This window comes from Tellurirhabdus bombi (genome assembly GCF_021484805.1).
Lineage (GTDB): Bacteria > Bacteroidota > Bacteroidia > Cytophagales > Spirosomataceae > Tellurirhabdus > Tellurirhabdus bombi.
This window is the reverse complement of sequence record NZ_CP090557.1, coordinates 2,134,386-2,192,056: the sequence shown is the minus strand read 5'-3', so window position 1 is coordinate 2,192,056 and position 57,671 is coordinate 2,134,386. Positions and strand designations below refer to the sequence as shown.

Sequence of the window (57,671 nt, the reverse complement as noted above, 5' to 3'; positions counted from 1 at the left end):
AAATCGTAGCCGATCCACATGTGCCAGATCGATTCGATGGTGGTAGGGTCTTTGCCCGGCCACTGAAGTTGTCCGCTGGCGCTGCTGCCGATATTAATGGGCAACTCGCCCGTTGCCGTTACGGCGCTGATGGCGTTGGTACGCAGCAGTTCCTGCCGAAACGCTTCCATTTTGGAGCGCAACTCCCCTTCTACCGGCAAATACAGCACATTTTCCCGTGATAGCCCCAGATGTTTGGTACGGACATACGCCATTTGCCGTCCTACCACAAGCATACTGATGATGAGTAAGATAGACAGCGAAAACTGAATAACTACCAACGATTGCCGGAATGTACCCGCGCCGTTTCGATTCGATTTAAATACGCCTTTGAGAACCTGCACCGGCTTCATGGACGACAGGAAAAAAGCGGGATAGCTCCCCGCCACCAATCCCGTCAGAATCACCAGCGCAAGGCCGCTGCCCCACAATTTCAGATCGGTACCATCCAGCACCAGGTTTTTTTGAAACACCGCATTGATGGTTGGCAACATCAGCCAGGCAATTAGAACAGCCAGTATTCCCGCCACAAAGCTCACTAGTAACGACTCGCCCATAAACTGGTTGACCAGTGAAGAGCGCATCGCCCCCACCACTTTCCGAACGCCTACTTCTTTGGCCCGCATGGACGCCCGGGCCGTCGCCAGATTCATAAAATTGACGCAGGCAATCAGCAGGATAAAAATCGCCACCAATCCGTATACGTTCAGGTAGTCGATTCGCCCACCGACGGGCTTCCCGTTCGCATAATCACTGTAGAGGTACACGTCCTTCAGCGGTTGCAGGATGGCCCGGGAGGTTTTGTCACTGCTGTTTTGCGCCAACAGGGTTTTCATGGCCCGCTCGGCCCCCTCCTGGGTGGCGGCGGGATTTAACCGAACATACGTTTTGAACATTATATTGTCCCAATTTCGCATGTAGTCTTCTTCCTGCACCTTGAAGTTAACAAACCAATCCAGGTGTACCGACGTATTTTGGGGAATGTCTTCGATCACCGCTCCGACTACGTACGTCTTGTCGCCGTTCAATTGCAGCCGTTGTCCCACCGCCTGAACGGTGTTGAAGTACGTCATGGCCAGCTTACGGCTGATGACAATCTGGTTGGGCGATTGAAGCGCACGGCTGGGGCTTCCTTGTAGAGCGTTCAGTTGGAAGACCTCAAAAAAGTCATCGGACACGTAATTTCCGGTTTCTTTACCCGATTTTTGGCCCACTTTAATGAGAAACTGATTATCCCAAACCGTCATCTTGGTGGCTTTCTCGATACCGGGCACTTTCTCCTTGAGCGCCTCCGCCAGCGGCCCGGATGTATTGTCGCCCGCCTGGCCATCCGCATAAACCAGTTTGACGGCATACAGGCTATCCAGATTTTTGTAGGATCGATTAAAGCTCAATTCGTCGTTCACCCACAGGCCAATCAGCAAGGCACACGCCAGACCGAGCGCCAGACCGGTTACGTTGATCGTTGTCAGCAGACGGTTACGCCATAGATTCCGCCAGGCAATTTTGAAATAGTTCTGTAGCATGAGTTATTCACTTTTTAGGCTTTTCACCGGATTCACCAAAGCCGCCTTCAGCGACTGGAAACTAACTGTCGCCAACGCAATCAGCATCGCAATGCCGCCAGCCAGTACGAACATCCACCAACTTAATTCCACCCGATAGGCAAAATCCTGCAACCACCGATTCATGGCGTACCAGGCAAGCGGCGTCGCAATGATAATGGCAATGACCACCAGTTTGAGGAAATCCCGCGAGAGCAACGCCACAATGCTCCCCGCCGAAGCGCCCAGCACTTTTCGGACGCCAATCTCTTTGGTGCGTTGTTCCGCCGTAAAGGTGGCTAGTCCAAACAGCCCAAGACAGGCAATAAAAATCGCCAGTCCGGCCGCCGTGGTGAAGATTCGCCCGTATTTTTGTTCGGTCTGGTACTGTTTGTTGTAGTTTTCACTGACGAAATAATACTCGAATGGATTTCCCGGAAAAAGTCGTTTGTAGCGCTGCTCCAGCCCGGCAATTTTGGTTTGAATTTCGTTTGTATTCAGCCGCAGCGTGTAATTACTGCCTGGATAAGCCGGAAAGATCAGGAGTGGCTCAATGCTTTGCTGCAACGATTGGTGGTGATAATCTGTAATAACGCCTACGATTTCAAACTCCGTATTGAACTTTATCTTTTGTCCAACCGCTGCCTGCGCAGAACTGAAACCAAGCGATTTAACGGCTCGCTCATTCAGTAAAACGCGGCCTGCTTCGGTGGCTTTGTCGCACATTTCAGCCGTAAAATTCTCCCCTGCCGCCAGCTTTATGCCATAAGTAGGAATAAACCGATTGTCGGCATACGTCACGGCGTAGTTTTTCTTTTCGTCGCCGGGGTTCGGATTCATTCGAGTGACCCCATCGGAATTGAAGTTGTACCAGCCGCCCGGTACACTGCCCGAGTTACAGAAGCTGCTCACATACGGCAGTTGGGCAATCTCGTTCCGAAAGGCCACCTTTCCCGCCTGCCGCGTCGCATCATCGCCTACTTCCGCGCCCTTGATGACCAGCAACTGCTCGAGATTCATGCCCAGATTTCGGTTTTGCATGAACGAAAGCTGCCGGTACAGCACCACCGTCGCGATGATCAGCACGATGGAAATGGCAAATTGAACCACCACTAAAGTCTGGCGCACCGATGAAGTCGCCGTCAGACCCGGCTTTCTTCCTTTGGAAACAATGCCTTTGATGATGCTCAATACCGGAAAGCCCGACAACACAAAAGCCGCGTAGCCCCCCGATGCCAAGGCTCCGATCACTACCGCCACCAACGCCAGTACCCAAACCTGACCCTGCGCGATCACATCGAACGATAAATCCTTGCCAATCAATTCGTTGAAAGGCGCTTGTAACACGCCGATCAGAACCGCAGCCAATGCAAAGCCCAGCAGATTTAACAAGAGAGACTCGCTCAGAAACTGCATCGCGATTTGCGCCCGATTAGCCCCAACTACCTTCCGCACGCCTACCTCTTTGGCCCGTTTCAAAGCGCCCGCCGTAGACAGATTTACGTAATTCAGCCAGGCGATGGTCAGAATTAAGAGCGCAATACCACCCAACAGGTAAATAAAACCCAGCTTCTCGACCGTTGGCCGCTCATCAGAGAGGCTGGCTCCCAGATGCAAATAAGCAAGCGGTTGCAACCGAATCCGATCATTTGTTTTAGGGCGGTAGGTCTGCACCAGCTTACTGGCCTGCTTTTCGAATACGGCGGGATTTGCCTGCGGATCAAGCTGCACAATGGCCTGCGAAAAGGCCCCTTCCCAGCGATCCAGCCGCGCCCAGTCATTATGGCTCTCTTTTGCGGCAGTAATTAGCGTCGCCATTGAATACACCATGTCAAACTGAAGGTCGGAATTAGCCGGTATGTCGGCAAAAACGGCCACAACGGTATAGGCAATTTTACCAAACTGGTTATTGAGCGTCAGGACTTTACCCACGGCATTTTCGGCCCCGAAATAAGCCTTCGCTTTAGACGCCGAAATCGCAACCGTGTTGGGTGCGTACAGGGAAGGCGAACCGGCTACGATTGGAAATGAAAACATCTCGAAAAAGTCGCCATCCACACAAATCGAATTTGCTTCCCGGATAGCTTGCAGACCTTTTTTGGTGTTCTTGCTTTCAAGCGTAACAATGCCGTTCTGGACAAAAGCCAGGCGACAAAAAGCGTTTACTTCACTAAAATTCAGCTTCAGCGCCGGGGCCATTGCCGCCGGAACAAAGTCATTATCGGGTCCATCGCCACCGTATTTCAACAAGACGCGGTGCAGCGTCGGCAAATTGGCGTGGAACTGGTTGTAGCTTTTTTCAAAACTGATGTATTCCAGAATCAGCACGAAGGCCGTGATTCCCAAGGCCAGCCCCGCGATATTGACTCCAGAAAACACTTTGGATTTCCACAGATTCCGAAAGGCGATTTTGATATAATTACGAAGCATATTTTATCAAAGGTGTGGATTAAGCCAGAATATTCTTTTACTGACCAAATGATATACCAAATATATAAACAACTGATTACCAACAAACTCCTAATTGAAACATCAGCAATATGTCCGCAAACGGACGGCTCTTGCCCATTTGCGGACAAGGCCTTTTCTGCTTCCTTGGTTACTTTCCAGTATTTTAGCCGATGGAAAAGCAGGTTCGTTAAAGCTTGATTATTTACATTTCACAACTATTATGAATTATCGATTTACATTGGCGCTTGGCTTGCTTCTGATGGCTGGGGCAACGCCCTCGCTTCGTGCCCAGGAGACGGCGCCCAAGCCCACCATCGACAAACGCTACGAAGCTGAGATCAAGACACTGGCCACCCGACCGGCGGTTAAGGCGGCGTTCCAGACCTTTATGGAACTGGAACCCCAGACCAAACAAGACCTGATTATGCTCACCGAAATTCCCGCGCCGCCCTTCAAAGAGCAGGTTCGGGCGAAAAAATACGCGGAGATGCTGAAAGAGGCGGGTGCCGATTCGGTCTGGATTGATGAGGTCAGCAACGTGATTGCCAAGCGCAAGGGGCGCACCGGCAAGAAAACCGTGATGGTTGAAGCCCACCTCGACACCGTTTTCCCAGAAGGTACCGACGTGAAAGTCAAGCAAAAAGGCGACACCTTGTACGCTCCCGGTGTGGGCGATGACACGCGCGGCCTGGTTTCGCTCGTTGCCGTGCTCAAGGGCATGGAGAAAGCCAAAATCGAGACGGATGCCGATGTGCTTTTTGTGGGCACGGTAGGCGAAGAAGGTCTCGGCGACCTGCGCGGCATGAAGCACCTTTTCCGCAAAGGCGGGCCTAAAGTTGATTCGTACATTGGCGTAGACGGCTCGGGAATTGATGAAATTGTTCACCGTGGACTGGGGTCTCATCGGTATCGGATCACCTTTAAAGGACCGGGCGGGCACTCTTACGGAGCCTTCGGCATCGTAAATCCGCACAGTGCGCTGGGAAAAGCCATTTATTATTTCACCGCCGAAGCTGACAAATTCACCCGCCAGGGAATCCGCACCACCTACAGCGTGAGCGTCATTGGCGGCGGCACCTCGGTCAACGCCATTCCGTATGAATCGTGGATGGAAATCGACATGCGCTCCGAAAGCCCGGAACGGCTCAACGGCATCGACGCGCTGCTGCAAGCCGCCGTTCAAAAAGCGTTGAAAGAAGAAAACGGCCTCAAACGCTCCGGTCCGGACCTGACGGTAGACGTGAAAAAGATTGGTGACCGGCCATCGGGTACCATTGCCGCAACGCTGCCTTTGGTGCAACGCGCCGCCGCCGCTTCGACTTATCTCGGCGGTTCGCCAGCCCTGGATGTTAGTTCGACAAACGCCAATATTCCTATTTCGCTGGGCGTTCCCGCCGTTACCATCGGCAGCGGTGGCAAAGCGGGTGGAGCCCACTCGCTGCAAGAATGGTGGTTAAATGACAAGGGTCATTTGGGTCTACAACAGATTTTGCTGCTTTTACTGGCCGAAGCTGGTTTGGCTAAATAGCCTCTTAATCAGCCCGTAAACTCTGCACTGGATTCATGCGGGCTGCTTTGATGCTTTTGACACTGACGGTTGCCAGCGCAATACACACTGCCAACAAACCAGACAGCGCGAACATCCACCAAGCCAGGTCAATTTTATAGGCAAATTCCTGTAGCCATTGCCTCATCGTCCACCACGCGATGGGTGAGGCAATGGCTATAGCAATTACCACCAGTTTGAGGAAATCTCGGGAAAGCAAGGCCACAATGCCCGCCGCCGAAGCACCCAGCACTTTCCGAATGCCAATTTCTTTGGTCCGCTGCACGACAATGAAGGAAATAAGCCCGTATAACCCGAGGCAACAGATCAGGATGGCAATACCGGCAAACGTGTTTACCAGGCGAAACAGCAAGTTTTCTGCTTCATAAAATTGCGCTAACTGCTTGTCTAAGTACTCATATTCAAAGACTTCATCGGGATACAGCTGCTCCCAGGTCGTTCGAATGCGCTGGATGGTCTGCGACGGATTTTGCCCCGTCACCCGAATCCCTACCCGCTGGAACATGGCCGCGTGGCTGGCAATGATACAAGGTGCAATTTCTTCGTGCAACGAGCGCTGGTGGAAGTCTTTTACGACCCCCACAATAGGCGCAGCAACGGGCGAAAGGTGGTATTGCATTTTCGTCCCCAGCACTTTGTTTGGATCCTGAATACCTATTTTCTTTAGAAAAGCTTCGTTAACCAGATACTCCCGAATCGTGTCGCTCGGCGTGATGTTGCGGCCTGCCACCAGTTTTAATCCGTAGGTAGTCAGGTAGTCGGCATCGGCCAAACGCTCCCGCACCGGAAAAGCTTCCCACTCGGCCTTGTTGCCCAGTTTAAAAGACCCTCCGTTCATGACCTGGGCCGAAGGAGGCCGGTAGCTGGCACTAATCGATTTGATCTCTGGATAAGCCAACAGGCTATTTTTGAACGTTTCCCGAGCCGCCTTTTGGGTATTGGGCAAAGTTACCATCACTACATTGTCCTTGTTGAAACCAATTTCGGCAGTTCGCAGATAACGTACCTGCGTGGCTACCACTAGCGCCCCAACAATCAGGGCCTGACAGATAACAAATTGCACCACAATCAGGGATTGGCGCAGGGAGTAACCACCGCTTGCCTTGGCGGGCAGCTTCCCTTTCAAAGCGGCCCAGGGGCTAAAACCCGACAACACGGCGGCGGGATAAGCGCCCGCCAGCACGATTACCAATCCAACCAGCAAACAAAAAAAGCCAATTACTTGACTTTCAAGGCCTAGACCCAAATTTATCGTTAACCACTGGTTGAATAAAGGCAAGCTTACTTTCACCATTAAAAGTGCCAGAACGGTGGCCACTAAGACAATGAGCGTTGTTTCTATAAAAAATTGCCGAATCAATTGTCCCCGCGTGCTGCCGAGCGTCTTGCGAATGCCTACCTCCTTACTCCGACGCAATGCCTGAACGGTGGTCAGATTGATGAAATTGATGCAGGCCGTCAGCACCAGAAATAAGCCAATCAAACCCAGCGACCAGAGCAACGATGGCCGGATGGCCGTGGCCCCACCCACCACGCGCTGAACGTCGAAGTGGACGTCGGCAAGTGGCTGAAACTGAAACTGGTAATAGCGCGCCATGTCGCCAAACTGTCTTTTCAGCAGGGCGGGAATGGCCGCCTGCATCGCTCCAACCGAAGCCGGATTTTTGAGTGTTACGTATACCCGGTCGGTGGAGCTAAGTCCCCACCAGCTGTCTAACTCATAGTCGGGAATCAGGATGGGCAGGGTTTTTATGGAGATAAACAACTGAATGTCAAGGTCGGTCGTTTTGGGCGGATCGGCCAGAATGCCAGTCACTTTGGCGTCGGTCAGGTGGTTTAAATTCAGCGTTTGCCCCATTGGATCAGTATTACCAAAATACCGTCGTGCCCACGATTCAGTCAAAACAACGCTGTTTGGCTCGCGGAGCGCCGTGGCCGGATTGCCCCGTAGCCAGCGATAATCCAGAATATCAAATAGTTTTGGCTCTACCAGGGCGGTGCTTTTATGTTCCAGAAATCGGGTGGGTGCCGTTTGGCCGGGTCGTTTGAGACTAACAGTCAGCTCGCGGTTCATCTTCAAGTAAGCCGCCTGCTCCACCTGCGGGTAGTCGGTGCGGAGGGTCTTCGCCATCGGCAAAGGCGCTTCTGGATAGTGTTCTACAGAACCATCATCCAGGCGCAGGTCCGTTACTACCCGGAAAATCCGGTCAAATTTGGCATGATGCCGGTCCGTACTGAGATGATGACGCAGAAACAAAAAGATGAGCAATCCGCCTGCCATACCAGCAGCCAAGCCAATGATATTCAGCGACGTATAGCTCCAGTGCGTCGTTAAATTCCGCCAGGCAATTTTGAAGTAATTCTGTAACATAAAGCGAGCGTCTACCTTTATGAATGTTCGTCTTGAACGCTCCTAAAGATAGACGCTCTTTGGCCAAGCAGGCCGTTAAAAAACGTTAATTAAGTTACTGCGCCACGGACAGCCCCAAGCTACGCTCAGTTTCTTCGATGAGCCGTTTCTTTTCCCGCTCGGTTTTGCCTTCCAGGTTGATAGTCCGCTCAAAAACCTTATCCTCACCGTCTAATTTATACTCAAAATGCATCCAGAGACGCTTATTTTCTTTGTCTTCTTTGATCATCTTCGAATACGGAATCCGGCCCATAACCTGCTCCATTTCGGGCTTTGCTGAAGCGTAAGTGGGTCTGGCTTCGCCCCAGCCCTGACTCGTAGCTCCGTTCGTTCGGATCGCCGATTGATTACTCCCCCAGCCATCACTTTGCCGCGCTACTTTTTCGTAGTTTCTGGCCGCCTGGCCCCAACCCTCGGCTCTGCCCTGCACGTAAACTTGTGCCTTGCTCTGGTTCGAAAGACCCAGCGAATCCATCACAAAAGCTTCAATGCGGGCCTTTTGCTCCGGCGTCATTCCCCGAACGTCGTAGTCCTGCTTGAAATGCAGCGACTTGTCGCCCTGTTCCATGTCAACGCGAATCCGAAGCCGCTTGCCATTGTCGTCCACCTCCTTGTGCATGACCGAGCGTTGCGCCAGTACGCCGAAACTAAGTCCGGCCAGTAAAAAAGTAAGTAGTGTTTTCATGATCTTGTTAGGAGTATTTTGGACAGACTCTTATTCATTCTTTAAAGACCGAACCGGATTCATAAACGCTGCTTTTAGCGACTGAAAACTTACCGTTAAAAGTGCCGTGAAGAGAGCCAGGCTACCAGCCAGCGCAAAAATCCACCCCGAAATAGTAATCCGATAACTGAAGCTCTGCAACCATTGATCCATGGCATACCAGGCCAGCGGCGAGGCAATAAAGATGGCGATAAGAATTAGAATTAGAAAATCTTTCGACAGCAACGCCACGATGCTCACAACCGAAGCACCCAGCACTTTCCGAATGCCAATTTCTTTGGTCCGCCGCTCCGTGGTGAAGGTCGTCAGCGCAAACAGTCCCAGGCAGGAAACCACGATGGTCAGGGCCGCAAAGCCGTTGAAAACAGCGGTCATGATGTGCTCTTTGCGGTACTGCGCGGCAAGTGATTCTTCCAGAAACTTATAATCAAACGGATAATTGGGGTAATGCGCTTTCCAGAGATTCTGGACAATCGGCAGGTCTTCCGGCTTCAGTTTCAAAATCAGGTTATTGGCCGGGAACGTATTGTAAATCAGGACTAACGGCTCAACCGGATTATGCAACGAGCGATAATGAAAGTTTTTGACCACGCCAACCACCTTTCCTTTGTGACCAAACCCATCCATGGATTGCCCCACGCCTTCTTTCCAGCCAGCCATCCTGATAAAAGCTTCGTTCACCAGAAAACTGCCATTCAGATCGGTTTTTGAAGCCGCCGATAAGTTGCGGCCCTCTTTCAGTCTAATGCCTAAAAGCGGTAGAAATTGGTCATCAATAGACAGGTAATTGCTCATCAGCTCGCGCTTCTTTCCGTTCGAAAGAATGGTGGTGGAGGCCATGGGCAATAAACTTCCTACCTGCAAACCTGTCCCAAGGCTCACTTCACCGATTTCGTTGCGACTTTTCAGCTTATCAGCCAGCGCCGGAGCACCCGCCCGTGCCGTCGAATCGTCGGGCAAATAAAGGCTCAGTACCTGTTCTTTACGAAGCCCTAAGTCGTAGGTCTGCAAATAGTCCATCTGCCGCCGGATGACCAGTACGCCGACGATCATCCCCACCGACAAAACAAACTGGAACACAATAATTGACTTTCGCAGCCAGGCTCCCTTGCCGTACCCACCAAACCGGCCTTTCAACACGTCAACCGGACGATAACTTGATAGCACAAAAGCCGGATATAGCCCCCCCAGCAGCGTAATCAACACCCACGAAAGAGCAAGCAGTGGCAGCCCCCCGGCCCACGAAATATAGAGCCTGATAGTCAGTAATTCGTTGAAGAAGGGAATGACCGTTTCCATCAAAACCACAGCCCCGATGATGGCAATCCCACTTAACAAGGCCGATTCGAGCAAAAATTGGCGGATTAGCTGGCCCCGCTGCGCACCGTTGGCCTTCCGCACGCCAACCTCTTTTGCCCGTTCGGCGGCCTTGGCAGTCAGGAGATTGATGTAGTTTAGTAAGGCAATGGCCAGCACAAAAACGGCCAGAAACGCAAACAGATACCCATACTGCCGGTTGCCTTTGGGCGTATCGGCCATTTTGCCCTGGCTGTAATGCACATCCTTCAGCAATTCCACCGGAAATGTAAGGGAATAGCCTTCTGCGCCCATCTTCTTTAGTTCTGGATTGGCGTATTTGTCGGCGATTTGCCGTAGCTTTTTGCTAAATTCTGGCAGGTTAGGCTGTTCCCGGAAAAGCACGTAGGTATAACATGGAAAGTCATCTTCCACCCACGAACGCACTCCCTTGAACTCTCGCCACAACAGGGCGTTCACGGGGAGATCGGTATTGCTGGGTGCGTCGGCCATCACGCCCGTAACCTGATAGGGCTGTTTAGCGAACTCGATGGTCTGGCCCAACACATCCGTCTTTCCAAAATACTTTTTGGCAAACCGCTCCGTCAGCACCACGCTGTTGGGGTTGGCCAAAGCTGTCGCTGGATTTCCTACCAGAAACGGATATGAAAAAACCGCAAATACGTCTTTATCAGCGTAATAAATATCAGGCTCTTTGATCAACTTCTCTTCGTGCCGCACCACCGCTTCAAAAGGCGTTAGCCGCACGGCGGTTTCTACCTCTGGATAATCCTGTTTGAGCATCGTTGCCAGAGGAACCGGGCTGGAAGCCAGCGTCAGGGGTGCTTCGGGCGTTTTCATTTCGGAGGTTATCCGCACAATCCGGTCGGCATTCGCATGGAAACCGTCGTACGAAAACTCATGATCGACATACAACGCCATCAGCAAACAGGCGGCCAGCCCAATAGCCAGCCCACCGATGTTTAGGCTCGTATATAGCCTATTACGCCATAAATTCCGCCAGGCAATTTTAAAATAGTTTTGCAGCATGATTATTCCGTTTTCAGGCTTTTCACCGGATTCATGAACGCTGCCTTGATACTCTGGAAACTTACCGTTAAAAAGGCAATGCCAAGGGCCACAACACCCACCAGCGCAAACACCCACCATTCGATGGAAATGCGGTAACTAAAGCTTGCTAACCAGCTATCCATCAGGTACCAGGCAACGGGCGAAGCAACGATAAAGGCAACCAGAACGAGTTTAAGAAAATCCCGCGAAATCAGCACCACAATGCCCGTCGTGGAGGCACCCAGCACCTTCCGCACGCCAATTTCTTTCGTCCGCCGTTCGATGGTAAACGTCGCCAATCCCCACAAACCCAGACAGCAGATCACCAGGGCCAGCCCGGCTGAAATCCGCAACAACGTAAATTGACGCTGTTCATTGTCGTATAATTCCTGAAGCGTGTTGTCCAAGAATTTAGCCTCAAACAGCGAATTAGGAAAAACGCGCTGCCAGCTCCGCTCAACCGCCGCTAACGTCGTCGCGTAGTCGTTGGTTTTTAATTTAAGACCAACGGTATAGTAAAAATTCGGGAAATTCATCATCACCATCGGCCCAATCGGGTCGCGCAGCGAGCTGGTGTGAAAATCTTTAACGACCCCAATAATTTCTGCATCAATGTCATTGACTTCCACCCGGATTTTACGCCCTAAAACCTGTTCAGGCTTCGAAAAACCAAGGGCTTTAACCGTCCGTTCGTTCACGACAAAGGCATATTTCTGCTTCTCTTCCGGAACAGTGCTGGCAATGGACAGTGTATCCCGATGCTCAAAAAAGCGCCCCGCCAGCAGTTTTAATCCGTAGGTTTTGAGGTAATCAGCATCAGCCAGTTTGAGCGCAATCGGAATTTTCTTGTTCGGATTGGACGGATCGGGCCGCATGGTCGTGCCGAAATTATTTTGCGAAGTGGGGGCACCCAGCGCGAAAGATACCTTCTCAACACCCGGAATTTCCCGCAACGACTGGTTTAGCACGGACAAATTTTTAGGCTCAGGGAGCGAAACGACCACCAGGGCTTCCCGCTTGAAACCCAAATCTTTCTGCCGGAAATAATTCATTTGCTGGTAAAGAACGACGACCCCCACCGCCAGAATCAGCGAGATGGAAAACTGAAAGACAACCAGCCCCTGCCGTAACCAGGTTTGGCTGCCTCGCCCCTGTTCCCCGCCGGTTTTCAGCGCCCGAATGGGTTTAAAACGAGCCATGAAAGCGGCCGGATACAGCCCCGCCGCAACCGACGTCAGCAATGCCAGCGTCAGCATGAGTATTCCTACCTGTACCCACTGAAAGTGGATCTGTTTCTGCATAAACTCGTTTACCAGCGGAAGCAGCTGATGCGTCAGGACCAGCGCAAGCAGGGCCGAAATTCCAGCCAGCCAAAACGCTTCACTCAGAAACTGCCCAACCAGCTGGCTCCGCGTAGCACCAATAACCTTGCGGACACCCACTTCTTTAGCGCGGGTCATGGCGCGGGCCGTTGACATGTTGATGAAATTCACGCAGGCAATTAGCAGCACAAATAGGCCGACAGCACCAAACACATAAAGGTACGTTGGGGCAATGGCTGGCTCGAATCGGGTTCCCTTGAAATCGGAATTGAAGTGAATATCGTGCAGGGGTTGCAGGACAAATTCGCGGGTTTCGGCATCCTCTTTCGAGAAATACTTTTGGATAGCCTGCCGCAACCGACCCGCATATTGATCGGGGGAATTACCTTCGGGCAGTAGCGCAAAAACGCTTCCTCCCGATTCCAGGCCCCACTGATCAATGTCCATCTGAAAATATTTTTTCAGCGAAGCGTACGAAACCAACATTCCCGCCCCCAGACTGGATTGCGTTGGCATATCCCGCATGATGCCCGTCACCTGCATGGTTGAGGTAGTTCCCAACCGGATGGTCTTGCCGATGGCTGATGCGTTACCAAAAAACTTGCGGGCCGTGCTTTCGCTCAAAATAACCTGATTGGGCTGCGTTAACGTAGCGCGTCCGTTCCCGGCGACCATCTCGATCCCAAACACATCCAGATAAGACGGCTCGGCAAACAACACCTTTTTTTCCCGCAGAATTTTGTCCGATGAAATAAAGACGGGCGCGTCTTCTTCGGTATGCACACTGACAATCTTTGACCAATCGGGAAAATCCTGTCTTAAAGCTGCCCCCAGCGGATACGGCGTAACCCCGGTCTTTTCCACATCGTCGCCAGTGGTATTGATCGTGTTCACGCGGTAGATGCGTTCGCCCTGTTGATGATGCCGGTCAAAGCTCCACTCATTCTGGATGAAAAGTACAATCAGCAGGCAGGTCGTCAAACCCAGCGTTAAGCCCAGCAGGTGAATGCCGGTGGTTGTGGGGTGCTTGATCAGATTTCTCCAGGCAATCTTAAGATAGTTTTGGATCATAACGAGTTATTCCGTTTTAAGGCTTTTGACCGGATTCATCATGGCTGCCTTGATACTTTGGAAACTTACCGTAACGAACGCAATCAGCACAGCCAGACTGGCCGTCAGCACAAAAATCCACCACGGAATTTCAGTTCGGTAGGCAAACGCCTGCAACCAGTTGTTCATGGCATACCAGGCCAGCGGCGAAGCGATAACGATGGCGATCAGAACCAGCTTTAGAAAATCTTTCGACAACAGAAGCACGATATTCGCGATCGATGCGCCCAGCACTTTGCGGACGCCGATTTCCTTGGTGCGTTGCTGCGCCGCAAAGGCCGCCAGGCCAAACAGACCAAGGCAGGAAATCAGGATAGAGATGATGGTAAAAGTCTGAACAATCCGCGACGTACGGGTTTCAGCCTGGTAGTTTTTCTGAAAATCTTCGTTCAGGAACGTGTATTCAAACGGCTCATCGGACCGCAAGGTTTTCCACTTCTGCTCCATAAAACTTAGCACATTGGCCATGTCTTTCGTATTCACATGAACAATGATGTAATTAAAATTGGGCCGGCTGTTGAGCATGAAAGCATACGGCTGAATGGCCTGGTGTAAACTTTCGAAGTGAAAATCTTTCAGCACACCCGCTATTTCGTATTGGTGGGTTTTGCCTTCCCAATCAAAATTTAATTGTTGTCCGATGGCCTTCTGAAGGGGAATCTGAAACTTACGCAGCAAGGCTTCGTTAACAATCATTCGGTTGTTGGTGTCGCCCGGAAACTGGCGGGAAAACAACCGCCCCGCCGCTAGCTGAAAGCCCATCGTTTGCAGGTAATCAAAATCCACCCAATTGGTTTTGACACTTTTTATGTCGTTGACGGTCTGGTCCGGGCGGTACAAACTGAAGTCGCTGGGATTGATGATACCGGGGTAATACTGCGTACCGGATGCCGCAATAATTTGGTTGTTTTGCAGGATCTCGTTTCGAAAAGCCGTATAGCCATTGCGCCCCTCGTTGCTTCGGAAGGGAACCACAATCTGTTGGTCTTTGGTGAAACCCAGCGATTTATCTCGCAAAAAACGCATCTGCTCCTGAATCACGAAGGTAGCCAGCACCAACCCAACCGAAATCACAAACTGGAAAACCACCAGTCCCCGGCGTAGGGCAACCGCCGAAATGCTGTTGGAGAATTTACCTTTCAGCACATGAGCCGGATTGAACATGGACAGGAAAAACGCCGGGTAGCTCCCTGCCAGTAACCCCGTTAGCAAGGCAAGACCTAGAAAAGCCAGTATAATTTGCGGATCGAGTAGTTCAGAAGCGGCTAGCTCCTTGCTGGTCAGCTGGTTAAATACCGGAAGCAACAAAATCATCAAGACCAGAGCAACGCCCAGCGCTAGCAAGGATAGCACCATTGATTCGCCGAGAAACTGCCCGATTAAGGAACTGCGTTCGGCCCCCATCACTTTCCGAATCCCGACTTCCGCCGCCCGCTTGGCCGACCGGGCGGTTGACAGATTCATGAAGTTAATGCAGGCAATCAACAAGGTAAAAATGGCAATAGAGCCCAGAATGTACAGATAAGTAATGCTATTGGTGGGCGTTACCACCGACCGGAGCGAGCTGTGCAGGTGCAAATCAGCCACCGGAACAAAATTCAATTCTTTGTTAAAACCGGCTTGCTTCAGGTCCTTACCCGCGTACTTGTCCATAAAGGCGGGCAACTTCTTGGCGAGCTGGTTAATATCCGTGCCGGGGCGCAGGCGCAGATACGTGCAGAACATGTTATTGCTGCTGAAATTCTGTTTTTGCTCCCGCAGAAAACTACCTATCCAACCTGCTTTCAAGGTTAGAAAATAACGCGCATCAATGTGCGAACGGGCGCTTTCATCCCGGTAGACACCGCTTACTTTGAAGTTTTCGCCGGAGCCCGTCACCCCGCCAATGGTGATGATTCGGTTCAGGGCGGGTGCACCTGCAAAGAGCTTGTGCGCTACCTCTTCCGACAAAACAAGGGCATTCGGTTCGCGCAGGGCGGTTTGCGGATTTCCTTCCAGAAACTCGTAGGTAAACAGATCAAAAAACGTTGAATCAACCTGATAGCCTCGGGTTTCGTAGAAAGACTGCACCGGTTTTCCCGCCTCCCGCACCTGAAACAAGGCTTTATCTTCAATCAGATTGCTCCATAAACGGGTTGTCTTTTCAATTTCCGGAAATTCGGTCTGGAGCGCCGCCGCGTACGGAGCCGACAGCATGGGAAACTCTTCCTGCTTGGCGTCTTTCGAAACAGCCCGACTGTCTACTAGGTACAAACTTTCGGCCTGCCGATGGTGCTTGTCGAAGGAAAGTTCGCTGCGAATATAAAGCAGGAGCAACAGGCAACACGTCATGCCAACGGACAAACCCAGCATGTTGATCGCGGAGAACGATTTACTTCGCAGCAGGTTGCGTACGGCGATTTTAAGATAGTTCGTTAGCATGTTTACAGTTCAAAAGCTTGTTGTCTAGTTGTTTGGAAACAGTCGGGGCAGCCTAGCCGCAGCTTATTCGGTTTTTAAGCTCTTCACCGGATTCATCAGCGCCGCTTTGATACTCTGGAAGCTGATGGTAAAAAAGGCAATCAGAATAGCAAGCACACCCGCTAAAACGAATACCCACCACTCCACATCAATTTTGTAGGCAAAGTCAGCCAGCCATTGGTTCATCATCCACCACGCGATGGGCGAAGCAATGACAATTCCGATGAGCACCAGCTTCAGGAAGTCTTTCGAAAGCAGAGCCACAATGCCCGTCACCGAAGCACCCAATACTTTCCGAATGCCAATTTCCTTGGTCCGCTGCTGGGCCGTGAAAGTAGCCAGTCCGAACAAGCCCAAGCAGGACACCAGGATGGTGATGCCCGCAAAGAAGTTGAACAGTTTACCTGTCCGCTGCTCCGATTTATACATTTCGTTGTACTGCATGTCCATAAACTGGTATTCGAACGGGTAATCCGGGCTGTATTGCTTCCAGAGTTTTTCGGCGGCGGCCACGGCCTGGGATGCCTCGCGGCCCGTCGTTTTGATGTAAATTCGACTAAAATCGGTGCTGTTCCGGTAGAAGAAAACGGCAGGCTCTACTTTCTGGCGCAAGGAAGCAAAATGAAAGTCCTTGATTACGCCAATGATCGTGCCTTTCGTCTGTCCCAGCGTAAAGCTCTTGCCAATCGGATTTTTGATCCCCGCATTTTTGACGGCCGTTTCGTTCAGGATGTAGTGCATGGAGTCGGCGGGCGTGCCAGTGAATGTCTCACCATACGCCATCTTCAGGCCAAAGGTGGAGATGAAATCTTTTTCGACCCGCATCCGGCTCACGAGGAACATGCTGTTTTTCGGCTTTCCGTCCCAGTCTGTATCGCCGGTAGAATTGCCGATGCTCAGCAGATTATTATTGGAAGCCGTTACACTACGAATCCCCGGCTTCCGCAACAGTTCGTTTTTCACGGCATCATAGTGCTTCGACATCTCATCGGTCATCCAGAAAGCAAAGGTATTTTCGCGGTCATAGCCCAGATCTCGTTCCCGCAAAAACCGCAACTGGTTGCCAATAATGAGCGTACCCACAATTAAAGCCGTCGAAAAGGCAAACTGGACAATAACCAGCGTTTGCCGGAATGTTACGCCTTTGCCACCCGTTGCCATTTTCCCGCGCAGCACTTTCAGCGGCTCAAACGACGACAAGACTAAAGCCGGATAAATACCTGCAACGGCCAGCGTGAAAAGCAATGATCCAACCAGTACCAGCCACACCTGCGGGTCAGCGAGCGAAAATGGCTGTGTTTTGCCGGTCAGTTCCTGATAGGTTGACTCCAGCCCTTTGATTAATCCAATGGCTAGCACCAGCGCAACGACGAAAATCAGGAGCGACTCGGCCAGAAACTGCCCAATGAGGTGCTGGCGACCCGCGCCCACCACTTTCCGAACGCTTACTTCCCGGGCCCGTTGCGTGGCCCGCGCCGTGGCCAGATTGACGTAGTTGATACAGCCAATGGCGAGAAGAACCAACGCGACAATGCCCATCATCTTGACTTCCTGCATGGCTCCCGGCGTACCGTCGGCTCGGTATAAGTGAATGTCTTTCAGCGGTTGCAGCCGGTATACCGTCACTTGATCATACTTATTGCTAGCGTGATGAACATCATTGAGGGTTTTCGCAATTCGATCCAGATCGGCACTTGGATTGATCCGAAAGAAGGTTTGGGCGTACCAGTTACCCCAATCGGAGTCCATCGATTTCCAATAGTCATTCGGCTGATAGGCTTTAGCGACAATTTCCAGCGGAAACAGCATCTTGCTCTTGATGCTGGAATTATCCGGAAAGTCATGAATGATGCCGCTGACGACGTAGTTCTGTTTTTTAGGTACGGAATACAGCACCTTTCCAACGGCTTCGGTTTGCCCAAAATACCGTAAAGCGGCTGATTCTGTTAAGACAACTGATTGCAGGTCGGGAAACGGTCGCTTGGGATTTCCCTTTACCCATTTAAAATCGAAAAAGGTAAAAAAAGCCGGATCGACATACACCGCCTGCTCTTCAACCAGGGTTTTATCTTTTACTTTAAAGGGCGACATGTCATAGCTACCAACAATCCGCACGGCCTCCTCTACACTCGGAATATTCTGCCGGGCATAGGACGCTATGGGTGCCACAATTTGGCCCCCAAACTGCTGCGACTCCCCCGACCCAAAGCCGCCGTTGACGCGGTAAATCCGGTCGCTATGGGTGTGAAAACGATCAAAGCTGAGTTCATCTTTTACCCACCAAAGCAGCAAAATGCCAATTCCCAGCGCAATAGCCAATCCACCAATATTGATCGATGAGTATCCTTTACTGTTGAGCAATCCGCGCCAGGCTGTTTTGAAGTAATTACGAAGCATGAGGTTTCCGAGAAAGATTATTCCAAATCCCGAACGAATAATGTGCCAATCCTCACTACATGCTGTTTATCAACCCTTTGCAGATTAAAAATAAAGCGTTTTGTCCGATTACGGACAGACTCTGTACGGTTTCAGACAGCGCCTCCAGGCAATAAAAAGGCTGCATCGCTTAAGACGCAGCCTGCACACAGGTCAGTTTGTGCCATCAACTGGCTGAATTTCCAGATTCAGTAGGAAGTAGCTCCACCCAGCATCAAACTTCGCTGTTTCCGTAAATCATCTTTTTTAACGAAGGTAATCGGCACAAATTCTTCCGTGGGCGCACCAATGTAATAGAGCGTCCAGTCCTGGTCGTAATGCGCCAAGACCTGCCGGATGCATTCAACCCGGTCGATGTTGGGCATCTGGCAATCCTCCCAGTAGAAAAGCTCAATGCGGTAGTGTAGCTCCTGTTTTTTCCCGTTGATTGTCACTTCAATTTCGATTTCCTGCTTGCCTGGCAAGGTTGGAATTGGAACGGCGATGTGTGCCATAGACGCAAAGGTTAAGAATTATTCTGTTTTTAAGCTCTTCACCGGATTTTTCAGGGCGGCTTTAATGCTCTGGAAACTAACCGTTAACAACGCAATACCGATGGCCAGTAGCCCCGCTACCGCAAAGATCCACCACTCTACCTCAATGCGATACGCAAAATCCTGCAACCAGTGGCTCATGGCCCACCAGGCGATTGGCGAGGCGATGATTACTCCCAAGACCACCAGTTTCAGAAAATCTTTTGACAGTAAACGAACGATACTGACCACCGATGCGCCCAATACCTTGCGAATACCAATTTCTTTGGTGCGCTGCTCGGCCGTGAAAATGGTCAGCGCAAATAAGCCCAGACAGGCAATCAAAATGGCGATTCCCGCGAATACACCGGACAAGGTAGACAAGCGGCGCTCGGTCTGGTATTGCCGGTTAAAGTCCTCATCCAGAAAATAATAGTTAAACTCATACCCCGGAAAACGGTTTTGCCAGAACTTACCCAGCCGCTCAATCGACGCCTGCAAGTCGCCCATTCCCAGCCGAACTGCCAGATAACGGTAGGTATAAGCGGGAGTTATGAAGGTTAGAATAGGCTTGATTTTATTTTGTAAACCGTGCTGGTGAAAATCGGCGACAACACCAACAACTTCCCCGTTTTCCAGACCCGCCGTCTCGATGCGTTTGCCAACGGCCTCGGCCGGTTGCCAGCCCATCGCTTTGCAGGCGGCTTCGTTGAGCAACACGGCATGTCCGGCATCGGTCGGGTGCGCTTTTGAAAAATTACGCCCCTGCCGAATGGTCAAGCCCAGCGTCTTCACATAATCGTGATCCACCGGGATGACTTCCAGCGAAAATGCCTGTTCGCGGGGACGACCTTCGGGGTAAACGATCTGGCCATTCCAGCCATCCCGTCCCGGCAACGCCGAAACACCCGTCGTTAGCTGTACATTTGGCAACGCAGCAAGCTGTTGCTTGATGGTTTCGTAATGCTCGATAAAATCCACGCGGGGCAGCTTGCGTAGCTCGATGGTTAATACCCGCTCTTTGTCAAAACCGAGACTTTGGCTTTGCATAAACCGCAACTGCCGCACCACAACCAGCGTACTGATAATCAAGACCAAGGAAATACAAAACTGAAACACCACCAAACCACGCCGTAGCCACGCGCCTTTTGCCGTTACCGTCAGCCCCTTCATGGTATCAACCGGTCGGAATCGCGCCAGCAGCAAAGCCGGATACCAGCCCGCCAGCAAACCCGTTAGCAACAAAAAACCCAATCCAAGCAGGATTGTCAGCGGCTGCGCTAAAATGCCTGCTGAAATATTTCTTTCGGTTAATTCGTTTAGGAGTGGCAATAGCCCAATTATAAACAAAATAGCCAATAAGCCAGCCAGAAAAGCCAGCAGCAGCGATTCACCAATAAACTGCCCTACCAAACCTGAATAGGCCGCCCCAATGGCTTTGCGAACCCCTACTTCTTTCGCCCGTTCACCCTGGCGGGCGGTTGTCAGGTTCACGAAGTTGATGCAGGCTAACAGCAGTAAAAAAAGGCCAATAGCGCCCAGCAAATAAAGCTGCTTCGCGCTGCTAGCCACCCGGTTGCCCGCCCCAGCGTCGCCTGCTCCCTGCGAGTTCAGGTAGATAGTCGGCAACAGCTCCAGCGATTGGCCCACCTGCATGCCGTTGCCCCGGTATTCCGGCCCGTTGTATTTCATCGGTAAAGCCGCAATCTTTTTCTCCGCCAGCACTCGATTCGCCGCTTCGGGTAGCAGCACATAGCAATATTCATCCCAAGTAAACCACGCATCATTCGATGTGCCGTTAATGGCGTAATTGGTTGCCATCGAGAGCAATACCTGGAAATTCAGGTGCGAAGGTTGCGGGTCGGCCATCACGCCGGTGACCTTAAACGGTAGCGTATCATTCAGCATCAGCATCTTACCGAGGGCCGAACGGGTGCCGAAATACTTCCGGGCGGTGCTTTCTGTTAGAACCAGCGTATAAGGATCGCGCAGGGCCGTTTTAGGATCGCCTTCCAGCAGCGGAAAGGTAAACGTGGTCAGGAAATCGGCCCCTACGAATAATTCCTTGTCGAAGAAATACTGGTTATCGTGCTTAATGGGGTAGTTTGCCTGGCGCACCGGCACGACGGCCTCTACTTCAGGAACTTCTTCTTTAATGGCTTTGGCCAAGGGACGCCCCACCGAATTGGCCGCCACCGTGGACTGGCCTTCTTCAACATTGGTCGTTACGACGCGGTAAATCCGGTTGCCTTTTTCGTGAAACCGGTCAACCCGCCATTCTTCAAAAATATAAAGCGCAATCAAGCCGCAGGCCGCCAGCCCTAAACTAAGGCCAAATACGTTGATGAACGTGTATAACTTTTGTTTCATCAACCGCCGCAGCGCGATTTTACAATAGGTAAACAACATTTCTATCTCGTTACTGATGTTCGTATTGCATTCATTTATTCCGCTCTCAGGCTCTTCACCGGATTCATCAAGGCGGCTTTAATACTCTGGAAACTAATGGTTAACAAAGCAATCAGCAGCGCGGCCATACCAGCCACGGCAAAAACGCTCCAATGAATGCTGGTTCGGTAGGCAAAACTTGTCAGCCAATGGTTCATGATGTACCAGGCCAGCGGCGAAGCAAGCAGCAGGGCAATCACGACCAGTTTTAGAAAGTCTCTGGAAAACAAAATAACCAGACTCGATACCGACGCCCCCAGCACCTTCCGAACGCCAATTTCCTTCGTGCGTTGCTCGGCCATGAACATGGACAGACCGAACAAACCGAGGCAGGAAATCAGGATAGCGATGCCCGCAAAAATGCCGAATAGCGTCTGTTGGGTTTGCTCCCGCACGTAAAGCCGTCCGAAGCGCTGGTCCAGAAATTCATAGGAATAAGGACGCTCGGGGTAATATTTTTTCCAGGTATTTTCGATATGCGTCAGGCCATTTTGCAGGCTACCCGGTGCCACATGAATGGATAACCAGCGACTTTGCCCCGCATTCAGAAGCATTACGACCGGTACCAACGCCTGGTGCAGCGACTCGAAATGAAAATCTTTTGTTACGCCCACCACCTGGCCCCGACGCGATCCGTAACCAAACGCCTTGCCAATGGCTTCCTGCGGACTTTTCCAGCCTAATTCGCGCACCGCCGTTTCGTTGAGGATAAAGGCCGCCGTATCGTCTGTCGTGTAAGCCCGGGAGAAATTCCGGCCCGCCGCCAGCTCCATTCCGTAGGTCGGGATAAACTCGTGGTCTACCGAAAGCGATTTCAGGCCCATCCGGGTAGGAACCAGGCTGTCGCCTTTCATCACGTACGAATCCCACGAATCCAGCAGCCGCCCCGACGGAATCCGCGACGAACGCCCCACTTCAACCACCGCTGAATTGCGCTTTAGCTCCTGCTTAAAGGCTTCGGCATTCACGGTTGTGTCATCAATGGTGCGCAGCAGCACAATCTGGTCTTTCTGATAGCCTAATTTATAATCCTGAACGTACTTCATCTGGTTGTAAACCACCGCCGTACTAATCATCAATACGACCGCAATGGCAAACTGCGCAACCACCAGCGTCTGCCGCAAACGCCCGCCTTTCAGGGAGGTCAGCAGCTTACCTTTCAACGTACGAACGGGCTGAAACGAAGTGAGGAAAAAGGCCGGGTAACTGCCCGCTAGCAGGCCCGTCAGCAACGTTGCGCCCAGAATCAGCAGCAGAAAAGTTGGCTCCCATAAGGTTGACATACTGAGTTCTTTGCCCACAAAAGCATTCAGATGCGGTAATCCAATTCTTACCAAAGCGACTGCCAACAGCAAGGCCAGCGTAACCAGCACCATCGATTCGCTCAGAAACTGCCCGATTAACTGCGACCGAACTGCCCCGACTACCTTCCGCAAGCCTACTTCTTTCGCGCGGGAAGCAGAACGAGCGGTAGCCAGATTCATGTAATTGATGCAGGCAATCAGCAGGATAAACAAGCCAATGGCCGAAAATAAATAGACGTATTGAATATCGCCAGCAGGCTCAATTTCGGCGTCGGTATGCGATTTCAGGTGAATATCGGTTAACTTCTGAAGCGCCAAAAGCGAAAACTTCGACGGTTTAGTTTCCTGATAAATAGGTAAGTGCCGGTCCTGAAAAGCCGAAAAGGCGGCCGCAATTTTGTCTGGATTAGCGTTTGGCGCTAACAGCAGGTAAGTCGGAAAACTGTTATTTCCCCAGTTAGAGCGCAGTCCTTCTGCCCCGTAAAGCCGGTTGTCGTTTAGGCTTGAAAAAGAAAGTAGAAACTGGGGGTGAAAATGCGACTGGGTGGGCAGCGGCTCAAAAACACCCGTTACGGTAAAGTCCAGCGTATTGTCCAGTCGCACGATTTTGCCGATCGGGTCTTGTTTTCCGAAATACTTTTCGGCCATTGGCCGGGAAAACAGGATCGAAAACGGAGCGACCAGCGCCCTGGCCGGATTTCCACGCAACAGCTTAAAATCAAAGACTTTGAAGAGGTTTGCCTCTGCCACAAACATGCCGTCCTCGTTGTACGAATGTTCGCCGTATTTCAGCAGACCACTATTTTCCTGTATCCGAACAACCTCCTGAACTTCCGGAAAATCTTCTTTAATCAACGGGCCAAACGGTGGGGCCACAGCGGCGAGTTTGAGCGAAGTTGACCCATCCGCCGGGTTAATAAACGTCCGGGTCAGGCGATAAATGCGGTCGGCTTTGGCATGCGAACGGTCGTAGCTAACCTCGTCGCGGACGTACAGCGCAATGAGCAGAAAACAAGCTAGTCCAATGGCTACTCCAACGATATTAATGAAACTGAACGCCCGATAGCGCAGCAGATTCCGAAAGGCGATTTTGATGTAGTTCGTTAGCATTCCTTTCCTTGTTAAGCCTGCTTAGAACGTCAATTCTTTTTTGCCGGAACGCCAATTTCTTTTTCAACTTCGCTAATCAGCTGCTGCCGCTCCTGCTCCGATTTGTTGCGGGCATCGATGGTGCGTTCAAAAAGCACGTCTTTTCCGTCTCTTTTGAATTTATAGCGCAGCAACAACTCCCCTGAGCTGGAGGAGTAGCTCACTTCTTTGGAGAACGGATTTTGGCCGTCGGCACTGTTACGCTTTTGCGTACTTGCGCTTTGGACGGAAACCTTAGGGGCAGATGGGGCGCTGGGAGCGCTGGGTGGACTAGGAACGCTGAGTTTTTCAAGGCCTAAGGAGTCAAGAATGCGGTTACTTAGGTCGTTCCTCGCCGCTTTATCCAGATTAGACACGTCAAAGCTTCGGTCATAATCATAATTTTTTCCGTTCTGGGTCCCTTTCACGCGAATAGACAGCGTTTTTCCGTTATCGCTGATGCTTCGGCTGATCGAATTATCCTGCGCTAAGGCTACCAAACTGGTGCCCATAATCAGTGAAGTAAAAAGGAGTTTCATCGTTTTGTTGTTTATTCGGTTCGTAATGATTTAACCGGATCTGTCAGCGCGGCTTTAATACTCTGAAAACTAACCGTCAGCAGGGCAATACCCACGGCGAGCAGGCTTACCAAAGCGAAAATCCATCCGTTAATCTCAATTTTATAGGCAAAATCCGACAGCCATTGATTCATTAGATACCAGGCAATCGGCGAAGCAATAACCAGCGCAACGATCACCAATCCGACAAATTCTTTCGATAGCATGCGAACAATACTGCTCACGGAGGCACCCAGCACTTTCCGAATGCCAATTTCTTTCGTCCGCCGTTCAGCCGAGAAAGCGGCCAATCCAAATAAGCCCAGGCAGGCAATAAAGATGGCGGTTCCGGTAAAGAGGTTCAACACGTGAGACAATTGCTGCTCGGTTTTGAACAACTGGTTGAAGGCATCATCCAGAAAATAATAGTCAAACGGCGAGTCAGGGGCATATTTCTGAAAAATCTGCTCCACTTGTTTCATCTGCCGTTGTATATCGGTGCCTTTGGCAAAGCGCACGTACAACGTTCCGTTATAATCGGCAAAGCTGCGGCTGGTGTCCGCGCCTACCATCAGCAGCATGGGAGCAATCTGATCTTTCACGGACGTCAGGTGAAAATCGTCCACCACGCCGCGCACTTCTTTGTGCATATCGCCCACATTGAGTACTTGTCCAATGGGATTTTTGGCGATGCCCAGTTCTTTGGCCGCCGTTGCGTTGATAAATACTTCACCCACGGACATCCGGCTGGGCGCTACTTTCCAACGCAGTTGAAGCGCTTGTACAAACTGACTATCCACGTTCAGACCCATCAGTGTCGTGGGGTCTTTCATTTTTGGCGTTTTGACTGACCAGATATTAAACCCACTGTTATAAACCGCCATGGCGCTGGTTCCAATCTCCTCGACCCCGCTTTGTCGCCGGACTTCCTGCCGGAAGCTGTCGTAGTGAGTACTAAGCGAACTGTTCAGCGAAATCCCCATTACCTGCTCAACCGTCAGTCCCAGGTCTTTCTTTTGCATGTGCTGAATCTGGCGCTGGGCCACGATGGCACAGAAGATCAACGTCGTAGAAACAACAAACTGAAACACCACCAGCACCCGCCGGACGTTGAAACCACCACTCTGCGAAAAACGCCCTTTCAGTACTTCCATCGGCGCGAACTGCGATAGCAGCAGGGCCGGGTAGCTCCCCGACACCAGAATACTGGCCAGCAGAATACCCAAAAGCGTCAGCAAAAAATATGGACTTTGTAAAAAAGCAGTGTCCAATCGAGCATCAATCAGCCGTAAGAATGTGTCCTTCAAAAGCACTGTTAGCACGATTCCCAACCCGAATGCCAGTCCACTCACCAGCGCCGATTCGAGAAAAAACTGACGGGCCAGTTCCACCCGGTTGCCACCTAACACTTTTCGCATACCGACCTCCTTGGCTCGTAGCGTGGAGCGGGCGGTTGTCAGGTTCATGTAGTTGATTAAGGCCAGCAGCAGAACGCCTAACCCAATCCAGAAAAAGGTTTTAACGTAGGTGGTACTGTTTGAATCCGCATTCGAATTACCCAGGTGCAGCTCCGTCAGCGGACTCAAATAACAGGTTGCCTTGACGTTCTTTTCTTCCGTTAAGGCGATGTGCTTATTGATAAAAGTTTCCGTCCGTTTATAATCCGTCTGGTCTCTCAGCCGAAAAAACGTTTCGCCCGTAGGCCCTGATTCCAGCTTCCAGGCGGGGGCAAAGCGGCTAAAACTGTTGGCTGAAATCAAGGCCGGAAAGCGAAAAATGGTGTTGGAAGGCAAATCAGCCATTACCCCGGCGACCGTCAGCTTATGCTCTTTGTTGAAGACGAGCGTCTTCCCCATCGGGTCAGTCTGGCCAAAGAATTTCCGGGCCAGGGATTCGGTTAAAATAACAGTTCCCGGCTGAGCGAGGGCTTTCCGGCCGTCGCCCTGCTTCATGGAAAAGGCAAAAAAATCAAAAAAAGACGGCTCTGCGTAATGCAGGTCTTTGACGTAGAATTGTTTATCGTCTGCCCGAAGCACGTCCTTACCCTGCCAGTCGCTGGAAATCAGCCGGGTCATTGCCTCCACCTGCGGCACTTGCTGGCGGATGCGGTCAGCTGTAGAGAACGATAATTGCAGAGAACTCATCTTCATGCCGCCATATTCTTTCTGCATTGTCAGCTGTACCGTCTGGTTAGCCTGCGGGTGGAACCGGTCGTAGCTGTGCTCATGGACGACGTAGAGCAGCATAAGCATACTGACGGCCATGCCCAACGCCAAGCCGCCCATATTCAGCGTGGAATACAGCTTATTGCGCCAGAGATTTCGGAAAGCTACCCGGATATAATTTCGAACCATCAGATAAGAAAGATTTAAGCCCTATCAGGCATTGATTATTCCGTTTTCAAACTCTTCACTGGATTCATCAACGCGGCTTTGACGCTTTGAAAACTAACCGTCAGGAAGGCGATGGCAACGGCAATCAGGGCGGCTAGCACAAAAATCCACCACTCTACCTCAATGCGATACGCAAAATCCTGCAACCAGCTATTCATGGCGTACCAGGCCAGCGGCGAAGCAAGCAGGATCGAAATCAAAACCAGCTTCAGAAAATCCCGCGAAAGCAGCAAAACAATGCTCGGAACCGAAGCGCCCAACACTTTCCGAATGCCAATTTCCTTGGTCCGCTGCACAGTCGTGTAGGCCGACAACCCAAACAATCCTAAACAGCCCAGAAAAATAGATAGGAAAGCAAACACACTGAATATCTGACCTGTCCGGGTTTCGACGGCGTATAACTTGTTAAATTCGTCGCTTAAAAATTCATACTCAAAAGGCCGATCCGGCACCAGCGTCCGCCATTTGCTTTCCAGAAACTGGATCGTTTTTGGCAGTTGGTTGCCCGATACTTTCACCAAAACGACATTCCAGCCGCGCTCCGGGAAAATAACCAGTGGTCCTATTTTTTGCTTCATGGACGAAAAATGGAAATCTGCCACCACCGCTTTCACTTCGCCGGGGCGGCCACTTCCCATGTCCATTTTCTGTCCGATGGCTTCTTGCGGCGACCAGCCTAATTCTTTGGCCGCTGATTCATTGAGAATAAAATGGTAATAGTTCGAACTATCTCCGGGCGTCGACGCCCGGGCCATATCCGTTGGCGTCAGATCCCGACCGGCCAGAATGCGCAGGTCCAGTGTTTTCGCAAAATCCTCATCAACCGGGATAGCCGTCACCATTTTTTCTTTTCCGTCCGGCATATCGGACCGGCGCATGGAATACCCGCCCTGAATAAAGGTTGGCGTTTCGTAGGCCATACTCACTTCCTGAACATCAGCACTTTGCTTGAACTCGGATTTAAGCGCCCGGATTTTCTCGTTCACCTGTCGGTCGGCGGGCAGTACCAACACCTGGTCTTTGTTATACCCCAGCTTTTTATTCTGAATGTAAGCCAACTGATTGCGGACAATGAGGGTACTTACGATCAGAAACGCCGTAATGGCAAACTGAAACACAATCAGTACCCGGCGAAACTGCGCGCCCCCGGATACTTTCAGATGCCCCTTCAAGACGCGAATGGGCTGAAAACGCGCCAATACCAAGGCTGGATATGCGCCTGCCACCAAGCTGACAACCAAACCAATACCAACTAAAATCAGCAGGTTATGGGGCTGCAACCAGACGCCAAACGAAAATTGCCGATCCGACAATTCATTGAATAAAGGCAAGGTTAAAAAACCTAGTAGAAGCCCCAGAATCAAGGCAGAGAAGGTAACAATAATGGATTCCCCAATAAACTGCCCAAACAACTGCCCCTGCAAAGCCCCCATTACTTTCCGTACGCCCACTTCCTGCGCGCGTTCCACCGCCCGCGAGGTGGCCAGATTGATGTAGTTGACGCAGGCAATGAGCAGAATTAGAACCGCAATGGAGGCAAAAATATAGATGTACGTTAAATCGCCGTTGGGTTCGAAATTTCCTTCTACTTCCGAATGCAGGTGCACGGACCGAAGTGGTTCCAGATTGTACGTCAGGTAATTACCCCCTGATAAACCATCCGGCCCAAATTGCTTTTTCATAAATTCCGGAATTTTGGCCTGTAGCGGAGCAATCGCTTCCGGACTCCGCAGTAACAAATACGAGGCGTAATTGGCTGACCACCATATTTCTGTTTTCGCCGCTTTCAAGGTCGTAAACGAAGCCAGTAAATCGTATTTAATCTGCGAATTAGCTGGGCAGTCGGCCACGATTCCCGTTACTGTATATTCTTTTTCTCCCCCACCCGAATTGATGCGTACAACTTTACCAACCGCTTCCTCATTCCCGAAATATTTCGCGGCAGTGGACTGCGACAACACAACCAGATTAGGGCCAGCAAGGGCTTTCTCGGACACGCCTTTTAACAGCGGAAATGAAAATATGGTAAACAAGGCCGAGTCGGCAAAAACAAGTCGTTTTTCGCTGAACTGATGGTCGCCGTAACGGACAACCGCCTGGCTACCCATCAACCGAACACCGGATTCTACTTCGGGAAATTGCCGACCAAACTCGGGCACTACTTTTGTCCCCGTAACCGGCGCCTTGTCAACCTGCCCCTCCATGCTGTATTCCATCGTCACCCGCACAATCCGGTCGGCCTTTTGCTGAAAATCGTCGTAACTCAGCTCGTGAGAGAGATACATTGTCAACAGCAGACACGAAGCGATGCCAACGGCCAAACCAAAGATATTAATCAGCGAAAAAGCCTTATTTCGCCACAGATTGCGAAACGTAATCTTGAAATAATTTTGTAGCATATTCTTCTAAATGAAGTCTTTATGAACATTTTCTCTTACTCAGAGCGCAAGGCGCGCACCGGATTGCGCAAGGCTGCCTTTATCGACTGGAAACTAACCGTCAGGAAGGCAATTCCCACCGCTAAAAGACCTGCCAACGCGAAAATCCACCATTCGATGTCAATTTTATAGGCGTATTCTTTTAACCATTCATTCATGGTATACCAGGCCAGCGGACTCGCAATCACAATCCCGACCAGTACCAGTTTGAGGAAGTCTTTCGAGAGCAAAGTCACAATGCTGGCCACCGAAGCGCCCAGCACTTTCCGGACACCAATTTCTTTGGTTCGCTGCGCCATCACCATCACCGCAATGGCGAACAAGCCCATGCACGATAGCACGATTGCCAGCACGGCAGCACTGATAAATAGCTTGGATAATTTCTCTTCGTTACGGTACTGGCGGTTCGCATTTTCGTCCAGGAAGCTACCCTTGAATTCTGAGTTGGGCACCACGGTTTCCCACTCCTTTTTCAGGACCGCCATTGTAGCGGGTATGTTGTTCGGGGCGATTTTGACCAGAATGTAAAACAAGGGCCATTTCTGATCCATGATGAGCGTATTGGGCTGAATTTTCTGCTTCAGCGATTCGTGGTGGTAATCTTTCACGACGCCCACGACCTGCAACATACCCTGCGCCGAATCGGCCATAAAGGTTACCCCAATCGGATTTTTCTCGCCCAGACTCTTGGCCATGGTTTCGTTGATAATCACATTGGTGGTTGTGTCCGTAGCGTAGGCTCGCGAGAAATCCCGGCCGGCTACCAATTTCAAGTCCAGTGTTTTCAGGTAATCGTAATCCACGATCTGCCAGTGCGTGCTGACCGAACGGTTTTTATAGTCAAAGCCCATAATGGACGTCATGGACGAACCATCCAGACCACGACCAAAATTTTTGTAGGAGCCACTTACGCTCAGAATTTGGGGCTGCTGTTCCAGGCGATCCCGCAAAAGTTTCAGAACCTGCCGCCCGTTGTTGCTGCCTCCGAAGCCTACCGGAATACTAACCACCTGGTTTTCGTTGTAGCCCAAAGGTTGATTTCGTAAGAAAGTAATCTGTTGCCAGGCAATTAAGGTACAGATCATTAGCAGCGTAGCAATGCCAAACTGCACCACCAGCAGCACGTTCCGCAGTACGCCGGTCCGGCCTAAAGAAACTTTGCCTTTCAGCACCTGAATGGTATTGAAACGGGCCATGAACCAGGCTGGATAGCCGCCCGCAAACAAGGTAATAAACAGGAAGACAGACAGTAAAATCAGGATAACCGTCGGGTTCTGGAAGTACGTCAGCGAAGTCGAACTGTTAAAAAGTTTCTTGTATTCCGGCAGAACCGCAAAAGTAATTAAACTGCCCAGCAGCAAGGCCAGAGCGCAGATAATCAGCGCTTCGCCCCAAAACTGAAGAACCAGTTGGCTTTTCAAAGCCCCCAGTACTTTACGCATTCCTACCTCCCGCGAACGCGTCAGCGACCGGGCCGTAGACAGATTGACGAAGTTGATGCAGGCGATCAGGACAATAAATCCGGCAATAACGAGCAGCACGTACGGATAAGAACGCTTAACAGCCGGAGCGTCCGCACCGCCCAAATCAGTATTAAAGTGAACTTCGGACAGGGGCAGTAGTCGAAGACTGGCCAAATCACCATTTTCGTCGGGCTGGCCACCGTCCCGTTTCAGGTTCTGGAGAGTACCCGAAAAATATTTTTTGTAGAAAGAACGCATCATGGACTCAGCCTGCGTTTTCTCAACGCCATCCGCTAGCTGAACATAGACAACGTGGTTGTTTTGCCCCCACCGGTCTTTGTCCTGCGTATAACTCGGATTGGTTTCAAAACGCGCCAGGACATCAAACATCAGACTGGAGTTCGCCGGGAAATCGGTCACAACGGCAGAAACCACAAAAGGTTGCCAGTTCTCGTTAATGCGTAACAACACGGTTTTTCCTACCGCTTCCGCAGCGCCAAATAAATCCTGGGCCGCATCCTGGCTAATCACCACGTCATTGAGGTCTTTTAACGCCGTTTTGGCACCAGCCCCTTTGATCGTCGGGAAGGTGAACATGCTCAGGTAATCAGCATCCACAAAACGGACCATTTTGCTAAACTCCTTGTCTCCCAGACGAATGCCGCTTCCCGCGCTCATTACCCGAGAAATATGAGCCATCTCTTTCGGGAATTCTTTCTTGAGAGCGGGCGTGAGCGGTGTCGCCATCATGCCACTCTTGTCCGTCTTACCGGATTGCTGGTAAAGGCCGTAAAGGTGCTCTTTGTTCGTATGAAAATTATCAAACGACAGTTCGTGGTAAGCCGTTAGAAACAGCAAAAGGCAGCTTGTAAAAGCTACCGACATGCCTATTACGTTAACTAGAGCGAACGTCTTATGCTTCCACAGGTTGCGGAAAGCAATTTTAAAGTAATTGCGCAACATAATTCAGGGGATTAAGCTATTCACTACGACTTTGCTGTTGTTATCCAGCTAAACGCACACGCTAGGGCAGAGCGCTTTTGAACCATTTGCTGGCAGGCCAAGGGCTTGCTGCTCGGTGTCAGACGCTTGGCTTTTTGGTGCGCTGTAAATAGGTTGTAAGGATGCCCGATTGCCGAAGCAGACAGGCTCGTTCCTAACAGCAGAATGGTGAATAGCTTTTTCATAATTCCTGATTGCCACTATGTTGCGCGGCTTTTATACGTGAAAGTTTTCCGTCACCACCTTGCCATCGAACAAGTTAATGATGCGATGGGCAAAACCCGAATCATAAGGGGAGTGCGTTACCATGATGATGCTCGTTCCTTCCTCATTTAACTGAGTCAGGAGCTTCATTACTTCTTCGCCGTTCGCCGAATCAAGGTTACCGGTCGGTTCATCGGCCAGAATCAGTTTTGGCTTGGCCACCACGGCGCGGGCAATGGCAGTCCGCTGTTGCTGTCCACCCGATAGCTGCTGCGGGAAGTGGTTGCGGCGGTGCATGATGTTCATGCGCTCCAGGGTTTCTTCCACGCGCTTTTTCCGCTCGTCGGCACCTACTTTGAGGTACAGCAGGGGCAATTCAACGTTTTCGTATACCGTCAGTTCGTCGATGAGGTTAAAGCTCTGGAAAACAAAGCCAATCGAGCCTTTCCGAAGCTGCGCCCGTTGCCGCTCCGACATCCGCGACACTTCCGTGCCGTGGAAGTTATACTCGCCTTCAGAAGGATTATCGAGCAGACCGAGAATGTTCAGCAGCGTTGATTTTCCGCAACCGGACGGTCCCATGATGGCGACAAACTCGCCATCTTTGACTTCCATGTTGATGCCGTGCAGCGCGGTAGTTTCTACCTCCTCGGTAGCAAAAATCTTTTGTAAGTTGACGGTCTTAATCATTGATTTATGTGGTTAAAACTCCAATACTTCATTGTCACCGAAATTCTCGTACGAGCTGGTAATTACCTGATCACCTGGCTTCAAGCCTTCGAGCACTTCGAAGAATTCCGGGTTTTTACGGCCCAGTGTAATGCTTCGTTTCGCCGCCCGTTTGCCCGATGGCTCAATGACGTACACCCAGTTGCCGCCCGTATCCGAGAAGAAACCACCGACGGGCAGAAGCGTAGCCTGAGCGGCCTTGCCCAGTTCCAACCGGATGGGTGACGACTGGCCGCGTTTGATACCCGTTGGCGTACCGTCCGAGAAAATCATATCTACTTCAAAGCGGCCGTTTTTTACCTCTGGATAAACCCGCGTAATCTGGAGTTTATGGTTTTTACCGTTGAACTCAAACGAGCCACCCAGACCGGCAAAAATACGGCTGATGTAGTGTTCATCGATGCCAACGCGCATTTTAAAACCGTCCAAATCATCAATCTGACCAATGTTTTGCCCTTGGCTAATGTTCGATCCTACCTCCACATCCACCGTTGAAAGCTGGCCCGATACCGGCGCTTTTACCACCAGGTTGTTTAGTGTTTGCTGCCAGAGCGCTACGTTTTTCTGCGTCTGAGCCAGCGTTTGCTCGAGCTGACGAATCTGAATCTGAGAATTTTCTTCCTGGTATTTCTGCGATTCCGCTTCAATTTTGCGCTGCTCGACCAGTTTCTCGTAGTCACGTTTGGCTTTCAGGTAATCCTGCTCCGGAATTACTTTTTCCTTGAACAGTTTCTCCTGCCGTTGCCAGGTATCTTTAGCCTGATCGAGTTGGAAATCCAGATCCGACAATGCTTTGCGTTGCGAGTAACGCTCAACGCGCAGACGCTGGCGGGTATTCTGTAAGTCGTTGACGAGTCGGTTGGCTTCGGTTTCCGATTGCAGGAAGCTCAGACGCAGGTTCTGATTTTCCAGACGAAGCAACACATCACCGGCTTTCACCATGCCGCCCCCTTCTACCAACTTTTCCGTTACGTAACCACCCGCAATGGCATCCAGGCGAATGGTTTTTAGCGGTTGCACAACCCCGGTGACAACAATAAATTCTTCAAAGGCGCCGGTTGATACGTTGGATATGGTAATTTTATCTTTTTCGACATTCAGTTTGGAGCGGTGATCAGCTAACATGAAGTTGTACACCAGCATCGAAATCACTAATACGCCGCCTGCGGCCAGTGCTAAGCGTTGATTTGTCCAGAATTTTTTAGGTATGACGCGATCCATATTCTACTAAAGCAATTGTAATCGTATATGTCCAGTAATGCCAATTGATGTGCCATTAATTATTCATACCTGATTATTAGCTGATTACATAAAAAATAAGCCTACTTTCTGTCCGCATCTGGACAAAATCTCGTCCGAAAACGGACACGGCTAAAAATGTACTATTTTGCAAGCGTTTGAGAATGAATCAGACACCTTTTCAGGTACAACTTTTGCATCTTTACGAATAACACAGCCCGGATGCTGTGTACTTTTAACTGGTACGGCGGAAATGCCATGCGGTCTATTATGCCCAAGATACTGATTATTGACGACGACGTTGACGTCCTGAGTGCAGCTAAATTGCTGCTAAAACGCCATTTCGGGCCGGTTGACATTGAGAAAAACCCCGAGCGTATTCCTTTTCTGGTAACCAACGGAGCCTACGATGTTATTTTGCTGGACATGAACTTCCAGCGCGATGTCAGCAGTGGCCGCGAAGGCTTCCTGTGGCTCGACCGCATTCTGGATATTGATCCGCAAGCGGCGGTCATTCTCATCACGGCCTATGGCGATGTGGGCATGGCGGTTCGCGCCATTAAAGTTGGGGCGGCTGATTTTGTGCTTAAACCCTGGGAAAATGACAAGCTACTGGCAACCATCGAAGCGGCGTTGTCGGCCAAGGGGAAAGGCAAAGGAAGTGAAGCCGGCGATAGCAAAAACGGACGCGATAAAACGACGGCAGCGATGCCTAATTCCCTGTTAATCGGCAGTTCGCCCGCCATGCGGCAGGTTTTTGACACCATCGAACGCGTGGCCGAAACCGACGCCAACGTCCTGATTCTGGGCGAAAACGGAACGGGAAAAGACCTGGTAGCCCGGGCCGTGCACCAGCGTTCGCACCGCCGCGACAAGCCCTACGTCAGCGTCGATTTGGGTGCCCTGAGCGAAACGCTGTTCGAGAGCGAAATTTTCGGTCACGTCAAAGGAGCGTTTACCGATGCCCGCGAAGACCGCGGCGGACGGTTTGAAGAAGCCCAGGGAGGCACCATCTTTCTGGACGAAATCGGCAATATCACGCTTCCCCAACAGGCCCGGCTGCTCACCGTTTTGCAACAGCGGCAGGTGACGCGCCTCGGTTCCAACAAACCCAAACCCATTGACGTGCGGTTGATCTGCGCGACGAACGCGCCCATTTACGAACGCGTCGCCGACCGCTCCTTCCGGCAGGATTTATTGTACCGCATCAATACCATTGAGATTCAGCTTCCGCCCCTGCGCGAACGACTCGATGATATTGCCGTTCTGGCCGAGCATTTTTTAAAACAATACCGCAAGCAATACAACCGGAAAGTTACTTCGATCAGCCCCGCCTTGATTCGTCAGTTGCAGCAGTACCGCTGGCCGGGTAATGTCCGGGAATTGCAACACGCTATTGAACGGGCCGTTATTCTGGCACAGGGCAACATTCTGGAACCCAGTGATTTTTACTTTGGATCAGCACCGGCTTTTGGTGGTATTCCCAATACGCAGGAAATGCCGCACCAGCACGCGTTGCAACTGGATGATATGGAGAAAAAGATGATTCAACAGGCCATGCAGAAGCACCACGGTAACATCACGGAGATTGCCCGGGAACTGGGGCTATCGCGTCAGGCACTCTACCGGCGACTGGAAAAATACGGCATGTAATGCGTTTACAACCTTATCCGTACAAAGCGTACTTAATAAAGACTAATGGCCGTTTAGCGGTTAACAACTTCTAATGAAGCATTTCAGCGTTGGCATTTTCTGGCGGCTTTTGTTACTTTCGATTGGTGTCGGTCTGATGATTTATTGTCGGCTTCAGTCGTACAGTTCATTACTCCTGCTTACGTTATTCGTTGTCAACTGTTTCTTATTTTTCTTTCTCTACCGCTACGTCACCAGCCTGAATCGCAAGCTCACACGCTTTCTGGAATCGGTACGGTATTCGGATTTCGCCGTGGCTTTCAAGGCCGACAACAAACTGGGAGAAAGCTTTTCGGAACTCAACCAGCAGTTTAACGAAGTATTGGAAGCCTTTCGGCAGGCCCGGGCGGATAAGGAAGCAAACCTGCATTACCTCAACACCATTGTTCAGCACGTTGGAGTCGGGCTGATTTCGTTTGATGCCACTGGTAATGTGGAGTTGGTGAACCAGGCTGCGCTTCGGCTTTTGGGTACATACCGGCTTCGACAGTTATCCGAATTGAATACGCTCCATCCGGGTCTGGTTGAGGTGATGCAAACGGCCAAGCCCGGCACTCCGGTTGTCTACCATACGCAGTTGGAGCAGGAATTGTCCGTGCGCCGCTCTACGGTGAGTTTGCGCGGACGTCCGGTGACGGTTGCTTCGATTCAGAACATTCGGACGGAGCTTCAGCAAAAAGAACTGGATGCCTGGCAGAACCTGACGAAGGTACTGCGGCACGAAATCATGAATTCGATTACGCCGATTGTGTCGCTGGTAGGCACCATGCAACAAATTGTTAATCTGGAACTTACTGATGCTCCGGAAGAATCTGTTACCGACCTGAAAGAAGCCTTAACGACCATTGAGCACCGGGGCCGGGGCATCATGCGCTTTGTGGAGGCTTACCGGAGTTTTACTTCTATTCCGCAACCCCGCCTGGCTGAGGTATCGGTTGAGCAGTTACTCACGCACATTGTGCACTTGATTCAGTATGATTTACAGCACCGCCGAATCTTGTTGCTGGCTCCCACAGCGGCCTCGCACCTCAAGATTTTTGCGGACGCCGGACAAATTGAAATGGTGCTGATCAACCTCGTTAAAAATGCCGCAGAAAGCCTGGAAGGCCACGAACACCCGGTGATTCGTTTGGAGGCACAATCGGGCGAAGGTCGGATTATTGTGCGGGTAGCGGACAATGGACCGGGCATTGAGCCGGAGGCGATGGAACGGATCTTCATTCCATTTTTCACCACGAAAAAGACAGGATCAGGTATTGGTTTGAGCTTATCGCGTCAGATTATGCAGCTCCACGGCGGCGCTCTAAAGGTCTCTTCCACGCCGGGACAGGGCAGCACATTTTCTCTTATATTTTAATTAAAAACTGGCTATCTGGCCATTACAAAAGCTCTAGGTACGATTTTTTATACTGGGAGGGTGTTTGTCCCGTTACGTCCTTAAACTGCCGGTTAAAATTGGATAGCGTTCGAAAGCCACATTCATAACTTACCTCCGTAACGTTCAAATTTCCGTCGATCAGCAGCTTACAGGCCTGCCCTACTCGCACTTCCGATATAAACTCGGAAAAAGTCTTGTTGGTATGCGTTTTGAAGTAGCGGCAAAAAGCTGACGGACTCATGCCAATCAGGTCGGCCAGGGTTTCTAGCTGGATCACCTGCTGATAATTATCCAATATATAATTGTGGATAACCTGCATCCGCTTCGTTTCCGACGGCTTAACGGTGTTGCTGTAGCCTTCGCTGGTAATGAATCGATACTCGGTGGAGTGCGACAACTGATTCAGCAAGGTCAAAAGCGACAACACACGGTCGAACGTAACGGCCTGATCGAGCATTTCTTTCATTGCTTTTTCGATCTGGGTTCGCGTTTCGCCAAGCCATTCCAGCCCCCGCCGCGAATACGTAAGCAATTGACGCAGAAAAACCATCTCGGGCCGGTCAAAAAAGGCATCCCCTAAAAACCCTTCCGAAAAGTAAATCACAATCCCTTTGGTCATCAAATTCGCCTCCCGCTCGTAGTAACGCTGGTCACTCCGCCAAAGATGGGGCAGGTTAGGGCCCAGAAATACCATGTCTCCTTCATCAAACGACTGGATCGAATCACCAATAAAACGAGTGCCGGTCCCCTGCTCGACTAAAAAGAGTTGGTAATGCGGGTGAAAATGCCAGTTAGGATCAAAGTAAGGTTCGGTCAATTCTTTAATCACAAAAGAGCCGCTTACAGGCTCCAAATCTTTCCTTAATGCACTCTTCATGGCTTTTCTTTCATCTATTTCCTCAAAATTATCACAAATATCATCAAAATAGTATCAATAATTGACAGCATAAGCCATGCGTAGTGGCTAGAATAATTTTAGATTTGTAATACTTATTCTAGATTTAATAGAAATATATCTTTCTCTCACTTTCTTAGAAAAATACGTCTCAGTCAACCTCTAATTTGAAATTGCTTATGAAACCACTAAGGTAAAATCTACATCCCGTATTTAGTAACAAGGCCTTCTGCCCTCTGACAAATTTCCTGATCTTAAAAATCCTTTTTTAGGATAACAGGATTACTATGCCTTTTCCTTCCTTAAAATAGAATAAAACAAACTAAATTCATGAAAAAACATAGACTACTTTTTAGTTGTGTCTGGTCTGTTTTCAGAATTCCGCTCGTTCCACTGACGCTGAGTCTGGGTCTGGCTGACTTTGCCAATGCTTCCGAAAACCCGGGCAACACCGCTCCCAAAGCAACTTTAAGCAGCATCGCTACCGCTACTTTAGCTGACATTGCGGTCACAGGCGTAGTTACGGACGAAAAAGGGGAAGGTCTTCCCGGTGTGAACGTCCTGATAAAAGGAACTACAAAAGGGGTTACGACCGATACACAAGGGCAGTTTAAAATCACGGTACCTGACCAGAGTGCGGTGCTGGTTTTTAGTTTTGTTGGCTTTGTTACGCAGGAAGCTACCGTTGGCTCCGCTGCTAAATTTAACATCAAATTAGTAGCTAACAGCGAAACGCTCGGCGAGGTCGTTGTGGTTGGTTACGGTACGCAATCACGGGGAACGGTCACGGGGGCCGTTGGGAATGTGAAGGCGGATGAGATTATTCGTACACCTGCCACTACTACATCCGGTGCGTTGGTAGGTCGCGTGCAGGGGATTACCGCTCGCCAGGCCGACGCGCGTCCGGGTGCTTCTACGTCCATTCAGATTCGGAACATGGGTACGCCTCTGTTCGTTATTGACGGTATCACGGCAGACGCGGGTCAGTTCAACAATCTCGGTATCAACGATATTGAGAGCATCTCGATTCTGAAAGATGGTTCGGCGGCGATTTATGGTCTACGGGCAGCTAACGGGGTTGTTCTGGTAACGACGAAGAAAGGTCGGGCCGGTCAGAAAACGTCCATTAACCTTTCTGGTTATTACGGGTTGCAGAACTTCACGCGCTATCCGCGTCCGGCCAATGCGTACCAACACGTCCGGGGGCTGGCGGAGTCGGACCAAAACCGGGGCATTACAACGAGCATTACTCCCGAAGAATTGGAAAAATGGCGGGTTGGCACGGAAAAAGGATTCCAAAGCTTCGATTATTATAACATGGTTATGCGGCCCAACGTACCGCAGTACTACCTGAACGCCAGCGCCTCTGGTGGCTCCGAAAGCGTCAACTATTATTTCTCGCTTAGCCACCTAAACCAGGAAGCCCTGATCAAGGATTATAACTTTAATCGGACGAACTTTCAAGCCAACATCGACGCCAGCCTGACCAAACACTTGCGGGTGGGCACCCAGATCAGCGGTCGGATTGAAGACCGTTTTCAAACGGGTGTACCGGGCCTGGACGACTATTTCAACCCCTTCCTGAGTATCTTCTCCATGTGGCCAACGGAGCGTCCTTACGCCAATGACAATCCGAATTACATCAACCAGACTCACAACGTGAACGTAAACCCGGCAACGTATAAAAAGGAGATCACGGGAACGATCAGCGAAATCTGGCGGGCGGCCAAAGCCAACTTCTACGCGCAATACGATTTCGATTTTGGTCTGACAGTAAAAGGAACCTACTCCTATAACTTCTCCAATTTCGACTTCGATGGTTTTGAGTATACCTATAACGCCTACACGTACGACCCAAAAACGGACACATATAATGTTGTACCGGGCGGTGGGAACCAAAACCCCTGGCGGGAACGGCGTAAACGGAATATTGTAGACCGTTTCGCTCAGTTGCAAGTGAATTACAACAAACAGTTTGGATCGCATGGGATCTCGGCGCTGGCGGCGTACGAGCGCACGGATCAGGATAACAAATACATGGTTGTCCACACTGTACCGCCTAACAACTACATCCCGCTTATGTCTTTTGCAAACCAGGATTTATTAATCGACGAGTGGAACGTACAGGCCCGTGCCGGATATATTGGTCGGATTAATTACAATTACAAACAACGGTATCTGCTTGAAGCCTTAGGTCGTTACGATGGTTCGTTTTTGTTCGCGCCTGGCAAACGGTATGGTTTCTTCCCCGGCGCATCGGTCGGCTGGCGGATCAGCGAAGAGTCCTTCATGAAGGAAAAAGTTCCATTCATTAACGAGTTGAAACTGAGAGCTTCGTATGGGCGAACGGGTAGCGATCTGCTAAACGATAACTTTATTGTCTCTCCGTTCAGCTACTTACCGGGTTATAACTTCCTCCAGGGCAGCGCCATCTTCAATGGCAATTACGTTATCGGTCTGCGCCCCCGTGGTCTGCCCATCACAACGCTTTCGTGGGTGACCAATACGTCGCAAAATGTGGGGATTGATTTCGCCGTTCTGAACTCAAAGTTATCTGGCCAATTCGACATATTTGAGCGGAAACGGACGGGCTTACCTGCCGCCCGCTACGACGTGTTGCTGCCGAGCGAGGTAGGTTACACTTTGCCTAACGATAACTTGAATTCGGACACCCAGCGTGGTTTGGAAGGGGTACTGACCTACCAGGGAAAAGTACGGGACATCAATTTCTCCATTAGCGGTAACGCGACCTTCGCCCGGTTGAGAAACCTGCAACCCTACAAGCCTCGTTTCGGTAACTCCTGGGATGAATACCGCAATTCTACGGTCGAACGCTGGGCTAGCACCAACTGGGGTTACCAGGTAATGGGACGCTTTCAGTCGCAGCAGGAAATCAGCGACTACCAGATTGACAACGACGGACAAGGCAACCGGACCATGCTCCCCGGCGACTTCATCTACAAGGATGTCAACGGCGACGGCATCATCAATGGCATGGATGAACGCCCCATTGGTTATGCCGAGGGCGCTAACCCATACCTGAGCTTTGGAGGAAGCATTAACCTGGGTTACAAAGGATTCACGATCCAGGCCGATTTTGCCGGAGCCACACTGCAGTCATTCCGTCGGGAAGTGGAAATGAAGATTCCGTTCCAAAATAACGGAACCTCACCTGACTACATGCTCGAAGATCGCTGGCACCGGACCGATCCGTTCAACCCAGACAGTCCTTGGGTAGCGGGCACGTATCCGGCCACTCGGAAAGACTTCACCAGCCACGTCAACTTCACCCGCCGGAGCGATTTCTGGACGACCAACGTTCGCTACATCCGCCTGCGGAATCTAGAGCTGGGTTATACCCTGCCGGTATCGCTCACTAAGAAGTTCGGGGTATCGAACATGAAAGTATACGTCAACGGCACCAATATGCTGACGCTTGACAACGTGAAACAATTCGGTATTGATCCTGAAATTTCCTCGAACGGCGCGCTGGTTTACCCACAACAACGACTATACAACGCTGGCTTCAACGTAACGTTCTAACCTTCTTTAAGCTCATGAAACGAATTCATTCCTATATTCTCGCTGCTGCCCTGGCTCTTTCTACGTCTGCCTGTAAGGAAGATTGGCTGGAACGACAGCCACCCAATATTATCCTGGAAAACCAGGTCTGGAACGACGTTACCTTAATTACAGGGCTACTGGCCAATTACTACGACCGTTTACCAGCTCACTCGCAGCCCGACATTGGCTGGCAGGAATACGCCGCTTATGACGAAGCCACTTGGTCGGGAAATGATGATGCTCGTAACAACATCATTTCCTATCCTTTCGATCGCTGGAGACTTTGGGATTATGGTTTAATCCGGGACATTAACCTGGCGCTTGAAAATATCCAGACCTACGGCACGACCCTGACTGCTCCGCAGAAAACCCAGTTTTCGGCGGAACTACGCTTCCTGCGGGCTTACCAGTATTTTGAGTTGGTTAAGCGCATGGGTGGCGTGCCCCTAGTAACGCAACAACTCATTTATGACTTCAGTGGTGATCCATCGCCATTGCAGCAGCCGCGTGCTAAAGAAGAAGCCGTTTATGATTTTATTGCTAGCGAACTAGATGCGATTAAAAATGATCTTGGCAATACGGGCAGTAATACCCGCGCCAATAAGTTTACCGCTATGGCGCTGAAAAGCCGAGCCATGCTCTACGCCGCCTCAATTGCTAAATACAACAACCTGATGGCGGCGCCTATCACATTACCCGGTGGTGAAGTTGGTATTCCGGCGTCCCGGGCTAATGAATATTACACAAAGGCGCTGGAAGCTTCCAAAGAAATCATCAATTCGGGTTCATATTCGCTGTACCGCGCGAACCCGAACCTGGGCGAGAATTTCTTCGATGCGATTACGAAGAAAATCAACAACCAGGAGGTGATCATGGCGAAGGATTTTCTTACGGCGAAGGACAAACGGCATTCGTTTAGCTACGACAACATTGCCCGGAACATTCGGGAAGACAACCTGAGCTCGTCAAACGTAACCCCCGCGCTAAATTTGGTGGAAGCGTATGAATACCTCGATGGAAGTTCAGGCGAGTTGAAAAACCGGACTGCCGACGATAAGGATTTTATTTATTACAACAACCTCAGCGACATCTTCGCCAATAAGGACGCGCGGCTCTATGGCACGGTTATCTATCCGGGTACGTCGTTCAAAGGGGCCGAAGTACAGATTCAGGCGGGTGTCATGGTTTGGAACGGGAGCACGTATCAAACCATCGAATCCAATACGCTGGGGGCGGTTCATACGGACGGTCGCCTACTAACAGGTTCATCAGGACCGCAGCGTTCCCAGACCGAGGTATCAAACACAGGGTTTTATTTACGGAAATACATTGATCCAACCCCCTTGTCCAGTACGCGGGGTATCCGGAGTGACCTTTGGTGGGTTCGGTTCCGTTTAGGCGAAATCTTGCTTAATGCGTCAGAAGCAGCCCTCGAATTAGGCCAAACAGCAGATGCCTTGACCTACGTCAATCGGCTACGCGAACGGGCGGGATTTCCAGCTAACAGCCTGAAAACGCTGACCATCCAGCGCCTTCAGAATGAACGCCGGGTTGAACTGGCCTTTGAGGATCACCGTGTCTGGGATTTGAAACGCTGGCGGATTGCTCACGAAATCTGGAATGGTAGCCCAAGCAATCCGAATACAACGATGTATGCGTTGTACCCTTACCGGGTTATTCGCCCCGGCGATCCGGCACGGGATGGCAAGTACGTCTTTGTCAAAATGGTTGCTCCCCGCTTCCGGGCCCCTCGCCTGTTTCAGTTGGGTAACTATTATTCATCCATTGATCAGACCGTTATTAACAATAACCCTAAAATTGTCAGAAATCCATTTCATTGATAAAAAGCCATGAACGTACGCATTTTTCCATTTATCATGCTGGCCGTTAGCAGCTTTCTGGTTGCCTGCGAAAAAGATAATTACGAACCTCCTAAATCAACCTTGAGCGGGCGCGTCATCTACCAGGATCAACCCGTTGGTGTTCGCACCAACGGCGTTCAGCTGGAATTGTGGCAACGCGGTTATCAGTTATTCACGAAGATTCCGGTTTACGTGGCGCAGGATGGTTCGTTTTCAGCTTCTCTGTTCGATGGCGATTATAAATTAGTCCGTCTGCGCGGTAATGGGCCCTGGGTTGATAACACGGATACGATTCCGGTGCAGGTACGCGGTTCCGTTACCGTTGACGTGCCTGTTCAACCCTACTACGCCCTGCGCAATCAGACGTTCCAGCGCAACACCACCAACCTAACAGCCACCTGTAAGGTTGATCCGGTGTCAACTACGCGGGCTATTGAGCGGGTAACACTCTACGTGGGCACGACTCAGTTTGTCGACGCGAATAACAACGCGGGGAATATCAACTTGACAGGAACCGCGCTGGCTGATTTGACCAAAAATCTGACGTTTAATTATACATTACCCGCGGCTATTGCCAATCGCACGCCCCTTTACGTCCGCATCGGGGTCAAAACGGTCGGTATTGCTGAGTTGCTGTATACACCTGTTCAGAAAATATAATTAGGTCGCTATGCGCTCTGTTCTAAGTTTATCGACGCTTTTTATTTCGCTGATTTGTGTTGCTGGAGTACAGGCTCAATCTGTGCTCCAGCCGCGCATTTCTGTCCATGATCCGGTCATGATTCGGCAAGATAGTACCTATTATCTCTTTGCCACAGGTCGGGGCATTTCCGTCTGGTCTTCCAAAGACCAACAAAACTGGCAGCGAGAAAAACCCGTGTTCGAAACGGCTCCGGCTTGGGCCGTTCAGGCCGTTCCCAGCTTTAAGAACCACATTTGGGCACCCGACATTTCGTTTCACAACGGAAAGTACTACCTGTTTTATTCAGTATCGGCGTTTGGCAAAAACACGTCCTGCATCGGTCTGGTCACCAATAAAACGCTCAATCCAGCCTCACCCGACTACAAATGGGAAGATGTCGGCAAAATCATTCAATCAATACCGGGCCGGGACGATTGGAATGCGATTGATCCGAACCTTCAGTTTGACGAAGCGGGGAAGCCCTGGCTGAGCTACGGTTCTTTCTGGGGTGGGCTTAAACTCGTTCAGCTGCGCGACGACCTTACCGCTGTTGCCGAGCCTCAGGAATGGTACACCATCGCCAGCCGCAAACGCAGCGAAGGTCCCAATGGGCTTGTTAACGACAGTGCGATTGAAGCCCCTTTCATCTTCAAAAAGGATAATCGGTATTACTTGTTTGCCTCGTTCGATCTCTGCTGCAAAGGACCGAACAGCACCTACAAAATTGTGGTAGGCCGGGCCGACAAAATCACAGGTCCTTATGTTGATCGGGAGGGAAAAAAGATGGTACTCGGTGGCGGGACTCTGGTGTTGCAGGGCGACAAAAATTGGCACGGCGTAGGCCATAATTCTGCCTATACCTTCAATGGCACAGATTACCTGGTTTTTCACGGGTACGACGCAGCCGACGGCGGCAAATCCAAACTGCTCATTCAGAAAATGAACTGGGATTCAGACGGCTGGCCGCTGTTAGCAGCGGAGCAATGAGCCAGCATAAATAACGTTAACTTATTTCCTATCTTCTAATTAGTCAGCCCCTAAAAAAGGCTGACTTCTTTTTTAGGGGTCGTCACATAGCTTTAAAATCCATTTATACCTTTCCAGCCTTGAATGCCTTTCAAATACATTATTGGGCTTACGCCTGCGACAAAATTCGGGGGTTCAGGCAGACCCGCCAGCCGTCGCCTTGGGTCGCCCCTTATTCATTCTCAACCGAAAAGCGTTAGGTCAGGCGCGCGCCCAGAAAATAAAATCCGTCTTTGGGGACTCTACCAGTTGCGGACGAATGAGCTGCACAACCTGAGCCCGGTGATAGGCCGCATGATGGCTCAGGTGCGTCAGGATGTCGCTCAGTGGATTCACAAAAGACTGGCCAGCCGAATTAGCATATGAAATTGGCTGATGAACATCTTCCTGGGCTTCGACCAGTTCGCGCAGACGCAGGTAGTTTTTTTCGGCCGTTTGGTGCAGCCAGACCAGCGGCACGTCCTCCCAAATAGCGGCAAAAGGGGTTTCTCCAACGATGCGCGATATCCAGACTTGCTGGGCAGACAGAATATGACCCATGAGCTTTATCGCGCGCGGCGGCGGACTTTCAACCGTTTCCAGTGCCTCGAGGACAGCCTGATTAGCCCATCGTTCATAATCGAGCAGTCGCAGCAGATGATCTTTCATGATTGTAGCGGTCTTTCCGTACAAACACGCGGGCCTGCTCTACTGTTCCGATAAAGTGGTATTGGTCGGCCAGTAATTTTACAACAAACGGGTAATGGTCAACCGAATAAGCCTGATAAGCCAGAAAGCGGGGCGTCACATCGACAATAATAACCGGGCGGTTTTTCAGTATATCCTGCTGGTGCACATCCAGAAAATACGGCTGCAATTCGCTTTCAATAACGGGGTAATAAACAGGAATAAACCGGGACCCCATCAACAGCCCCGTTTCAACGTGCAGGTGATTGTCCCACCCCCAGACCACCATTTTTTCGTTTGGCTGGGCATATTGGTTGATCCGGCTGGCGAGCGCCGATTTCTTATCTGCCCCTTGCGAAAGCACCCGAATCCCCGTGTTACCCAGCAAAGCCATCCGAACGCCCGGCCCAACAACCAGCGCCAGCAGCCACATTCCTACAAGCCAAACCTGCACTTTCCTGCCCACCTGTGAAACACCGATGCCCAAAATAACGCCCGCCAACAAAAAAGCCGGCACATAAGCCAAAAGCTGATAATGGTAAAAACGGTTACCAGGTTTTAAGGTTGAGTAAATAGCTGTTACCAGCCAAAGCAAGAGAAAAGCTAGGACAAGGCGCTGAACTGGTCGTAAGCGACGCTGAAAAAAGAGTAAAAAACCGCCGACTACCAGGATGGGCAAACAAGCAAAAAACCATTTTGAAGATGCCAGACCGGAATAAATCAACGGCAACAGGTACATCAATTTATCCGACCAACTATCAACCCCGCGTCCGAAGCTTCCTTTTTCAGCGTAACCCAAATTGGCTAGAATAAATGATTTCCAGAAAAACTCGAAGTTGTCGGTATACGCCAGATAAATAACAACAAGGATACTAGGTAACAGTCCGCCCAGCACCAGCCAACCCAGGCGCTTCCACCGCTCAGGAGCCGCATAGCTAACCAGAAGCAGGGCACCGGCGGCCAGGACAAGCGCCAGCGGAATGGCCTGCAACTTCGTGTAGGGCACACAGCCCAGCACAAAGCCCAGCAAAGCAGTCTGGAACGCCCCTATCGGCTCAGAACGTCTACTGTCCTGATCTAAGATTGGCTCTTTACTAAGCAGAAAAATGGCGGCGGCTAACAGCAGCATCGGAAAATGCTCACTATTGTAGCCCAGCCCGTCGCCCTGTGGCATGAAAGCGAGTACCACAGCCATCGGCAATACGGCCAATCGGGCAACAGCTTTACCAAACAGATGACGAAAAGTCCCGAATAAAAACCCAACGGCGCCCAGCAAAGCCAGCAAACCCACCAATCGGATGGTTGCGTAATCGATGCTTAAGCCGAACAGATAAGGAATAGTCAGCGGGTAAACATTGAGCGGGCCACTGGTAGTACCATCGACCGAAAGCCAGAAACGCGGATCGGCAATGAGTGTACCCACGCTGGCAATCCACTGGCCTTCGTCGGTATTTTGCGCGGGCAGGGCCAGACTTGGCAAACGCAGCATAAAAATACCCCCTAGGACCCAAACCAGCCCACCAACCACGCCCAAACGATCAGGATGGTCCCGCTTGGTGAGGCCATCTGCCCCCTTTTTGAGCATCATCCAGACACGGAAACAGCTATAGAGCAGCCCAAATAACCAGAGGATGGCCAGCGCTACCCACAGTTTATTGGCGTAGGGATTTAGCATCTGCACCATTTTCAACAGCGCCTGATACACTTCCCCCTGATACTGGATGATGGGTTTCATTGGTCAAGTATGCTCGCCAGGATTGGTGAGGGGCCTCTCCGCAAGGCTTCATACAGAACCTCGTTCACATTCGTACGGATATTTAACTCACTGATTTTAGCGTTATTCCGCGTGGGGTAAACCCGGTTGGAAAGAAACACATACGTAATTCCGTAATCAGGATCGGCCCACACAAACGTACCCGTAAAGCCCGAGTGACCAAAACTGCGGGGGCTGGCGCTTCGCGCTGCATTGCCCGAAAACTTGAACGTTGGTTTATCGAACCCTAAGCCCCGGCGACTATGCCGCTCCGGAAACTGGTAGCGCGTAAACTCCTCAACCGTCTCTGGTTTAATGTATTGCACACCGCCATAATAGCCTTTCTGCAAATACATCTGAATCAGTTTTGTCAGGTCATTAGCGGTCCCAAACAAGCCCGCGTGGCCCGATAACCCATCCAGCATAGCCGCCCCTTCATCGTGTACCCGCCCCCAAATCAGGGTTTTTCGGAACAGGGAATCATACTCTGTCGGAACGATGCGTGGCAGTGGGTAGAAACGGCGCGGATTGAAGGTCAGCGTCGTAGCCCCCATTGGTTCGTAAACATTCTCCTTTAAATATTCTTCAAAGTCCTGCTTGGTCAAACGCTTGACCATCGGCGGATACAGGTAAAAAGACAGATCGCTGTAGACATAATCCTTTTTCGCACTCACCGGCGACTCTTCAATTTGCTCGTATATTTTTTTCCAATACCGGCGATGCAGAAACAGATTATCCGTCACTTCGATGGTGTAAGGGCCGTGCTTCTCGTCGCTGAAGGTTCTGTCTTTCCAGGTTCCGTCCGGGTTACGCGTATCCTGCCAGAAGGGAATCCAGGCTTTCAGACCCGCCTGGTGCGTCAGTACATCGCGCCAGACCAGATTGGCTTTGTTGGAATTTTTATAGTCAGGAATATAATCGGCCATTGTTTTATCCACATCGAACTTGCCCGCATCAACCAGCCGCATGGCTGCCAACACAGATGTGCTCACCTTTGTTACCGATGCCAGATCGAACAAATCGGCTTCAATCGTTGGTGTTAAACCTTCGTAGGTATGTGTTCCGTAGGCTTTTTTGAAAATGACTTTACCATCTTTGGCCATTTGCACCACCCCGCCCGGAAACGCCTTAAGGCGAATGGAACTGTTCATGATCGAGTCTACTTTGGCCGTCAGGAACCGGGAATCAACGCCCACCTCTTCAGGAATGGTGTATTTCAACCGACCCAGCGGAGCCGTTAAAAGACCATCACCCAGTTTATATTTTTCGTTGACCGTTACGGGTAATTTTCCGCCCGCCCCAATCGCTCCGAAAATAAGCTGGGCCGCCAAATCTTCGGTCAGGCTAGTGAGCTGATACGCCATGACCAGCGCCCGCGCCTTGTCTAAACCCTCCAATCTGGCCAGCGCGTACGGATTTCCAAAAACAGTTACCACCGCTTTCCCCGTCTCGGCCAGCTCTTTCAGCAGAGCCGTTGTTTTAGGGGTAATGCCGTAGCGAACCGTCGGACGAATGTTGTTCAGGTGTACGCCAACCAGCAGAACGTTGTAGTTTTTCAGCTGCTCCCGAATGCGCTGTACCGTCGTATCCGGCGTTGTTGCCGTCAGGTTGAAATGGTCCATCGCCGTATAATTGGCCAGCGTGTTCTGGAACACTGTCGTTTGCGGTGCATCAAGCGAGACGGTTGCAATGCGCATGGTATCCAGTTTGAACAGCGGCAACTGTCGATTGTCGTTTTTCAGAATAGTCAGCGACTCTTCCGTCAGAAAACGATTGATCAGCATGGATTCGGGATCGTTCAGATCCTGCACCAGATTCATCAAATCTACGGGTTTGTAACGATCCAGTCCTACCCAGGCTTTGGCCGCCAGCACCTTGCGACAACGGGCATCAATGTCCGCCTGCGACAGTCGTCCGTCGGCGATGGCCTGTTTGATTTCCTTCATGGCCCGGGCTACGTCTTCGGTAAATTCCAGCACGTCCATGCCCGCTTCCAACCCCATGCGGTCCGCAACTCCCGACGGAAAGTTTTTGGTTACGCCTTTCATGTTCATGGCATCGGAGAAAATCAGGCCACCAAAACCAAGTTCATTCTTCAGCAAATTCGTTACTACGGGCCGCGACAGCGTTGTAGGCAGATTTTTAGTTGAATCCAGCGCCGGAATGCTTAAGTGGGCCACCATGACGCCCGCCGCACCCGCATCAATTAGTTTTCGGAACGGATACAATTCGAGGCTATCCAAACGCTGGCGGCTTTGGGTAATCACCGGCAGGTCAAAATGCGAGTCAACGCCCGTATCGCCATGCCCCGGGAAATGTTTCAGCGAGGTTAGCAGACCGTTGTTCTGCATTCCTTTCATGTAGGCCAGCGCCTTGCGCGTAACAGCTTCTTTATCTTCGCCAAACGACCGGAAGTTAATGACCGGGTTATTTGGGTTGTTATTTACGTCAACAACAGGCGCAAAATTGACATGAATGCCCATTCGGCGGGCTTGCCGGGCCACAGCAGCCCCCATTTTATAAATCAGATCGTCGCGTTGCTGAATGGCCCCCAGCGTCATTTGATACGGAAACCGAACGGTGCTATCGAGGCGCATACCCAAGCCCCATTCGCCGTCAATCGCAATCAGCATCGGCACTTTTACCACCGTTTGCAGCCGGTTTACCAAACGAGCCTGCCGAATCGGGCCACCCTGAAAAAATACCATTCCACCAACCTTGTAGGTCCGAACGGCATTCATGAGCGAATCTTCGTATGCCCGCCCCCGATTGGAATAGCCCGCAACCATAATTAGCTGCGCAATCCGCTCATCTGGTGTCAGTTTATTGAAAACTGAATCCACCCAACGAGGATTAGCTTTTAGGAAGGACGGCACAACCGGCGTTTGGGCCAACAAGTCAAACCCACAGAAAAAAGTACCGACAAAGGCTAAGGTCAGAAGCAACCGACGCATCAATAAAGGAAATTAATTACGTGAAAAGATCAGCACAACAAAAGTAACAAATGGACCGCCAATACTAGCAAGCTTACGAAATCAATGTTGGCGAATGAGGCATTGACCTGTTATTTTTAGACAAGTCGATTCGTTTTTAGTAACAATTGCAGAAAATCAGGCTATTTATCAGACTAAATAGAACTAAATTTATTCCACATTCTTTATTTTCCAAAGTAACTTGTTTAGGCGAGCTTTATACTTTTAGTTACTCTAAGAGGTGAGCGCCGGTTTTTCTATGAAGCATATTTTACCCTTATCTTTTTTACTATTTCTTCTTGCCCTGCCGCTTCGACTTCGGGCTCAGTATAATCTGGCCGGAAGCGCCCAGGCCCAACCTGGTGAAGGCTGTTATTTGCTCACGGAAGACAAGACCCACCAGGGCGGCGCCGTCTGGAGTCGCCAGCAGCTTAATCTTCAGAAATCGATGACCTGGCAGTTCACCGTTAATTTTGGAACGCGCGTGGCTGACGGTGCCGATGGCTTTGCCTTTGTCTTGCAGAACAAAGGTCCCAACGTGGTGGCGCAAACGGGTGAGTATTTTGGCTTTACGGGTATTTCGCCTTCGTTGGGCATTGAGTTTGACACTCATATTAACCCCACCGACCCTTCGTTCGACCACATGGCCATCCAGCGCGATGGAAATGTCAACCATCTTTCCCCGCTTAACCTGGCAGGCCCTATCCGCGCTACCCGGCCCGATGCCACCCTGAAAGATGGGCGCAATCATACCGTTAAAATTCAGTGGGACGCCACCCGGAAGCGCCTGGAGGTACAAATAGACTGCGAAAAACTGGCGGTGAACATTGATCTGGTTAACGAGATTTTTGGCGGTAACCCCAATGTATGGTGGGGCGTTTCGGCGTCTACGGGCGGGGCTACCAACAACCAGAGCGTCTGCTTTCCGACCCATGCCGATACCGTAGGCAGGCGCCAACTAACCGCCTGCCCCAAGGAAACCGTTCAGCTGATTGCACCCGAATCCGTTGATTTATCATATAGCTGGGTCCCTCGCAATTTGCTCTCCGATCCCGAAAGCCGGATACCGACGACCCAGCTTTCTCAGACGCAGCTCTTTAAAGTAACATACCGCAACCAGTGCGGCGAGCTGGCGCAGGATAGTGTATTGGTTACGGTGAAACCGCTGCCCAAAATTCAGCCGGAGCCCGATTCACTAAACTGTCTGACAGACAAGCAGTCTCGTCTAAAAGTAAGCTCCAGCGAATCGGGTTTAACCTATCTTTGGCCGCACTCCGGCGAACAGACGGCGGAGGTGGTCGTCACACAGCCGGGTACTTTCGAGGCCCGTGTTACGGGCGTAAACGGGTGTACGGCCAGCCAGGTTTTTACGGTAAAAGACACCTGCTTCGCCCCGGCTTCGGTTTTTATTCCTACTATATTTACGCCGAACGGCGATGGAATAAACGACTTCTTCGAAATCCGAAACGCCAATTTCCTCGACATTCGCCTGACGATTCTTAACCGTTGGGGCGAAGTTATTTTCTACACGACAGACTCACGCCAGCTCTGGGATGGTACCTATAAACGCAAACAGTGCCTCCCCGACCGGTACGTGTATATCCTGCAATTCCGTGATTCGCGCAAGCCTGACGATCCGTTTCAGTTGGAGAAAGGAACGGTTCTGCTCACTCGGTAACGCTTTATTAACTAGTTGCGATGTGCGCCAACGCCTGGTTTAGATCGGCGATTAATACCTCTGGGTCTTCCAGGCCAACGTACAGCCGAACGAAATTAAAGTCCCGATCCGGATCGCCCGGCGGTCGGCTCGTCGAATAGCCTACGCTGGACGGAAACACCAGCGACTCGTGGCCTCCCCAGGAAACACCCAGCAAAAAGCGACGTAAGGCGTTGGCGAACTGATCAACATCGGCAATCTGGTCGGTTTTCAGCGAAATCGTCATGAGTCCACCGCAGCCCGACATTTGCCGACGGGCTAAATCGTATTGCGGATGTTTGGTCGAGAAAGGATAGTACACCTGCGCCACAGCCGGGTGATTTTCCAAAAACTCAACCACTTTGGCCGCCGAGCGACTGCTTTGCTCCAACCGAATCGGCAGGGTCCGTAAGCCGCGCAGCAGCAGCCAGGCGTTCATGGGCGCAATAATGCCGCCAAACGTCATGTACTCGGAATGGAAAATTTTGCGCATCATTTCCTCCGTACCACAAATGACGCCCGCGATTACATCACTGTGCCCGCCAATGTATTTCGAGGCCGAATGGATGCTGATGTCGATACCTAGCCGGATGGGTTGCTGGTAAAGCGGCGTGCTGTAGCTATTATCGATCATGGTCAAAATGCCTTTCGACTTCGCCAGCTTCGCTACGGCCTCTAGGTCCTGCAACTCAAACGTAAACGTATTGGGAGACTCGAGGTAGATGATTTTGGTGTTGGCTTGCAGCGCGGCTTCGAAATTGCGCACGTCGGTGCCGTCTACAAAGGTGGTTGTTACCCCGAAACGAGACAGAAGATTTTGCAGCAAACGGGTGGTCCAGCTATAAGGTTTTGCGACGCATACGACGTGGTCGCCCTGGGCCACGTTGGCAACGATAGCCGCCGAAATAGCGGCGCTGCCGCTAGCCAGCACCAGCGCATCTTCGGCTCCTTCGAGCGCGGCCAGTTTTTTCCGCAGGATTTGTACAGTTGGATTGTTGCCCCGCGTATAAAACGGAACATCGTATTCACGTTGCAGATTCTGGCGCATGGCCTCCACGTTCGGGAAGGTAAAATTGCTCGTCTGGATAACGGGCGGCGCAACGGCATCAAAGTACTGACTGCGTTCCTCACCTAACTCGTTGAGGATGTAAGAAATATCCATTCTAATAGATCAGAGGGGAAAATACGCTGGCTATCAACGCCACGGTTAATAAGCTAACGCGAAGTTCAGAGGGCTCAAGTTCCTGCTTTAATACGGCAATCGCAATAAAAAAAATAGGAAAACCGTATGCCTGGGTCCGCGTAAAATCGCCCTGCATAAGAATAGTGAATGTTGTAAGCATGACAAAAGCGCCTACCAAGCTCAACAACAGGTAATTCCGACGGTAGTAAAGAAGACCCAGCATAGCAAAAACAAGCAGCCAGAAGCTTTCAAAGCCACTCCAGAACCGTATGCCAAAGGTTTTTATGCCCTCTTTAACGTGGAAAAAGAGCGAAGGGCCGCCGAAGGGCGTTTTGAGCTGGTAACGAGAAGTCAGGTAAATTCGAATGGCCAGATAGGCCGCGCCTCCGACCAGCACCGCAATTGCCTGGGGCGTTATTTGCCGAAAATGAAAGACAAGCGGCTTTTCTTTATTTTTATAAGGAGCTAGCCAATGATACAATACGATGAACGCAGCATTGACTAACGCACGTTCGTCCACCCAGCAAGCCAGAAAAAGGGCCAGAAAAATAAGCAACGGACGGTGAAAATAAAGCGCAGCCGTCATGAAAGCGTAAGCCAGTGCGTCACCAAAACCGTAGAAATCAAGAAAGAAAGCAACGCCTGTATAAATTCCGCCAAAACCCAGCGTGAAATAGAACGCCTGCACCCGATCTTCCACTAATTCATATACAATTTGGCATACCATGTATATCTGCGCGATCCCTAAAGCAACCTGCAAGCCATAAACAACTGGAATAGATTTAAACGTAGCCCAGAGAATCGGCAAAACAGGCCGAAAACGCATGTTTGCCTGATGCACCGTATCCCAACCGGTCAATTTCTGCATGAGCATATCCGTAACCTGATAGGCAATGTCTGACCAGTAATAGCAACAGAGCTGTGGATTTGGGTGACCCGCAATCAGATCAAATAAATTTTTTAAATAAGCTACCCGGCGGAGATCCTGGCCCAGGCTAAAAAAAATGGATACTAGAACGATTACGGCAACCGCTTTTAGTAACCAATAGGGGCCTGACAGAATGGTTTTTTCCCAATACTGGTTAAGGCGATTAATAAAGTACATGATTAAGTAAAAGTCAATGAGCGATAATTAACGACGGGGCTAAGTGGCAAAATTGGTAAATTATTTAACGAAACCTGATACTCATCGGAATCTTTACCCACAAAAAAGGGATGCAGAGCAATCTGCATCCCTTTTTTATATCCAACAGGTTTTAATTACATAGCATCCTGAATGGCCTTGATTTTAGCGTGGTGCGCCTTCAGGGTCGGTAGCGTTTTAGCAGCGAACGCTTTCAGATCGGCGTCCTGATCTTCTTTGGCGGCTTCTTCGAACTCATCGATGTCTTCTTTATGGTCGTTCACCATCAGTTTGACGTATTCTTTGTCAAATTCCGCTCCCGACAGTTTGCTCAGGTCGTCTACGTGCTTCTGGTGTTTGTCGCTCAGCGTACCGGGCAGGGTGATATTTTTGGCGGCGGCCAGTGCTTTCAGTTCGTCATTGGCTTTCGAATGGTCTTGCACCATCATGGCACCAAAATCTTTTACCTGCTGGCTCTGCCCTTTTTCCTGCGCCATCCGGCCCAGTTCTACTTCCATCATGCCACCACTGGCAGCGGTGATTGCAAACTCGGAATCGTCATCATCCACGCCAGCTTTATCTTCATTGGCATCTTCGGCCACTTCAGCACTATCTTCTTTTTTGGCCGTGTTGTTACAGGCCTGGAAAGTCCAGCAACCGAATGCCAGCATCAAAAAAAGGGGTATCTTTTTCATAACGTTTGGGATGTATAGTTCAACTGTTAAAACAACAGCACTTCGGCTAAAAGGTTAATTAACCAGTGCTCATATTATTTAATGGGATCACTTTTTTTATCTATTATACCTGTTTGAAAGGCATTCAGCCCATTTTTCAAGGCATTCAGCCCATTTCTGCCCGATCGGCTGGCGTAGATTCTAATTTTGGTCAAAAACTGAAAAGACAATGCGGAATTTAGTCCTGATCCGACGGTATGAACTGATTTTTGTAGTTAGTATAGCCGTGCTTTATGTCGTCCGACGGCTGTTTCAGTCTACCTGGCGACTGGATGATATGGTTGAAATGGCCTTGTACAATCGGGCCGGGCGTCCTACCTGGGTTATTCTGAAAGCCCTGGATTCGTACAATCATTTTCTCAATCACAACTTTCCCATTATTGCTGGTGTGTTTTTATGCCTGGTCGCCTGGTATGTTTTTCACTACATCGCCTTCCCAAAAATCACCGAGCTAGACCCCGACCCGAGTAGCTGGTTGTACGTCGGCTTGTGCCTGACGCTGCTGCTGAGCAGTGCGGGTATTTACCATTACTTCATTCGATATATTGATTACAAATATGGCTCTTACGGGGAAATTATTGGCCTGAAAATGACCTCTTCGTACAGCAAGCGAAACGTGGTAGCTGATGCTATCGGACTGGGGCTTTTTATCTTTTCCTACGAACTGTTGGCGCAGGCGTTCTATTACCTCCGCGCTAAATTTGAAACGGGTCTGGTAGGCGTCATCGCTTACGTTCCCTTTCTTTTTCCGGGCATTCTTGCTTTGGTTTTTGCTGTAGCGGGCCCTGTCCACACCTCGATCTGGCAGCCTCCTTTTGGCGACCTGCTTCTTTTTAGCTCACTCGCCATCCAGATCTATATTCTCCAGCATTTCTTTCGCAAAGCAGTGCTGCCCCATCTATCTGGCCCACAAAACTTGTTTCTTATCGGAAGGTTGGGTCTTTACCTGGCTCTTTGCCTTTTGGGAAACTTGCTGGTTTGGGGCGCTTTTACGCATTTCAGTTACCGCCAAAACCACCTCATCTTTCTTTTTATTCTGATAACCTTATTTTTACCAGGCATCATTGCTTACTTACGCGCCCGATCAAGCAGTGAAAAAAAGGTTCTGGAAACCCGGATTTCCAGTAAATCTGCCGAACTCGATAGCCTGCGCTCCCAGATCAATCCGCATTTTCTGTTTAACGCGCTCAACAGTTTATACGCCACCGCCCTCAAAGAAGGTAGCGAACAGACTGCCGACGGTATTCAGAAGTTAGGTGATATGATGCGGTTTATGTTGCAGGAAAATAACCGGGACCGCATCCCCCTGACCAAAGAAATTGAGTACTTACAGAACTACATTCAGATTCAGCGGATGCGGCTGGACGAGTCGCACGGCATTGAAATTCGGGTGAACCTTCAGGAGCCAGATGCATCTATCAGCATTGCGCCAATGATGCTCACGCCGTTCGTCGAAAATGCGTTTAAGCACGGAATCAGCCTTCGGAAACCGTCCTGGATCTTCATTACATTGACAATGGATCGCCAAACGATTTACTTTAAGGTGCATAATTCGCAACATGCCAAATTAGCCAACGACCCCGAAGTAGCCCAGTCGGGTGTTGGCTTGGAGAACGTCCGAAAGCGGCTGGAACTGATCTATCCCAACCGGCATACGCTGGCGATTCAACAGTCGGAGCAGGATTATTTCATCGCACTGACACTAACTTATTGAGTAACGCAGAGACGACTATTAAAGCAGACCATAGATGCTGACAGCCATTGCTATTGACGATGAACCGCAAGCGTTAGACGTGGTGCAGCTCCACGCGGCCAAAGTCTCCTTTCTCGACCTGAAAGCCCGCTTCACGGACGCGTTTGAAGCCCTGCCGTATTTGCAGAAAAACCAGATTGACCTTATTTTTCTGGACATCAAAATGCCCGATATTTCCGGCATCGAGTTTGTCAACTGCCTACAAAAAGTCCCGATGGTCATTTTCACCACGGCCTATTCAGATTACGCAGTTCAGGGCTTTGAGCTGGATGCCATCGATTATTTATTAAAGCCTTTTTCGTTGGCCCGCTTCTTAAAATCCTGCAACAAAGCCTTGGAAGTTAAAACCTTACGCAGTAAAGAAGCCGACAAATCCATTCTGATCAAAACGGGCTACGAAGAAGAACTCATTCCGCTAAATTCCATTTTATACATTGAGGCCGACGGCAATTACCTGACTTTTATGTTGAAGGACCGCAAATTGGTAAGTCGCCAGACGATGAGTGATATTCTGCTCGTTCTGCCTGAGGTTCAGTTTGTGCGCATCCACCGTTCCTACATCATTGCCTTGCATAAAATTGATAAAATAGGACGCCAGGAAATCACGGTGGCGGGGCATAAAATTCCAGTGGGGGCTTCGTATGACGAAAAAATAGCGGATATTCGAACCAGACTTTCCAAAACCTGATAACAACGTATGCTTTTCCCGCGTCTGTTTTTTCTGCTTTGCATGGGGCTAAGCACTACCAGCTTCGGTCAAACGTCCTACGCGAAAGACATCGAACGCCATCGGGCCGACTACAAAGCCGAGTTTCTGAAAGACCCCAAAAGTCCGCTTAAAACCA

Annotated in this window: 36 protein-coding genes (2 of these 36 cut by a window edge); 11 read left to right on the top strand and 25 right to left on the bottom strand. The window is 50.5% G+C overall.

The annotated features are described in order from the left end of the window. Positions 1–1,565 carry the 5' portion of an ABC transporter permease gene (locus L0Y31_RS09320; RefSeq protein WP_234736853.1) on the bottom strand. 781 nt of this gene lie to the left of the window's left edge, so only the first 1,565 of its 2,346 coding nucleotides appear in the window; its start codon is at positions 1,563–1,565; its stop codon lies beyond the left edge, outside the window. A 3-nt stretch (positions 1,566–1,568) separates the two neighbouring features. Continuing rightward, complete coding sequence (locus L0Y31_RS09315) at positions 1,569–4,013, bottom strand: ABC transporter permease (protein WP_234736852.1); 2,445 nt, start codon at positions 4,011–4,013, stop codon at positions 1,569–1,571. Between the two features lie 241 nt (positions 4,014–4,254). On the opposite strand from L0Y31_RS09315, the gene L0Y31_RS09310 reads away from it, so the two are divergent. Continuing rightward, the gene (locus L0Y31_RS09310) at positions 4,255–5,562 is read left to right on the top strand and encodes a M20/M25/M40 family metallo-hydrolase (RefSeq protein WP_407084069.1); all 1,308 of its coding nucleotides are present in this window, start codon (positions 4,255–4,257) and stop codon (positions 5,560–5,562) included. Positions 5,563–5,566: 4 nt separating this feature from the next. Here the strand turns inward: L0Y31_RS09310 and L0Y31_RS09305 are convergent, their stop codons facing one another. From L0Y31_RS09305 to L0Y31_RS09230, 16 genes are all read right to left on the bottom strand, one after another. Further along, the gene (locus L0Y31_RS09305) at positions 5,567–7,972 is read right to left on the bottom strand and encodes an ABC transporter permease (RefSeq protein ID WP_234736851.1); all 2,406 of its coding nucleotides are present in this window, start codon (positions 7,970–7,972) and stop codon (positions 5,567–5,569) included. 94 nt (positions 7,973–8,066) lie between these two features. Continuing rightward, positions 8,067–8,696: a hypothetical protein gene (locus L0Y31_RS09300; protein WP_234736850.1), complete on the bottom strand. Its 630-nt coding sequence runs from the start codon at positions 8,694–8,696 to the stop codon at positions 8,067–8,069. 30 nt (positions 8,697–8,726) lie between these two features. Then, positions 8,727–11,081: an ABC transporter permease gene (locus tag L0Y31_RS09295; RefSeq protein WP_234736849.1), complete on the bottom strand. Its 2,355-nt coding sequence runs from the start codon at positions 11,079–11,081 to the stop codon at positions 8,727–8,729. A gap of 2 nt (positions 11,082–11,083) precedes the next feature. Then, entirely contained in the window at positions 11,084–13,495 is a 2,412-nt protein-coding gene (locus L0Y31_RS09290; RefSeq protein WP_234736848.1) for an ABC transporter permease, read from the bottom strand. A 6-nt stretch (positions 13,496–13,501) separates the two neighbouring features. Further along, positions 13,502–15,955 carry an ABC transporter permease gene (locus L0Y31_RS09285; protein WP_234736847.1) on the bottom strand — a complete coding sequence of 818 codons (2,454 nt, stop codon included), beginning with the start codon at positions 15,953–15,955 and terminating at the stop codon, positions 13,502–13,504. 63 nt (positions 15,956–16,018) lie between these two features. Next, complete coding sequence (locus tag L0Y31_RS09280) at positions 16,019–18,391, bottom strand: ABC transporter permease (RefSeq protein WP_234736846.1); 2,373 nt, start codon at positions 18,389–18,391, stop codon at positions 16,019–16,021. A 227-nt stretch (positions 18,392–18,618) separates the two neighbouring features. Next, the gene (locus tag L0Y31_RS09275) at positions 18,619–18,924 is read right to left on the bottom strand and encodes a hypothetical protein (RefSeq protein ID WP_234736845.1); all 306 of its coding nucleotides are present in this window, start codon (positions 18,922–18,924) and stop codon (positions 18,619–18,621) included. Positions 18,925–18,942: 18 nt separating this feature from the next. Next, on the bottom strand, positions 18,943–21,312 hold the full coding sequence (locus tag L0Y31_RS09270) for an ABC transporter permease (RefSeq protein ID WP_234736844.1): 2,370 nt from the start codon (positions 21,310–21,312) through the stop codon (positions 18,943–18,945). Positions 21,313–21,386: 74 nt separating this feature from the next. Further along, positions 21,387–23,804 (bottom strand): ABC transporter permease, encoded by a 2,418-nt coding sequence (locus L0Y31_RS09265; protein ID WP_234736843.1) that lies wholly within the window; start codon positions 23,802–23,804, stop codon positions 21,387–21,389. A 29-nt stretch (positions 23,805–23,833) separates the two neighbouring features. Then, positions 23,834–24,361, bottom strand: coding sequence for a hypothetical protein (locus L0Y31_RS09260; protein WP_234736842.1), 528 nt, complete (start codon positions 24,359–24,361; stop codon positions 23,834–23,836). 11 nt (positions 24,362–24,372) lie between these two features. Further along, positions 24,373–26,733 (bottom strand): ABC transporter permease, encoded by a 2,361-nt coding sequence (locus L0Y31_RS09255; protein ID WP_234736841.1) that lies wholly within the window; start codon positions 26,731–26,733, stop codon positions 24,373–24,375. 35 nt (positions 26,734–26,768) lie between these two features. Continuing rightward, positions 26,769–29,171, bottom strand: coding sequence for an ABC transporter permease (locus L0Y31_RS09250; protein ID WP_234736840.1), 2,403 nt, complete (start codon positions 29,169–29,171; stop codon positions 26,769–26,771). 35 nt (positions 29,172–29,206) lie between these two features. After that, a complete protein-coding gene (locus L0Y31_RS09245) occupies positions 29,207–31,636 on the bottom strand; it encodes an ABC transporter permease (protein ID WP_234736839.1) in 2,430 nt (809 codons plus the stop codon). Positions 31,637–31,659: 23 nt separating this feature from the next. Continuing rightward, positions 31,660–31,860 (bottom strand): hypothetical protein, encoded by a 201-nt coding sequence (locus tag L0Y31_RS09240; protein WP_234736838.1) that lies wholly within the window; start codon positions 31,858–31,860, stop codon positions 31,660–31,662. A gap of 31 nt (positions 31,861–31,891) precedes the next feature. Beyond that, entirely contained in the window at positions 31,892–32,569 is a 678-nt protein-coding gene (locus tag L0Y31_RS09235) for an ABC transporter ATP-binding protein (RefSeq protein WP_234736837.1), read from the bottom strand. A gap of 12 nt (positions 32,570–32,581) precedes the next feature. Next, positions 32,582–33,829, bottom strand: a complete 1,248-nt coding sequence (locus tag L0Y31_RS09230) for an efflux RND transporter periplasmic adaptor subunit (RefSeq protein ID WP_234736836.1) — start codon at positions 33,827–33,829, stop codon at positions 32,582–32,584. Positions 33,830–34,117: 288 nt separating this feature from the next. Between L0Y31_RS09230 and L0Y31_RS09225 the strand changes: the two genes are divergently transcribed. Continuing rightward, entirely contained in the window at positions 34,118–35,500 is a 1,383-nt protein-coding gene (locus L0Y31_RS09225; RefSeq protein WP_234736835.1) for a sigma-54-dependent transcriptional regulator, read from the top strand. Between the two features lie 73 nt (positions 35,501–35,573). After that, positions 35,574–36,896: a sensor histidine kinase gene (locus L0Y31_RS09220; RefSeq protein WP_234736834.1), complete on the top strand. Its 1,323-nt coding sequence runs from the start codon at positions 35,574–35,576 to the stop codon at positions 36,894–36,896. A 22-nt stretch (positions 36,897–36,918) separates the two neighbouring features. On the opposite strand, the gene L0Y31_RS09215 is transcribed toward L0Y31_RS09220, so the two are convergent. Then, complete coding sequence (locus tag L0Y31_RS09215) at positions 36,919–37,794, bottom strand: AraC family transcriptional regulator (RefSeq protein ID WP_234736833.1); 876 nt, start codon at positions 37,792–37,794, stop codon at positions 36,919–36,921. Positions 37,795–38,142: 348 nt separating this feature from the next. On the opposite strand from L0Y31_RS09215, the gene L0Y31_RS09210 reads away from it, so the two are divergent. From L0Y31_RS09210 to L0Y31_RS09195, 4 genes are read left to right on the top strand one after another with little or no spacing between them, the layout of a single operon-like run. Then, positions 38,143–41,355, top strand: coding sequence for a SusC/RagA family TonB-linked outer membrane protein (locus tag L0Y31_RS09210; RefSeq protein ID WP_234736832.1), 3,213 nt, complete (start codon positions 38,143–38,145; stop codon positions 41,353–41,355). A 14-nt stretch (positions 41,356–41,369) separates the two neighbouring features. Next, complete coding sequence (locus L0Y31_RS09205) at positions 41,370–43,217, top strand: RagB/SusD family nutrient uptake outer membrane protein (RefSeq protein ID WP_234736831.1); 1,848 nt, start codon at positions 41,370–41,372, stop codon at positions 43,215–43,217. A gap of 9 nt (positions 43,218–43,226) precedes the next feature. Further along, positions 43,227–43,898 (top strand): DUF3823 domain-containing protein, encoded by a 672-nt coding sequence (locus tag L0Y31_RS09200; RefSeq protein ID WP_234736830.1) that lies wholly within the window; start codon positions 43,227–43,229, stop codon positions 43,896–43,898. A 10-nt stretch (positions 43,899–43,908) separates the two neighbouring features. Beyond that, a complete protein-coding gene (locus L0Y31_RS09195) occupies positions 43,909–44,907 on the top strand; it encodes an arabinan endo-1,5-alpha-L-arabinosidase (protein WP_234736829.1) in 999 nt (332 codons plus the stop codon). A gap of 240 nt (positions 44,908–45,147) precedes the next feature. On the opposite strand, the gene L0Y31_RS09190 is transcribed toward L0Y31_RS09195, so the two are convergent. From L0Y31_RS09190 to L0Y31_RS09180, 3 genes are read right to left on the bottom strand one after another with little or no spacing between them, the layout of a single operon-like run. Beyond that, on the bottom strand, positions 45,148–45,594 hold the full coding sequence (locus L0Y31_RS09190; RefSeq protein WP_234736828.1) for a DinB family protein: 447 nt from the start codon (positions 45,592–45,594) through the stop codon (positions 45,148–45,150). After that, positions 45,560–47,347 carry a hypothetical protein gene (locus L0Y31_RS09185; protein ID WP_234736827.1) on the bottom strand — a complete coding sequence of 596 codons (1,788 nt, stop codon included), beginning with the start codon at positions 47,345–47,347 and terminating at the stop codon, positions 45,560–45,562. The genes L0Y31_RS09190 and L0Y31_RS09185 overlap by 35 nt, the downstream gene beginning before the upstream one ends. Further along, complete coding sequence (locus tag L0Y31_RS09180) at positions 47,344–50,319, bottom strand: glycoside hydrolase family 3 N-terminal domain-containing protein (RefSeq protein WP_234736826.1); 2,976 nt, start codon at positions 50,317–50,319, stop codon at positions 47,344–47,346. Before L0Y31_RS09180 ends, L0Y31_RS09185 begins: the two co-directional genes overlap by 4 nt. A gap of 277 nt (positions 50,320–50,596) precedes the next feature. Here L0Y31_RS09180 and L0Y31_RS09175 point away from each other — a divergent pair, with 277 nt between their 5' ends. Then, a complete protein-coding gene (locus L0Y31_RS09175) occupies positions 50,597–52,015 on the top strand; it encodes a lectin-like domain-containing protein (protein WP_234736825.1) in 1,419 nt (472 codons plus the stop codon). 7 nt (positions 52,016–52,022) lie between these two features. Here L0Y31_RS09175 and L0Y31_RS09170 read toward each other — a convergent pair whose 3' ends face one another. The 3 genes from L0Y31_RS09170 to L0Y31_RS09160 all read right to left on the bottom strand — a co-directional run bounded on the left by L0Y31_RS09170 (position 52,023) and on the right by L0Y31_RS09160 (position 55,034). Continuing rightward, positions 52,023–53,195 carry an aminotransferase class I/II-fold pyridoxal phosphate-dependent enzyme gene (locus L0Y31_RS09170; protein ID WP_234736824.1) on the bottom strand — a complete coding sequence of 391 codons (1,173 nt, stop codon included), beginning with the start codon at positions 53,193–53,195 and terminating at the stop codon, positions 52,023–52,025. A gap of 1 nt (position 53,196) precedes the next feature. Then, entirely contained in the window at positions 53,197–54,321 is a 1,125-nt protein-coding gene (locus L0Y31_RS09165) for a hypothetical protein (RefSeq protein ID WP_234736823.1), read from the bottom strand. 155 nt (positions 54,322–54,476) lie between these two features. Next, the gene (locus L0Y31_RS09160) at positions 54,477–55,034 is read right to left on the bottom strand and encodes a DUF4142 domain-containing protein (RefSeq protein WP_234736822.1); all 558 of its coding nucleotides are present in this window, start codon (positions 55,032–55,034) and stop codon (positions 54,477–54,479) included. Between the two features lie 208 nt (positions 55,035–55,242). On the opposite strand from L0Y31_RS09160, the gene L0Y31_RS09155 reads away from it, so the two are divergent. The 3 genes in view from L0Y31_RS09155 to L0Y31_RS09145 are tightly spaced (at most 34 nt apart) and all read left to right on the top strand, a layout consistent with a single transcriptional unit that may run on beyond the window. After that, on the top strand, positions 55,243–56,787 hold the full coding sequence (locus L0Y31_RS09155; protein WP_234736821.1) for a sensor histidine kinase: 1,545 nt from the start codon (positions 55,243–55,245) through the stop codon (positions 56,785–56,787). A gap of 34 nt (positions 56,788–56,821) precedes the next feature. Next, on the top strand, positions 56,822–57,514 hold the full coding sequence (locus L0Y31_RS09150; RefSeq protein ID WP_234736820.1) for a LytR/AlgR family response regulator transcription factor: 693 nt from the start codon (positions 56,822–56,824) through the stop codon (positions 57,512–57,514). 9 nt (positions 57,515–57,523) lie between these two features. After that, a protein-coding gene (locus tag L0Y31_RS09145; protein ID WP_234736819.1) for a DUF1684 domain-containing protein crosses the window boundary here: on the top strand, positions 57,524–57,671 show its 5' end (the start). The gene runs 461 nt beyond the window's last position; the window shows 148 of its 609 coding nt (coding positions 1–148); the start codon lies at positions 57,524–57,526; its stop codon lies off the right edge, out of view.

Excerpts from the sequence above, each read along its gene's own strand:
- L0Y31_RS09315 (WP_234736852.1), bottom strand. The coding sequence starts at position 4,013 with ATGCTTCGTAATTATATCAAAATCGCCTTTCGGAATCTGTGGAAATCC.
- L0Y31_RS09310 (WP_407084069.1), top strand. The coding sequence starts at position 4,255 with ATGAATTATCGATTTACATTGGCGCTTGGCTTGCTTCTGATGGCTGGG.
- L0Y31_RS09305 (WP_234736851.1), bottom strand. The coding sequence starts at position 7,972 with ATGTTACAGAATTACTTCAAAATTGCCTGGCGGAATTTAACGACGCAC.
- L0Y31_RS09300 (WP_234736850.1), bottom strand. The coding sequence starts at position 8,696 with ATGAAAACACTACTTACTTTTTTACTGGCCGGACTTAGTTTCGGCGTA.
- L0Y31_RS09295 (WP_234736849.1), bottom strand. The coding sequence starts at position 11,081 with ATGCTGCAAAACTATTTTAAAATTGCCTGGCGGAATTTATGGCGTAAT.
- L0Y31_RS09290 (WP_234736848.1), bottom strand. The coding sequence starts at position 13,495 with ATGATCCAAAACTATCTTAAGATTGCCTGGAGAAATCTGATCAAGCAC.
- L0Y31_RS09285 (WP_234736847.1), bottom strand. The coding sequence starts at position 15,955 with ATGCTAACGAACTATCTTAAAATCGCCGTACGCAACCTGCTGCGAAGT.
- L0Y31_RS09280 (WP_234736846.1), bottom strand. The coding sequence starts at position 18,391 with ATGCTTCGTAATTACTTCAAAACAGCCTGGCGCGGATTGCTCAACAGT.
- L0Y31_RS09275 (WP_234736845.1), bottom strand. The coding sequence starts at position 18,924 with ATGGCACACATCGCCGTTCCAATTCCAACCTTGCCAGGCAAGCAGGAA.
- L0Y31_RS09270 (WP_234736844.1), bottom strand. The coding sequence starts at position 21,312 with ATGAAACAAAAGTTATACACGTTCATCAACGTATTTGGCCTTAGTTTA.
- L0Y31_RS09265 (WP_234736843.1), bottom strand. The coding sequence starts at position 23,804 with ATGCTAACGAACTACATCAAAATCGCCTTTCGGAATCTGCTGCGCTAT.
- L0Y31_RS09260 (WP_234736842.1), bottom strand. The coding sequence starts at position 24,361 with ATGAAACTCCTTTTTACTTCACTGATTATGGGCACCAGTTTGGTAGCC.
- L0Y31_RS09255 (WP_234736841.1), bottom strand. The coding sequence starts at position 26,733 with ATGGTTCGAAATTATATCCGGGTAGCTTTCCGAAATCTCTGGCGCAAT.
- L0Y31_RS09250 (WP_234736840.1), bottom strand. The coding sequence starts at position 29,171 with ATGCTACAAAATTATTTCAAGATTACGTTTCGCAATCTGTGGCGAAAT.
- L0Y31_RS09245 (WP_234736839.1), bottom strand. The coding sequence starts at position 31,636 with ATGTTGCGCAATTACTTTAAAATTGCTTTCCGCAACCTGTGGAAGCAT.
- L0Y31_RS09240 (WP_234736838.1), bottom strand. The coding sequence starts at position 31,860 with ATGAAAAAGCTATTCACCATTCTGCTGTTAGGAACGAGCCTGTCTGCT.
- L0Y31_RS09235 (WP_234736837.1), bottom strand. The coding sequence starts at position 32,569 with ATGATTAAGACCGTCAACTTACAAAAGATTTTTGCTACCGAGGAGGTA.
- L0Y31_RS09230 (WP_234736836.1), bottom strand. The coding sequence starts at position 33,829 with ATGGATCGCGTCATACCTAAAAAATTCTGGACAAATCAACGCTTAGCA.
- L0Y31_RS09225 (WP_234736835.1), top strand. The coding sequence starts at position 34,118 with ATGCCCAAGATACTGATTATTGACGACGACGTTGACGTCCTGAGTGCA.
- L0Y31_RS09220 (WP_234736834.1), top strand. The coding sequence starts at position 35,574 with ATGAAGCATTTCAGCGTTGGCATTTTCTGGCGGCTTTTGTTACTTTCG.
- L0Y31_RS09215 (WP_234736833.1), bottom strand. The coding sequence starts at position 37,794 with ATGAAGAGTGCATTAAGGAAAGATTTGGAGCCTGTAAGCGGCTCTTTT.
- L0Y31_RS09210 (WP_234736832.1), top strand. The coding sequence starts at position 38,143 with ATGAAAAAACATAGACTACTTTTTAGTTGTGTCTGGTCTGTTTTCAGA.
- L0Y31_RS09205 (WP_234736831.1), top strand. The coding sequence starts at position 41,370 with ATGAAACGAATTCATTCCTATATTCTCGCTGCTGCCCTGGCTCTTTCT.
- L0Y31_RS09200 (WP_234736830.1), top strand. The coding sequence starts at position 43,227 with ATGAACGTACGCATTTTTCCATTTATCATGCTGGCCGTTAGCAGCTTT.
- L0Y31_RS09195 (WP_234736829.1), top strand. The coding sequence starts at position 43,909 with ATGCGCTCTGTTCTAAGTTTATCGACGCTTTTTATTTCGCTGATTTGT.
- L0Y31_RS09190 (WP_234736828.1), bottom strand. The coding sequence starts at position 45,594 with ATGAAAGATCATCTGCTGCGACTGCTCGATTATGAACGATGGGCTAAT.
- L0Y31_RS09185 (WP_234736827.1), bottom strand. The coding sequence starts at position 47,347 with ATGAAACCCATCATCCAGTATCAGGGGGAAGTGTATCAGGCGCTGTTG.
- L0Y31_RS09180 (WP_234736826.1), bottom strand. The coding sequence starts at position 50,319 with ATGCGTCGGTTGCTTCTGACCTTAGCCTTTGTCGGTACTTTTTTCTGT.
- L0Y31_RS09175 (WP_234736825.1), top strand. The coding sequence starts at position 50,597 with ATGAAGCATATTTTACCCTTATCTTTTTTACTATTTCTTCTTGCCCTG.
- L0Y31_RS09170 (WP_234736824.1), bottom strand. The coding sequence starts at position 53,195 with ATGGATATTTCTTACATCCTCAACGAGTTAGGTGAGGAACGCAGTCAG.
- L0Y31_RS09165 (WP_234736823.1), bottom strand. The coding sequence starts at position 54,321 with ATGTACTTTATTAATCGCCTTAACCAGTATTGGGAAAAAACCATTCTG.
- L0Y31_RS09160 (WP_234736822.1), bottom strand. The coding sequence starts at position 55,034 with ATGAAAAAGATACCCCTTTTTTTGATGCTGGCATTCGGTTGCTGGACT.
- L0Y31_RS09155 (WP_234736821.1), top strand. The coding sequence starts at position 55,243 with ATGCGGAATTTAGTCCTGATCCGACGGTATGAACTGATTTTTGTAGTT.
- L0Y31_RS09150 (WP_234736820.1), top strand. The coding sequence starts at position 56,822 with ATGCTGACAGCCATTGCTATTGACGATGAACCGCAAGCGTTAGACGTG.